Raw genomic sequence first — 55,996 nt, forward strand, 5'->3', positions numbered from 1 at the left:
CAGCTGCTTGGCACGGAACGGCTTCTCACCGAGTTCGGCGACCGCTTCGGCGCGCTCGGCGACGGTGAGGTCGGCAAGATGCCGGGGCGGCAGGCCACGGCGGGGCGCTTCGAAGACGAGGGGGAGGGCAGTCATAGCCCGTCAAGTGTCTCATGACCTGCGAGCTTGCGTTCCGACTGTTTCCGATATATCGTAAGCATGTCGGGACACAACGAGATGTTTCGGCGAACATCCACACGAAGGAGAACCATCATGAGAAGGCGACCATTTCCCCCTGGTCCGGAAATGCGCGGGGCGTTCGGCCCCCGAGGGCGCGGCGGCTTCGGCGAGTTCCCGCCCGGATGGGGTCCTGGCGGCCCCGGAGGTCCCGGTGGTCCGTTCGGCGGCCCCCGCGGACACGCCCGTGGTCACCGTGGCGGCCGTCGTGGCCGGCGCGGCGACGTGCGTGCGGCAGTGCTGGCCCTACTGGCCGAGCAGCCGCGCCACGGTTACGAAATCATCAGCGAGATCTCTGAGCGCAGCGGCGGTTTCTGGCGCCCCAGCCCGGGTTCCATCTACCCCACGCTGCAGTTGATGGCCGACGAAGGCCTGGTCGTGAGCCGGGACGAAGGCGGCAAGAAGCTGTTCGAACTGACCGACGAGGGCCGCGCCACCGCCGAGCGGCAAGTGGGCGCCCCGCCGTGGGAACAGATCGCGGACGAGGTCGACCCCAGCGAGGTCAGCCTGCGCAAGTCCGGTGCCACGCTGGCGGCGGCCGCGATGCAGGTCTCCCAGGCCGGCACGTCCAGCCAGAAGAAGCGGGCCGTCGAGGTGCTCAACGAGGCCCGGCGCGCGCTCTACGAAATCCTCGGCGAAACCACTTCCGAGGACGAGGAAGACGAGTGACCAGGAAGCACGAGGCCGGCGGGTTTCTCGCGGACGAGAACGCGATAACCCACCGGCACCGTGTATCCGTCGAAACCGTTGTCACGCAAGATATCCGCGATCGCCGCGGCGGCAACGCCGGGGCTGAACTCGATCTTCAGCACCGCCTCCATGGCAGCGCGATCGGTGAACCGCCAGCGCGTGCCGACGCGACGGCAGCGAAAACCCTGGCGTAGAAAGAACTCTTCCACCGCCGCGGGATCGTAATGCGGCAGGTCCTCGCGCATCCACCGCCCGTACGGCTCGGCGGTCACGTCGAGGTCGACGATCACCAGCCGGCCACCCGGCCGCAGCACCCGGTCCGCCTCCCGCAACCCCGGTTCACAGCCTGGGCCGAAGAAATACGCGGTCCGCGTGTGCACGAGATCCACGCTCGCATCGCCCAACGGCAGCCCTTGGGCGGAACCACGCACCACCCGGACAGCGGCCAGGTCGGCGGTCCGTCGCCGCGCGCGGCGCAGCAATGGCTCGTGTGGCTCCACTCCCACAACGGAATTCGCCCCTGCGGCGAAACGCGGCAGGTGGAATCCGTCACCACAGCCGACGTCGGCCACGTCCAGCCCGGCCCAGTCCGCTTCCTCGGCGAGCACCTGCCAGATCGCGCCATCGACGTCCTGCGCCTGGTTCTCGACCTCGTAGACATCGGGGTAATACCAGATATTCGGGCTCGGTACCACGCCCCCGTCGCGGGAGAGCGCTTTCAGCCCGCGACGGGCGGCATTCCACATCGGCACAGCATACGGGTTGGTAACAGGGAAAAGATCTCCTGTTCGCCATAGACTCAAGACCTCCCCGGGACAGGAGGCACCATGGCACTCGGCCCGCAGGTCACCCGCTCGATACTCCCCTCCGGTATCCCCTGCTGGATTGAGCTGGCCACCCTCGACGAGGAAGTCGCGCAACGGTTCTACAACGGGCTGTTCGGCTGGAACTTCGACCTCAACCGCGATCCCGCCGCGCCGACCGGCCGGTACCTGATCGCGTCACTCGGCGGCATCGACGTCGCCGGGGTCTACCGCGCAGCCCCGGATCAGCCGAGCCTGTGGACGATCAACGTCTCGGTCGGCAACACCGCGACCGCGGCCGAATGGGTGGTACACCTCGGCGGCAAGATCACCCTCGGGCCCGTCGAAATCCCCGGCCGCGGCAGCATTCTGCACGCGACCGATCCCGCGGGCGCGCCGGTCGTGTTCTGGCAGCCGGAGAACTGGTCCTTCGCCACGGGGCTGCCCAACACCTTCGCCACCGCCGACCTCAACACCCACGACGGCGAAGCAGCGGACGGCTTCTTCTGCCGCCTGTTCAGCTACACCGCCCGCCAGATCGGCGACACCCGCGGCGTCGACTACGCCGAATGGGTCCTGGACCAACAGGCGGTGCTCTACCGCTACGTGATGGGGCCGGAGTATCCGCCGGAAACGTTGCCGCACTGGTTGGTCTACTTCGAAGTGGAGCCGGCGCGTGGCGCCGACGCCACCGCCGGGCACGCGCTCATGCTCGGCGGCCGGGTGGTGATCGACCCGTACGACTCACCGTGGGGCCGGATAGCGGTACTGGCCGACCCGGGCGGAGCGGTGTTCGCCATCGTCGACCGCACGCGGCGGCTGGAGGACTTCGGACGCGCGGAAGTGGACGACCCCTACGACGACTAAGCCACGAAGGCCGACAACAGCACCCACGAGACCACGGCCGAGGGCAGCAGCGAGTCGAGGCGGTCCATCAGGCCACCGTGCCCTGGCAACATCGTGCCCATGTCCTTCACCCCGAGATCCCGCTTGATCAGGGACTCGACGAGATCGCCCAGCGTCGCGGTCAGCACGATCGCGGCCCCGAACAGCACGCCCTGCCAGGCGTGCGCGTCCAGCAGAAAACTGAAGGTCAGCGCGCCTGCGACGATGCCGGCCACCAGCGAACCGCCGAAGCCCTCCCAGGACTTCTTCGGGCTGATCGACGGCGCCATCGGATGCCTGCCCTTGAGCACGCCGGCGGCGTAGCCCCCGGTGTCGGACGCGACCACGCCGATCAAGAACGTCAGCACCCGCGCGGCGCCGTCGGAGGGCAGCAGCATCATCGCCGCGAAGGAACCGCACAACGGCAGATACGCGGCGGCGAACACGGTCGCCGAAGTGTCCCGCAGGTACCCGTCAGCACCGCCCGGCAGCCGCCACAGGAGACAGGCCAGCATGGTGAGCGCGAAGGCGACCAGCGTGCCCGTCAGCCCGAACGGCCAGGTCAGCCACACCATCGCCTGACCACCGACGAGCAGCGGGATCAGCGCGAGCCTGATCCCGGCCGCGCGGCGCAACGCCTGGGCGAACTCGATCGTGCCGACCGCCATCGCGATCCCGATGATCCCGAGGAAGACATAGCGGACCGTGAGCAGCGAGGCCAGCACGGCCGCGCCGAGCACAAGGCCGACCCCGATCGCGGCAGGTAGGTCCCGGCCCGCCCGCGACGGTTTTTTCGCCGGTTCAGCGGGCTCGACCGGCCCGGGAGAAGACATCGGGATCGGCGCCCTCTCGCGTTCTTCGCTCACCTGGGCCATCAGACCTCGAGAAGCTCGGCTTCCTTGTGTTTGACGAGCTCCTCGACCTGGGTGACGTAGCTGTCGGTGAGGTGCTGCAGCTCCTTCTCGGCGCGCGCGACCTCGTCCTCGCCCGCCTCGCCGTCCTTGGCGATCCGGTCCAGCTCTTCCTTGGCCTTGCGCCGGACGCCGCGGATATGCACCTTCGCGTCCTCGCCCTTGCTCTTGGCCATTTTCGCCATCTCGCGCCGCCGCTCCTCGGTCAGCTGCGGGATCACGATCCGGATGATCTGCCCGTCATTGCTCGGGTTCACGCCGAGGTCGGACTCGCGGATGGCCTTCTCGATCGCGCCAAGCTGCCCCTGGTCGTACGGCTTGATGATCGCCATCCTGGCCTCGGGGATGTTCACACCCGCCACCTGGTTGAGCGGCATGGTGGAGCCATAGGCCTCGACCGTGATCCGGGAGAACATCGACGGGGTGGCCCGGCCGGTCCGCACCGACGACAGATCCTCCTTCGCGAAGGACACCGCTTTTTCCATCTTCTCCTCGGCGTCGAGGAGGGTCTCGTCGATCACGGCTACTCCCGTTGTCTTCTCAGTTGTCCAGTGCGATCCCACCAGGGCTAGGCGTCGGGCCCGTCGGTGGGGGTGCTGACCAGTGTGCCGATCCTCTCACCACGCACCGCTCGCGCGATGTTTCCCTCGGTGAGCAGATTGAACACGATAATCGGCATGTTGTTGTCCATGCAGAGACTGAACGCGGTCGCGTCGGCGACCTTGAGGCCCCGCTCCAGCACCTCACGGTGAGTGATCTCGTCGAACATCTTCGCGCTCGGGTCACTCTTCGGGTCGGCCGTGAACACCCCGTCGACGGCCTTCGCCATCAGCACGGCGTCGCAGCCGATCTCCAGCGCACGCTGGGCGGCGGCGGTGTCGGTGGAGAAGTACGGCATCCCGACCCCGGCCGCGAAGATGACCACGCGGCCCTTTTCCAGGTGCCGCTCGGCGCGGCGCGGGATGTAGGGCTCGGCGACCTGCCCCATCGTGATCGCGCTCTGCACCCGCGTCGGCACGCCTTCCTTCTCCAGGAAGTCCTGCAGCGCCAGGCAGTTCATCACGGTGCCCAGCATGGCCATGTAGTCAGCGCGGTCACGGTCCATCCCCCGCTGGGACAGTTCCGCGCCGCGGAAGTAGTTACCGCCGCCGATGACCACCGCCAACTGAACGCCGGTGCGGACGACCTCCGCGATCTGCACGGCCACCGAATGCACCACGTCCGGGTCCACACCGAGGGACCCGCCGCCGAGCATCTCTCCGCCCAGTTTCAGCAGCACCCGTCGAAAGCCATCCGGTACACCCTGCCGGGAACCCACCTCAGTCACGCCCGCCTCACCTCCGCTGGGTACCGCTCTGCCGAAAGTCCTCGTTCGTAACCGTGCCCCGTCCCCGAGTTCTCCGGAGACGGGGCACGATACGCGTCAGCCGTCAGGCCTTACTGCTGGCCCACCTCGAACCGGGCGAACCGGGTGACGGTCACGCCCGCGGCGTCGAGCAGCTGCTTGACGGTCTTCTTGTTGTCGGTCACCGAAGGCTGCTCGAGCAGCACGTTGTCCTTGTAGAACGCGTTGACCTTGCCTTCGATGATCTTCGGCAGGGCCTGCTCGGGCTTGCCCTCGTTACGGGCCGTCTCCTCGGCGATGCGCCGCTCGTTGTCGACCAGCTCGGCCGGGACCTGCTCGCGGGTCAGGTACTTCGGCTTGAGGGCCGCGATCTGCAGCGCCGCGCCACGGGCCGCGTCGGCGTTTCCACCGGTGTACTCCACCAGCACGCCGACGGCCGGCGGGAGGCCGGCGCCACGGCGGTGCAGATAGGTCTCGACGGTGCCGTCGAACGCGACGACCCGGCGCAGCACCAGCTTCTCGCCGATCTTGGCGGCCAGCTCCTGTACGGCGTCGTTGACGGTCTTGCCGCCTTCGATCTCGGCCGCGCCCAGCTTCTCCACGTCGTCGGTGCGGGCGTTCTTGGCTGCCGCCACGATCTGGTCGGCCAGCTGTTGGAACTGCTCGTTCTTGGCGACGAAGTCGGTCTCGGAGTTGAGCTCGACCAGCACGCCGCCCTCGCCGGCGACAAGGCCCTCGGCGGTGGCGCGCTCGGCGCGCTTGCCGACGTCCTTGGCGCCCTTGATGCGCAGGAACTCGACGGCCTTGTCGAAGTCGCCGTCGTTCTGCTCCAGCGCCTTCTTGCAGTCCATCATGCCGGAGCCGGTGAGCTCACGGAGACGCTTCACGTCAGCCGCGGTGTAGTTCGCCATCGTGCGCTTTCCATTCCCTTCGGGAAAGTCAGGGCCCGGCGGCCGCCGGCGAAGACGGCCGGCCGGGGCTTCGTTCGATCAGGAGGAGGTGGTCTGCTCGGCGGCGGCGGGCTGGCCGCCTTCGTTGCCGGCGAGGAGTTCCTTCTCCCACTCGGCCAGCGGCTCGTCGGTGGCGACGCCCGGCTCCGGCTTGTCCTGACCCTCCGGGGCCGAACCGTTGCGGCCCGAACGGGCGAGCAGGCCGGCGGCGGCCGCCTCGGCGACGACCTTGGTGAGCAGCGCGGCGGAGCGGATCGCGTCGTCGTTGCCCGGGATCGGGTAGTCGACCTCGTCCGGGTCGCAGTTGGTGTCGAGCACCGCGACGACCGGGATGTTCAGCTTGCGCGCCTCGCCGACGGCGATGTGCTCCTTCTTGGTGTCGACGATCCACACGGCGGAGGGGACCTTCGCCATGTCGCGGATACCGCCGAGGGTCTTCTCCAGCTTGTCCTTCTCACGGGTGAGCGTGAGGATTTCGCGCTTGGTCAGCCCCTGGAAGCCACCGGTCTGCTCCTGCGACTCGAGCTCCTTGAGGCGCTGAAGCCGCTTGTGCACGGTCTGGAAGTTGGTCAGCATGCCGCCCAGCCAGCGCTGGTTCACATACGGCATGCCCACGCGCTGCGCCTCGGCCGCGATCGCTTCCTGGGCCTGCTTCTTGGTGCCCACGAACATGATCGTGCCGCCGTGCGCGACGGTTTCCTTGATGAACTCGAAGGCACGGTCGATGTAGGTCAGCGTCTGCTGCAGGTCGATGATGTAGATGCCGTTGCGCTCGGTGAGGATGTAGCGCTTCATCTTCGGATTCCAGCGCCGGGTCTGATGCCCGAAGTGCACGCCGGAATCGAGCAGCTGCTTCATGGTGACGACGGCCATGGCCGGATTCGCACCTCTTCTGTCTTGAGCGCGCCGGGTACGACCCGGCCCGCATGGTCGGTTTGTCGCCGCCGGCCGGGTGGCCGGAGACCCTGGTGCAGTGCCGGTGCCCGGACCCCGTGTCACCACGAGGACCGCCGGGCGCCGCTCGTCCCACCACCAGCTGGAAATGTGGGACACGCACCTACACGCGAAGTCGACCTGTGCCAGCACAGGCCGCGCGAACAGTGTACGCCCAGGCCCGGTGCGCTTCATCACGGGCAAGTCGATCCCCGTGAGTTGTCCACACCACCCCGGTTATCCACAGGCGGCAAAACTTTTGGTGCGCCCCGACCATCCGGCACGCAAGGCTGGAGTGGTGACCCTCCTGATCCGTCTCGCACTGACGTTCCTGCTGGTAGCGGGAGCGCTGGTGGTGCCGTCGCGCGCGCTGGCCCAACCCGCCGAACCCCGCTTCACCTGGCCGCTGTCGCCGTCCCCGCAGGTGACGCGCACGTTCGATGCCCCGGCGAATCCGTATGGCCCGGGCCATCGCGGCGTGGACCTGGCGGCCGCGCCCGGCCAGCAGGTGCTCGCTGCCGGGCCGGGTGTGGTGGTGTTCGCCGGTCAGGTGGCGGGCGTGGGTGTCGTCTCGATAGATCACGACGGCGGCCTGCGCACCACCTACGAGCCCATGACGCCGCTGGTCCCGGTAGGTGCGCAGGTGTACCGCGGGCAGCCGGTCGGGATGGTGAATCCCGGGCATCCAGGCTGTCCGGTGGCGGCGTGCCTGCATTGGGGCGTCCGGCGAGGCGAGGAGTACCTGAGCCCGCTCGCCCTGATCCAGACGGAGTCGGTGGTCAGGCTGAAGCCCTGGGACTCGCCGGGAGATGGTGCGGGAGCCACACAAGGCCCACCTCTGGCCGAACCTCCATGACGAGCCGCGCACCGCCTGGCCCCGCGTTGTCTCACCGCGCTACAAGTGCGGCGCGACGTCACCCACCGCCGAAAGGAGGGCATCACAACGCAACATCCACGCTCCGGCAGACCGCCGCGATCTCGGACCACGGCCGCGCACGGGACGTGGCCTCACGGCCCGTCGCGAGGTCAGACGCTGGCTTGCTCGGTGAGCCGGGCCCGCAACCGCAGCACGGCGCGGGTGTGCAGCTGGCTCACCCGGGATTCGGTGACACCGAGGACCTTGCCGATCTCGGCCAGGGTGAGACTCTCGAAGTAGTAGAGGCTGACCACGATCCGGTCCCGCTCGGTCAGCTGCGCGATCGCTTCGGCCAGCTGCCGCCGGTTGTCCCGATCGACGAGGACCGCCACCGGGTCCACCGCGTCGTCGTCGGGCAACGTGTCTACCAGGGAACCGCTGTCCTTGCCCGCAGAGACGAGGTCTTCCAGCGCGACGACACTGGTGAGGCGCAACTGGCCGTAGAGGTCACGAAGCTCGCCGAGGCCGATCTCGAGCTCTTCGGCGAGCTCGGTGTCGGTCGGCGTGCGGTGCAGGCGCGCGCCCAGACGCTCCAGCGCCCGCTCGGCCTCCCGGAGGCGGCTGCGTACCACCCGCGGCACCCAGTCCTGGGAGCGGAGATCGTCGAGGATCGCGCCCCGGATCCGCTGCATCGCGTAGGTCTCGAACCGCAGGCCGCGCTCGGGGTCGAACTTCTCGATCGCGTCGATCAGGCCGAAGATGCCCGACTGCACGAGGTCGCCTACATCCACGTGGGTCGGTAATCCGGTGCCGACCCGCCCGGCGACGTACTTGACCAGCGGGGCGTAGTGGAGCACGAGCCGCTCGCGCAGCCGCTGGTGCGGTTTGGCCCGGAACTCGAGCCACAACGCGTGAATCGCAGCGTCAACGTTGTTCACCGCCGCCCCCGCCGAGGCCGATGCTGTTTCCGTCCCCGATCCTGCTGCCTTGGCGTGGCCCTCGCCAGTTGAGTCGCCACTGTCCGCTTGGGACACCGCGTCACGACCGTCGGCAGGCACGTTTTCGATGGGTACGGCTTCAGCAGACAGGTTTTCCGCGGATGCGGGCACCGGCCGTCCCACCGGCACTTCCCCAGACACAGCGGCGAACCGTTGCGCAGCGCCCATCGCGGAAGCAGCGGCGATCTCCGGACCGGCAACGACTCCCCGCCCGGCCGCAGCCCGCGCCGCTTGTACCGAGCGCTCGACTCCGTGGTGCTCGACTCCCGGGCGCTCAACTTCCGGGCACTCAACTCCCGGGCACTCGGCTCCCGAGTCCTCAACTCGCTGGCACTCAACTACCGGGCGCTCAACGTCCGGGCGCTCGACCTCCTGGTGCTCAACTACCGGGCACTCGGCTCCCGAGTCCTCGACTCGCTGGTGCTCGGCTCCCGGGCGCTCGACCTCCGGGCAGTCGAAGCGAGTCCCGTCGCCGCTTCCGTCCTGTTGGTCTTCCGCAGTTCCGGCACGGTTTCCGGCGCGGCTGTCTTCGGCGTTTCCGGCATCACTCATCGCCGACTCGGTCGTGGCTCCCCCAACACCCTCGACCGGCGCGCTCTTGGCCCCCTCGGCCACATTTCCCCCGCTGTCCTCAACCGGCGCCACCCCGGCGCCGCCGACCACCACTCCCCCGATGTGGTTGATCAATGTCCCTCGGCCGTCCCCAGCGGCGACAGCCGATCCCTCGGTTCTCCCGGACCCGGCCTCCACACCGGCCGTCTCCGTCTGTGCGCCGAACTCATCGATCAACGCACCGGGCACATCTCCTGTCGAGTGTGCCGCATCAAGCGTCCCGGCTGTTCCGCCATCCCTCGGATCCGGCCAACGGGGCCGTGAAGTCTCCTCAGGTGGCACACCCGAACCGTCCTCGTGACCCTCCTCAGTAGACCCGGCAGGCCGAGCGTCCCCGGATATGCCGGGGTGACCGCTCGGGTCGCCGCCCGATCGGTCTGTGTCGGTGAGTCGCAGATCGGCCGTCACTCGATGGCCGGTCTCGGCAGCGGGCTCAGTTCGGTCTCCGGGCTCGTCTTTGGTCGGTCGCGGCGAGGGCAGTCCAGCCAGCCCCGCCGGCCGGCTCCTGAGGTCGTCAGGCGCGTGGGTGGGCTCGATCATGAATCGCCTTAAGCCGCTCGACTGTCACGTGAGTGTAGAGCTGCGTCGTCGCTAGCGTAGCGTGACCGAGTAGTTCCTGAACGCTGCGGAGATCGGCGCCACCTTCCAAGAGGTGCGTTGCGGCGGTGTGCCGCAACCCATGTGGGCCCATGTCAGCCGCTCCCGGCACGGAATCGACTGCATCGTGCACCACCCGCCGCACAGCACGCGGGTCGAGACGACCGCCGCGGATCCCCAGAAAAAGCGCTGCCGGATGCGCCTTCGACGCGGTAGCCACCATCGCACGCCTTCCCTCGTCCAGCCACCTGCGCAACGCCTTGTCCGCAGGCACACCGAACGGCACCACGCGTTCCTTGCCGCCCTTACCCAGCACGCGCACGACCCGGCTGCCGAAGTCCACATCGCCGACATCGAGTCCACAAAGCTCGGACACCCGCACTCCGGTGGCGTACAGCAGTTCGAGAACCGCGTGATCCCGCAACGCCTCAGGATCAAGCTGGGCCGCCCCGGCACCGGATGCCTTCAGCACCTCCCCGGCTTCGTCCGTACGGAGCACTGCGGGCAGGGTCCGGTGCGTTCGCGGCGCGACAAGCCGCGCTCCTGGATCCGAGTCGAGCGCTCCTTGCCGCCGGGCCCAGGCCGTGAAGGTTCGCGCCGCCGCCGAACGGCGCGCGAGTGTTGTCCGGCTGGCCCCGTGTGCGTGCAGTTCGGCCAACCACGCGCGCAGGGAAGCCGTGTCGAGACCTTCAAGAGCCGCACGGTTATCGGGTTTCCTGTCATTGTCATTCGGCACCCCGTGCAGGAATCCAAGCAGTGACACGATATCGCCGACGTATGCGCGCACTGTGTGCTCGGACAGCCCGCGCTCCAACCGAAGATGACGCTCGTACTCGTCCAGCAGTTCACCCGCCGCCGACGGCAACCCGGCACGCACAAGCCGGAGGTCGATCCGGCTCTCAGGCATTTTGCGGGCAGCCATGCTCACGCCACCGTCGTCGTGTCAAGCAACCAACCGCACATCGCCATAGCTGCGCGCGAGTCGTACGCACGTTCGGCATTCGTGCGATCGGCAGTGGACGGAAACATGCCCATTACGCTGGGCGAAGCGGCGCGAATGGTCAAGCATCGCCACACCGCCATCACTTGCGTATCGCATCACCTCTCCCCGAGAGGCCGCGGCAGACCTGGCCGCTCATGCGGTCTTCCGTGATTTTCGAACCGCCGGGCTTTGTTGCCAGCCGCTTTCACAACGCTGGGCGAAGCCCTCCAACTCCAGCGGCGGCAGCACCGCGCGCACTCTCGGTACCGGCACCCCGGACTCGGCGGCGATCTCCTCGACGGACTTGCCCTTCCGCTTTTCGAGAGTTTCGTGAACGCGGAGCGCGTCGGAACCGAGACCGTCGGTCGGTCGCCGGCTTTTTTCTTTCTCAGCTGCCTGAGTACCGAGCTTGCCGACGACTTCCATCACGTCCTCGACCGAAGCGACCAGGGTCGCGGCCGAATCCCTGATCAGCTCATGACATCCGGCCGAAAGACCGGAACCGATCGGGCCGGGCACCGCCATCACGCTCTTGCCCAGCACGCCGGCTGTCGTCGCCGTGTTCCGCGCGCCGCTCCGTCGTGCTGCCTCGACGACGATCGTGCCCTCGGTCAGCGCGGCGATAAGCCTGTTCCGGACCAGGAAACGGTGCCGCGCGGGCGGAGTGCCGGGCGGGTATTCACTGACGACAAGCCCGCCGCGCTGCGCGATGCGGGACAACAATGCGGTGTGCGCGGCGGGATACCCGGTGTCGATCCCGCAGCCGAGCAGAGCGGCCGTCAGGCCCTCGGCAGCCAGGGCACCGCGATGAGCCGCGCCGTCGATTCCATAGGCAGCACCGGAAAAAATCGCCATGCCACGGCCGACGAGGCCATAGGCGAACTCACCGGCCACACTCTCGCCGTAACCGGTGGCCGCACGAGCGCCCACGATCGCGACCGCCGATCCGGCCGCCTCATCGAGCCTCGGCTTACCGCGGACCCACAACGCCAGCGGCGTTGCCGCCGTGCGGACTCCGCGCCGCTCGGCGTTTTCGAGAGACAGCAACGGCCAAGCCGGCCATTCCTCATCTTCCGGGATAACGAGGCGAACACCGAGCCGGTCCGCGTCGTCCAGATCCTTCTGCGGCTGGTCGATATGCCGCCGGGCGGCGGTCTCGTCCAGCACACGCGGCGGACACTGTCCATTTCGGACTCGTTCCGCCGCGGCGACGGGCCCGATCTCGTTGACGAACGCGGCGAGGGCCGGTGCGGGTGGTTCGGCCACGCGGGCCAGGTAAGCCCGCGCGAGACGTATTTCGTTCATGACGGCCTCCGGGCCGGAAAGTTGTTGTGATTGAAGGCCGTGGGGTTCGGAGAGCACTAGCGGTCTGCCACGTTGCCTCAGGCCGCGCGGACGAGCCGGCTACAGGAGCTCGCTCATGCGGCGCCTCGATCACGGAATTCGAGGGCAGCGGCGACATGGTCGGAATCCGGGCGAGGCGCCGTGGCGAGATCGGCGAGAGTCCAAGCGATTCGAAGGCACCTGTCGGCCCCTCGGGCGGTCAGGAATCCTCGCTCCAGGCTGCGATCGACCAGTGCGGTGGTCTTGCGGGGAAGTGCGAATTCTCGCCGCAAGGCCGGGCCGGGCACTTCGGCGTTGGTGCGCCAGCCGCGTTCGGACCAGCGAGCCGCAGCACGTTCCCGCGCGGCGAGAACCCGTTTGCGGACAACGTCTGTCGGCTCCGGGGCATTGTGCTCATGCGTGGTCATGGCGGTGATCGGGCGCATTTTCACGCGGATGTCGACACGGTCGAGCAGGGGACCGGACAGGCGGGCAAGGTAACGACGCCGGGCCCAGGGGGTGCAGGTGCAGTCGCTTTCCCTCGGTGGTGCGCAGGGGCACGGGTTCGTCGCCAGGACCAACTGGAAACGCGCGGGATAGCAGACGGAGCCTTTCGACCGGGCTATCCGGACCTCGCCCTCTTCGAGCGCGGTGCGCAGGGATTCCAGCGCCGACGTACTGAATTCGCAGGCCTCGTCCAGCAGCAGGATTCCCCTGTGGGCCTGGCTGATCAGGCCGGGCACAGCCATTCCGCTTCCGCCGCCGATCAACGCCGCGACCGAAGCCGAATGATGTGGCGCGACGAAAGGCGGGACCTTCACCAATGGAGACGCCCGGGACAGCGAGCCGTGCACGGAGCGCACCGCCGTCACTTCGAGCGATTCCTCGGCCGACAACATGGGCAACAGGCCCGGCAAGCGCTTGGCGAGCATCGTCTTGCCGACGCCGGGCGGCCCGGTGAGCAACAGGTGGTGCCCACCCGCCGCCGCGACCTCGATCGCCCATCGCGCCTCGGGCTGGCCGATGACATCCGCCAGGTCCGGGACCTCGACCGGCGGGCCCGGCGCCGGTGGCTCGGCCTCGGCCAGGACGTTCTCGCCATTCAGCCAGGCGATCACATCCGGAAGCCGCGCCGCGCCGAACACGTCCAGCCCGTCTACCAGCGCCGCCTCGAACAACGACTGCGCGGGCACGATGGCTCGCTTCATCCCCGCCTTGCGGGCAGCCAGCAGGCCCGGCAGGAGCCCCCTGACCTCGCGGATCCGGCCGTCCAGGGACAGCTCACCGAACAGCACAGTGCCCATCAACCGAGCGGAGGGCACTCTTTCCGCGGCGATCAGGACCGCGACCGCGATGGCCAGGTCATACCCGGAGCCGAGCTTGGGCAGGTTCGCCGGGGACAGACCCAGCGTGAGCTTCTCACCCGGCCATGCCTGACCGGAATTGCGCACGGCCGAACGGACCCTGTCTTTCGCCTCGCGCAGACCGGCGTCGGGAAGGCCGACGAGTTTCATGCCGGGCATGCCGCCGCCAAGATCGGCCTCCACCTCGACGAGGCTGCCGTCGATCCCGATCAGGGCGACCGACCAGGCGTTCCCCATCGGCATCAGAATGCTCCGGGAAAATGCCGCAACCGCGTGGCGCCGGCCGGCGAGACCAGGACCGTGATCACATCGAACCGGACCGCGCACCAGTTGACGCAGAACGCCCGTAGCCACTGCCCGGTGATGCGGCGGATGCGGGCGACTTTGGCCGGGGTGACCGCCTCGGCGGGATCGCCGAAGCGCTCCCCGGCCCTGGTCTTGACCTCGCAGACGACCAGTGTGCGGCCGTCGGTGACCACGAGATCCAGCTCGCCTTCGCGGCAGCGCCAGTTGCGGGACAGCACCACGAAACCGAGCTTCTGCAGATGCCGGGCTGCCAACTGCTCGCCCTTGCGGCCCAGCTGGAGATGCGGTGCGACCCCCGGCCTGGCCGCGGCGAGAACCGCGGCGTTTTCCATTTCGAACCCCCAGTGTCGAAATCTTTCGCGTCACCGATGACGCTGCCAGGTCCCCCGGCCCCCGCGCCAGACCGAATTGCCCCGCCTGTGGATAACCCACCCCATGTGGATAACTCGGAGTGGGACGGAGGGGTTGGGCAGGCGGGGTGGAAGTGGCGCTGGGCCGGTGGAATGGCGGGCAGTCGGGAGGGGCGCGTGGAACCGGCGGGCCGGGCTGGACCGACGGGCTGGCCTGACAGGCTGGGCGCGGGGGCTGGGGATGTGTGGAGTGGCGGTGACTGTGGCGGCGGTGGCGGGCTGACCTGCCCCGGCGCGGGACTGACCCGCCGAAGAGTTCGGCTGGCCTGCCGAGATGACGGACTCGCCCGCCCCGGCGCAAGGCCGACCCGTCGGAGAATTGGGCTGACCTGCCCGGATGGCGGGCTCGCCTGCCCGAATGCGGGACCGACCCGCCGGGACGGCGAGCTCGCCCGCCCGGGCGCGGGGCTGACCCGCCGGGTGCGGGGCTGGCCTGCGGGAGTGGCGCTCGCGGGGTGAGGGTGCCGCGGCGGCCGGCCGGGGAGGTGGGGGTGTGCGGAGTGGCGGGGCCCGGTCGGGTACCTGCCGGGACGGCGGCGACGAGCCGGTGGCTGGCCGGGACGCGGAGTGCCGGTGGCCTGCTGACCCAGTGACGCGGTGAGTGCGGGCGATTCGAGGGCGGTCGTCGAGGCGGATGCCGGCGCCTCGGGGCTGACAAGACTCCCCATGTGGGTGAGGGCCCGGGTGGCCGCTGACGACCAGACCAGCCGGGATGGGTGTGAACCCGAGGCCACGGGAAAGCGCCCGCGGCGGTCGGGGAATCGAAACTGCGGCGGTAACCGACGGCGAGGATCAGCCGGAGAAGGGGCCGTCCTCGGGGAGACGCAGGTCGGGCTTTTCCAGCTCCTCGACGTTCACGTCCTTGAAGGTGATCACCCGGACGTTCTTGACGAACCGCGCGGGCCGGTACATGTCCCAGACCCACGCATCGGACATCCGCACCTCGAAGTACACCTCACCGCCGCCGTCGCGGACCTGGACATCCACGGCATTGGCCAGATAGAACCGCCGCTCGGTCTCCACTACGTACGAGAACTGGCTGACGATGTCGCGGTACTCGCGGTACAGCGACAACTCCATTTCGGTCTCGTACTTCTCGAGATCCTCTGCGCTCATGAAATCCGCGCCCCTCCTCGCGAGCTCGACCGGTCTCCGGCGACGGAACCCTCATTCTGACTCAACCCGTCGAAGAGGGCATCCACCGGAGGGCTCGTCCGGCCCAGCGCCGCAGCGCTGAGCATCACCTTGTGCGGCGGACGCCGGTTGTGCGCGACCGCCGCGTTCGCGACGTTGGCGTACGACCACCGATGTACCGCACTCGGGCCGTGTTCGGTGAGTGCCGCGCCGTGGTCGGCCGTGCTGTACCCCTTGTGCACGTCGAACCCGTACAACGGATGCTCCCCGTGCAGGTCGGACATGATCCGGTCCCTGGTCACCTTCGCCAGCACCGAAGCGGCCGCGATGCACGCCACGGTCTGGTCCCCCTTGAGCACCGGGACACTCGGGGCAGGCAGCCCCGGCACCCGGAACCCGTCGGTGAGCACGTACCCCGGGCAGGTTTCCAGCCCGGCCACGGCCCGCCGCATACCTTCGATGTTCATCACGTGTATCCCCAGCGCGTCCACCTCCGCCGGCGGGATCACCACGATGCAGTAGTCCAGCGCCCGCTTCAGCACCCGGTCGTACACCCGGTCCCTGGCCGGCGCCGTCAGCAGCTTGGAATCCGTCAGCTCGTCCAGCCGGGCGGCATCTCCCGGTTTGAGCACGCACGAAGCGACCACCAGCGGGCCGGCGCAGGCACCGCGGCCTGCCTCGTCGACTCCGGCCACCGGGCCCAGCCCGCGCCTGTCCAGCGCGGACAACAGCCCCCAGGTGATCTCGCCCCGGACCACGGCCCGGGGTGGTTTGATCGTCGCGCCGAGCGCGGACAACGACCTACCCACCGGCTACCGCTTCCGCTTGACCGCCCTGCCAAGGCCCGAACCGAACCGGCGGCTCAACGCCACCGTGGGCCAGGCGGCGACGGCGCCGAAACCGATGGGGACGCTCTGCTGCCAGCCTGGCGCACCCAGTGCGACCGGCTGCGCGTTCTCCTGCGGGTTGGTGTCGCTCACCCCGCCCCAGCGACTGGGTGGCAGCACGATGATCCTGGCCTTGCCGATGATGTTGTCCACCGGGACGACACCCCGCAGCCCGCCTCCGCCCTGACAGCGCGAGTCACAGGAGTCGTTGCGGTTGTCACCCATCACCCAGACATCGCCGTCGGGCACCTTGACCGGATCGAACGAGGCCTGCTGCTGGTTGTTCGGGTCTTCCCAGTGGATGTAGGGCTCGTTGAGCGCCTTGCCGTCCACCACGACGCGGTTTCGCGCGTCACAGCACTGCACCGTCTGGCCGCCGGTGGCGATGATCCGCTTGACGAAATCACGCTCGTCCGGCGGGGCGAGGCCGAACACCGAGCCGACGTCCTGGAAGAACCGGACCACCGGGTTGCTCGAACGCTGGACCGGGGCTTCGTTCTCCAGCCAGGGATCCGGGCCCTTGAACACCACCACGTCGCCCGGCGAAGGGTCGGTGAAGTCGTACGTGATCTTGTCCACCAGCACCTTGTCGCCGTAGCAGCCGGTGCAGCCGTGCAGTGTGCTTTCCATCGAAGCCGACGGAATCGTGTACACGCGAGCGAAGAACTGCTGGAACACGAAGGCCAGCACCAGCGCGACCACGATCAGGATCGGCAATTCGACCCAGAAGGACCGCTGTTTCTTCTGCTTGCGGTGCCGACGTTTTCCTTTGCCGCCTTCGTCCGGATCGCGTTCCGGCTCGTCCTCAGCAGAGCTGGAGGGCACAGGCTCGACCACCTCGCCAGGCTACGCGCGCTGTCAGGAAGCGGTCGGGGTCTCGCGGCGCTCCTTGATCTTGGCGGCCTTGCCGCGGAGCTCGCGCAGGTAGTACAGCTTGGCGCGCCGGACGTCACCGCGCTTGAAGATCTCGATCTTGGCGATGTTCGGCGTGTGCACCGGGAAGGTGCGCTCCACGCCGACGCCGAACGAAACCTTGCGGACGGTGAAGGTCTCGCGGATGCCACCACCCTGACGGCGGATGACCACGCCCTGGAAGATCTGGTTGCGCTCGCGGTTTCCCTCGATGACGCGAACGTGGACCTTCAGCGTGTCGCCCGGGCGGAAGTTCGGAATGTCGGAACGCAGCGACTGAGCGTCCAGGGCGTCCAGGGTATTCATCGGTCTTCCGTCCTCGTCCTTCGTATGTCTTCAGTACATCCGGGCGCGGACCTGCTGGGAAGCGATCGACCCGGGGGCATTGGGGCTGCGCACACATCTGTACCTGCGCGCCAACCGGTCAAGTATTACAGACGCGGTCGCGGCCGACTCATCCGGCCTGCGCCTGCTCCTCGCGAACCCGGTCGAGCACCGCGAGGTCCTTGCTGTCCAGGCTACCTTCGGGCAGCCGGTCCAGGAGCTCCGGCCTGCGCCGCAGCGTGCGTTCCAGCGCCTGGTCCCGGCGCCACCTGTCGATGAGCGCATGGTTGCCCGAGCGCAGCACTTCCGGCACCGCCAGCTCACGCCAGACCTCCGGCCGGGTGTAGCTGGGGCCTTCCAGCAGCCCGTCGGAGAACGAATCCTGTTCCGCCGAAACGGGATTGCCCAGCACCCCTGGCAGCAGGCGGACCGTCGCCTCGACCATCACGAGCACCGCCGCCTCGCCGCCGACGAGCACATAGTCGCCGACGGAGACCTCGTCGACCGGCATCCGGCGCGCCGCGTCGTCGATCACCCGCTGGTCGATGCCTTCGTACCGGCCGCAGGCGAACACCAGGTGCTCCTCCGCCGCGAACTCGTGCGCCAGCTGCTGGGTGAACGGCCTGCCCGCGGGGGTGGGCACCACGAGCCTGGTCTTCTCGCCGCAGACCTCGTCGAGGGCATCGCCCCAGACCTGCGGCTTCATCACCATGCCGGGGCCGCCGCCGTACGGGGCGTCGTCCACCGCGCGGTGGACGTCGTGGGTCCAGTCACGCAGATCACGCACGCCGACCTCGATGAGGCCGCGTTCGATCGCGCGGCCGAGCAGCGCGGCCCGCAGTGGATCCAGGTATTCGGGGAAGATCGTGACGACGTCTATCCGCACTTCCGCTCCCCTATTCGACTTCGTCGAGCAGGCCCTCGGGCGGGTCGAGCACGACCCGGCCGGCGGCCACGTCGACGAGCGGGACGATCGCGCGCACGAAGGGCACCAGCACCGTTCGGCCGTCCCTGTCCAGCGAGAGCAGCTCGCTGCCGGGAGCGTGCACGATCTCCTTGACGGTGCCCACAAGTGACCCGTCGGTCAGCTCCGCGCGCAGCCCTTCGAGCTCATGGTCGTAGAACTCGTCGGGATCTTCGTTCGGCGGCAGGGTCGCGGTGTCGGCGAGCAGGAGAACGCCACGCAGCGTCTCCGCCTCGTCCCGGTTGCGCACCTGCGCGAAGGTCACCAGCAACCGCCCGCTGTGCCAGCGGGCGGTTGCCACGGTGAGTTCGCAGGTGTCGCCATCCCGGCGCCGTCCGGTGAGGACGGTGCCTTCGGCGAACCGTTGCTCGGGCGAGTCGGTGCGCACGTCCACGGCGAGTTCGCCCCGGATTCCGTGCGCCTTGGCGACACGCCCGACCACGACGTCCACGGCGGTGCGGGTCAGCGGTCGGTGTCGACGACGTCGACGCGGACGCCGCGGCCACCGATGCCGCCCATGACGGTGCGCAGCGCCGTCGCGGTGCGGCCACCACGGCCGATCACCTTGCCGAGGTCGTCCGGGTGGACGTGCACCTCGAGCGTGCGACCGCGCCGGGTGGTGATCAGCTCGACCCGGACGTCGTCCGGGTTGTCGACGATCCCGCGCACCAGGTGTTCGAGGGAGTCGGCGAGGAAGCTCACGCTTCCGCCTTACCCGCCTCGTCGGCCTCGGCCTTCTTCGGGGCCTTCTTCTTCGGCGTGGTGGCCTCGGTGCCGGGCTCGTCGCCGGCGGCCGCGAGGGCCGCGTTGAACAGGTCCTGCTTCGAGGCCTTGGGCTCACGCACCTTCAACGTGCCCTCGGCACCGGGCAGGCCCTTGAACTTCTGCCAGTCGCCGGTGATCTCGAGGATGCGCTGCACCGGCTCGGTCGGCTGCGCGCCGACACCCAGCCAGTACTGGGCGCGGTCGGAGTCGACCTCGATGAAGCTCGGCTCTTCCTTCGGGTGGTACTTGCCGATCGTCTCGATGGCCTTGCCATCCCGGCGGGTGCGCGCGTCGGCGACGACGATGCGGTAGTACGGCGCACGGATCTTGCCGAGGCGCTGCAGCTTGATCTTGACGGCCACGGGTGTGGGTACTCCTTGGATTCTCGGTACTCGCTGGTGCCGGGACACGATCCGCGTGGGGAAACGGACACGGGTACCCGAAGCTGGGTCGCCACGGCACGGTTGAGAGGGTCCGGCCGAAGCAGGCAAGGGTCAATTGTGCCAGACGCCCGTGGCGGCGGGCCTAGAGGGTGGTCACGCCGAGCGTGGTGAGCAGCATCGCCAGCGCCGGCAGGAAGTTGTTCATCTGGTGCGCGACCACCGCGCCGAGCAGCCGCCCGGTGAACAGCCTGGCCAGGCCGATGGGCAGCGAGATCACGATCAGCAGGGTGGTGCGCAGCGGCTCCAGGTGGCTGGCCGCGAACACGGCCGTGGACAACAGGAACGCCGCCAGCCTGCCGTACTTCTCCTTGCCCCAGCTCAGCCGTTCCACCGCGCCCCAGAGCAGGCCGCGGTAGATGATCTCCTCGCAGACCGGCCCGAGCAGCCACAGGTAGCCGAACATGATCACCGCCGCGGTGACCGACATCGGCTGGTTCTCCACCAGCGCGCTGATCGCCGACGAGGAGTTGTCCTCGCCGACGACCTGGGTCCAGACGTAGGCGCCGAGGACGGTCACCACCAGGCCGAGTGCGCCGAGCTTGAGGCCGAGCCGCACGTCGGCCCAGTTCCAGGACAACCGCAGATCGAGCACCGGGCCGTTGCCGCGCCACACCGTGATCAGCACCGCGACCAGCGCGGCCAGCGCCGTCGGCGCCATCGTGCCGATCAGGACGTCGCGGACCGGCGTGGGCCGGCCTGCCGGGACCGGCCCGAGCAGCACGCTGACGAAGGCGGCGGAAGCGAGCAGTGCGGCCTCGACGACGAGGAACGCGCCGAACCCCCAGCGATGCGCGGGGAAGGCGGGCGCGGCTTCGGTGAGTTCCAGTGAATCGAGTTCCGGGACGGGTTCGTCCGGTTGCGTCGCCGTCACCGATGACCTCCGTCCCGTCCGACCGAACCCTAAACCCATCACGCCACCGTCAGGAACCGGTGAGCAGCAGCAGCGCCGCCGGCAGGTTGTTGGCCGCGTGTGCGACCAGGCTCGCGCCTACGCGGCCGGTTCGCATCCTGGCCAGGCCGATCGCGAGCCCCTGCCCGAGCAGCGCGACCGTGCGCGTCGGCTCGCCGTGGACGTAGGCGAAGACGACCGCGGTCAGCACGAGGATCACCCAGCGCGGGATGCGGTGGTACTCCAGCGCGTTCCACAGCGCCCCGCGCACCAGCAGTTCCTCCGCCAGCGGCGTGGCCACTACCACGATGAGCGCGGCGAGCACGAGCCACAGCGTCTCGTTCTCGTCCACGCCTTCGGCCAGTTCCGTCAGCGGACTGTCGGATACCCGGTCCACCCCGTACAAACCGAGGATCAGCAGGTTGAGCAGAGAGCCGACGACGAGGGCGAGCACCCCGCACGCGAGCCCGACCTTCACGTCGCGGGCCGTGGGCAGCCAGCCGAAGTCCTGCGTCGGGCCCGCACCCCAGCGCCGCGACGCGAGGACCGGGCCGAGCGCCAGCACGATGCTGGGCAGGAAAGCCAGCAGCAGCATGGGCCCCACGTCGAGCAGTGCGAGCGGGTCGACACTCGCGTGCCCGGACCGCAGCGCTGTCATCACGAGGGTGACCACGTGGTAGGCACCGAGCCCGCCGAAGAAAGCCAGGAAAGCCCAGTGCGCGCCGAAGACCAGCCTGGTGTGGACACGGGCCGCGCGGTCCTCCTGCGTCACCCCGGCTCCCCCCTTCGGCTCCCCTCAGGCTAATGGCGCCTCGCTGTCGATCGAACCCGGGGCGTGACCGGATCGTCAACCAGGACCCGTTCCACCGGGCGGCCTTCAGCGGACGAGGACGCCGCCCAGCACGATGTGGCGCGGATTGCGCAGCACGTCGAGGTTTTCGCGGGGATCGCTTTCGTAGACCAGGAAATCCGCCGGTGCGCCGTCCTCGATCGACGGGTGGCCGAGCCATTCGCGGGCCGCCCAGGACCCGGCTGCCAGCGCTTCGGTGCGGGACATGCCGGCTCGCCAGAGCGCCTCGATCTCGTCGACGAGACGGCCGTGCGCGACCATGCCGCCCGCGTCGCTACCCGCGTACACCGGGACGCCGACGGACAGGGCCCCGGCGACCATGTCGCCGACTCCGGCGTGCAGCGCGCGCATGTGCGCCGCGTACACCGGGTACTTGCCGGCCTTGTCCGCGATGCCGGGGAAGTTTTCGATGTTGATCAGGGTGGGCACGAGCGCGGTGCCGCGGCGGGCCATCTCGGCGAGCAGTTCGCCGGACAGGCCGGTGCCGTGTTCCAGGCAGTCGATACCCGCGTTGATGAGGCCCGGCAGCGCGTCCTCACCGAAGACGTGCGCGGTGACCCTGGCGCCGGCCTCGTGCGCGACCTTGATTGCCTCGGCGAGTACATCGTCCGGCCAGAGCGGGGCGAGATCGCCCGTCGCGCGGTCGATCCAGTCGCCGACCAGCTTGACCCACCCGTCGCCGTCCGCGGCCTGTTCGGCTACCGCGGCCGGCAGCTCGTCCGGCGACGCCAGGTCGATGCCGAGGCCCGGGATGTAGCGCTTGGGCAGCGCGAGGTGGCGGCCCGCGCGGATGATCTTCGGCAGATCCGGGCGGGCCTGCAGCGCGCGGGTGTCGATGGGCTGACCGCAGTCGCGGATCAGCAGCGTGCCCGCGTCCCGGTCGGCCAGCGCGTGCCCGACCGCTTCGTCCACTGTGGTCGGTCCGTGCACGCCGATCGCCGGATGGCAGTGCGCGTCGACCAGCCCCGGGACCAGAAACCCTTCGGTGACAACGGTTTTCGCGCCGTCGACGGGTTCGGACGTACAGCGGCCATCGGAGACCCAGACATCGCGCCGCCCGCCGTCGGGCAGCACCACACCGCTGAACCGCATCACTTGTTCTTCGGCGGCAGCTTGAACTTCGAGGGGTCGAACCCGGGCACGTCGTTCATCCCGCCGCCCAGCTGGGACAGGTCCGGACCGCCCTGGCCGCCCATGCCACCGGGCGGCAGCATCGGCATGCCACCGGGGAAGCCGCCGCGCACCTTCGGCTGCGTCGGGCCCTTCCCCTTGCCCTTCTTCCCCTTCTTGCCCTTGCGGCTCTTGCTGCCGCCGCCCCCGCCGAAGCCGAAGCGGCCCGCCATCTGCTGCATCATCTTGCGGGCTTCGAAGAAGCGGTTCACCAGGTCGTTGACCTCGCGCACGGCCACACCGGAGCCGGCGGCGATACGCGCGCGACGCGAGCCGTTGATCATCTTCGGGTCGGCGCGCTCGGCCGGGGTCATGCCGCGGATGATCGCCTGCAGCCGGTCCAGCTGCTTGTCGTCGACCTGGGCGAGCTGGTCCTTCATCTGGCCGGCGCCGGGCAACATGCCGAGCAGGTTGCCGATCGGGCCCATCTTGCGGACCGCGAGCATCTGCTCGAGGAAGTCCTCCAGGGTGAGCTGGCCGGTGCCGAGCTTGGCCGCCGCCTTCTCCGCCTGCTCCTGGTCGAAGGCCTGCTCGGCCTGCTCGATCAGGGTGAGCATGTCGCCCATGCCGAGGATCCGGCTCGCCATCCGGTCCGGGTGGAAGGTGTCGAAGTCCTCGAGCTTCTCACCGTTGGACGCGAACAGGATCGGCTGGCCGGTGACCTGGCGGACCGACAGCGCGGCACCACCGCGGGCGTCGCCGTCGAGTTTGGTGAGGACCACGCCGGTGAAGCCGACGCCGTCGCGGAAGGCCTCGGCGGTGGTCACCGCGTCCTGGCCGATCATCGCGTCGACGACGAACAACGTCTCGTCCGGCGTGACCGCGTCGCGGATGTCCGCGGCCTGCTTCATCAGCTCCTCGTCGACGCCGAGGCGGCCGGCGGTGTCGACGATAACGATGTCGTGCTGCGCGTGCTTGGCCTCGTCGATACCGCGGCGGGCCACGTCCACCGGGTCGCCGACGCCGTTGCCGGGCTCGGGCGCGAACACCGTGACGCCCGCGCGCTCACCGACCACCTGCAGCTGGGTGACGGCGTTGGGACGCTGGAGGTCACAGGCGATCAGCATCGGCGCGTGGCCCTGCTTCTTCAGCCACAGCGCGAGCTTGCCCGCCAGCGTGGTCTTACCGGAACCCTGCAGACCGGCGAGCATGATCACCGACGGCGGGTTCTTGGCGAGGCTGAGCCTGCGGGTCTCGCCGCCGAGGATGCCGACGAGCTCCTCGTTGACGATCTTGATGACCTGCTGCGCCGGGTTCAGTGCGCCGGAGACCTCGGCGCCCTTCGCGCGTTCCTTGATCCGCGCGATGAACTCCCGTACCACGGGCAGCGCGACGTCGGCCTCCAGCAGCGCGATGCGGATCTCGCGCGCGGTGGCGTCGATGTCGGCGTCGGTCAGCTTCCCCTTGCCCCGCAGGTTCTGCAGGGCCGAAGTGAGCCTGTCGGAGAGGGTGTCGAACACGGGTGTGCACGCTCCAGCTGGTCGTGGTTGCTCGGTCCAGGGTAGCCGCCCGCCTGTCCCGAGCTGCGGGTACCGCGAAACCAGGCGAAACCGATACCAAGACAGTGTTTAGTAGTTTCACCGATTTTCCTTAATCTGTCGACCGGATTAGTAAGGTCATGTTTATGACTTCGTTGACGGAGGCGCCTCCCGAAGAGGAACAGCGGGTGCCGCTGTCCCGCATCATCGCCCTGTTCGGGCCCTATCGAGGGCAGCTGGCGGGGCTGCTCGCGGTGATCGTCGTGCAGGCGACACTCGGGGTGGCTTCGCCGTTCTTCCTGCGCCGCATCGTCGACGAGGCGCTGCCGCAGCGAAACACCCTGCTGCTCACCGTGCTCGCCGCCGGGATGATCGTCTCCGCACTGGGCAGCGGGGCGGTGAGCGTTGCTTCGACCGGTCTCGCGAACTCGATCGGCCAGCGCGTGATGAACGACCTGCGGGTGGGCGTTTACGGGCACCTGCAACAGATGTCGCTCGCGTTCTTCACCAGGACCCGCACCGGCGAGGTGCTCTCCAGGGTGTTCAACGACATCGGCGGGGTGGACAACGTCGTCAACACCACGGCGAGTTCGCTCGCGGTGAACGGGATCACCATGCTGGCCATCGCGGTCGCGCTGGTGATCATGGACTGGCAGCTGGCCGTGCTCGGCCTGCTCGTGGTGCCGGTGTTCCTGGTGTTCACGCTCCGGCTGGGCCGCCGTCGCCGGAAACTGGCGCGTGGCAGGCAGGGCAGGCTCGCCCGGCTCACCACGATGGTCGAGGAATCCCTGTCGGTGGCCGGGGTCCTGCTGTCGAAGACGATGGGCAACGGCGCGGAGCTGCGTGCCCGGTTCGCCGCCGAGTCGCGGGAGATCTCCCGGCTGGAACGGGAATCCGCGCTCGCCGGCCGCTGGCAGCTGGCGTCGCGACGGATCTGCCTGACCTGTGTGCCCGCGCTGGTGTACTGGCTGGCCGGGATGGCGCTCGCGCATGGCGCCAGTCCGACGACGATCGGCACCGTGGTGGCCTCCACCAGCATGCTCAACCGGCTGGTCGGCCCGGCCACCGCGATGCAGTCGGTCGGCCAGAACCTGTCCACCGCGACGGCCTTGTTCGGTCGCATCTTCGAGGTGCTGGACCTGCCGGTGGAGATCACCGACCGGCCGGGCGCCGGTGAGCTGGCCGTGCGCGACGGGACCGTCAGCCTGCGCGGGGTTTCCTTCTCCTACGGCGATTCCCCGACGCTGCGCGACATCGACCTGGAGATCCCGGCGGGCTCCACCACCGCGCTCGTCGGCGCGACGGGTTCGGGCAAGACCACGCTGGCGTACCTGGTCGCGCGACTGTACGAGCCGGACGAGGGCCGGGTGCTCATCGACGGCGTGGACGTCCGCGACGTGACACTGCAGTCACTGGCCGGGGCGGTCGGGCTGGTCTCACAGGAGACGTATCTGTTCCACGCTTCGGTGCGGGAAAACCTGCGGTTCGCCAAACCTGACGCGACCGACGAGGAGATCGAACGGGCGGCCCGTGCCGCGCACATCCACGAGACACTGGCCGGACTACCCGAGGGATACGACACCGTTGTGGGACAACGGGGTTACCGGTTTTCCGGCGGGGAGAAGCAGCGGATGGCGATCGCCAGGATCCTGCTGCGGAACCCGCCGGTGCTCGTCCTCGACGAGGCGACGAGCGCGCTGGACAACCGCACCGAACGCGCCGTGCAGGCCGAGCTGGACCGGCTCGCGGCGCAGCGCACCACGATCACCATCGCGCACCGCCTGTCCACTGTGGAAACCGCGGACCAGATCGTGGTGCTGCACGAGGGCCGGATCGTGGAACGGGGCAAGCACGCCGAGCTGCTCGCGCTCGGCGGGCGCTACGCCCGGCTGGTGCGGGGAGTCTCGCCTTAAGCTGTCAGTCATGCCCGATGCCGACCAGGAGATGGCCGAACTCGCCCGTGTCGTGCGGGAGGGGGTCGGCAGGCTGAACTGGCGGATGCGGGCCGAACGCGACCGGCGCGGCCCGAGCCCGCTGGTGCTCGCCGTGCTGAGCCGGCTGTACCGCGCCGGCACCCAGACGCCGAAAGCGCTGGCGGAGGGGGAACGGATCCAGCCTCAGTCGCTGACGCGGGTGCTCGCGACGCTGGAACAGGAAGGGCTGATCGCGCGCCGCCCCGATCCGGCCGATGGGCGGCAGTCGCTGCTGACGATCACCGAGACCGGGCTGCGCACCCTGCGGGACTACAGCGAGCAGCGCGAACGCTGGCTGGCGCGGGCGATGACGGACACGCTGACCGAGACGGAGCGGGAGCTGCTGCGGTTGGCGGCGAAGGTGATGGACCGATTGGCGGATGCCTGAGGGCGGGACACGCGACCGCTCCGGCGCCGGGGATGGCCGGCGCCGGAGCGGGCACGCATACCCCCGGTCAGGCGCCGCGCTCGGCGAGCAGGCGCATCCCGTCGCGGTCGAGGTGGAGGACGCACGGCACCAGTTCGGTGTCGGCGTATTCCGATTCCAGGGTCAGCTGCGTGATCATGTCCCCGAGCCCGGTGTCCGCCTCGGCCACGTAAAGGAACTCCGGGCACGGCAGGCCGACCACGAGCCTGCTCGTCTCCAGCGAGTTCGACATCATGCAAAAGAAGTCCGGTAGCGCCAGGGCGGAGCCGGCGAAGCCGTCATCTCGGCTCCAGGACAGGAAGTTGCCCTCGTCGCCCACCTCGTGCACGTTGATCCGTAAGCCGCGCACGAGGTTTCCGCGTGCCTCGGCGAGCAGTTGTTCGAACGACGTGCCCATGTTGTCGTAGGCGGCCTTCGTGACGTGCCGCAGCCCGAAGGTGCCGCGCGAGGTCTGCGCGACGTTGGCCAGCGCGATGGAAACCTTCGCGGGCACGAGCTCGGCACAGGGCAGGAAGTTCAGCATCTCGGCCTGCGGGGAGGACGCGCTCCACAGGATCGGCAGCAGTTCCCCGTTGCGGGCGCCGGAGTTCCGCTCGGCCAGCTCGGCCTCGATCATCGAGCGGCGGACTTCTTCGAACGCGTGCTCCCAGCCGCCGGGCTCCGGGCGCGAGAAACTGTACGTGCGCTCGGCGTCCGGGAAGGTGGCCGAGAGGAAGACCGCGTCCGCGCGTGAGGGTTCCCATTCGGTGTGCAGCCGGGAGACGTCACGGGGAGTCACCTCGTGTTCACGGCGGACCGTCGCCCACGCCTGCCGGACGCCGTCCTCGGCCTGGGTGGGGGCGGGCACGACGATCGGTTCCCCCGCGCCGCGCACCTCGAACGCGACCAGGTTGATGCTGACATCCGTGTTCACCCGGTAATCCTCGCCGAACCGCCCGACACGACCGGAACGATCACAAGGGCACGACGAGCAGGGGCGAACCGTAGCGGGTACGGGAGAACTGCGGAACCTGCCGGACACACATGCGGGTGGCTCGCCCCCTCGCCGAGCCACCCGCATGGTCGCGCCGAAGGCGTATCGCACAAGCTCGTCGCTCGCCGGACCCCCAGTACCTGGCGAGTTCCCTCGGAACACCTTCGACGCGATGTCCCTAAGCCTGCCGGGCAGGGGGCACGGCGGGCAGCGTGATGACACCCAAGTAGGCCTGGGTAGATCTACTCAAGTGCCGTCGCTCTGCTTCCGGCGCGGCAGTGGGACGCACGCCACCCACACGCGTGACGCGGGTTTGCCAAGATTTTTTCCGGACGCACCGTCAGCGGCGGGACTTGGACGCCGAACGTGCCTTTGACGTGGCCTTCTTCGCCTTGGTCGCGCCCTCTTTGGCCTTCTCCGCGGCGGCCTTCGCGCGTGCCACGGCAGGTGAGGTGGCCTGGTCGGTGTCCGTGCGTTCCTGCGCGCTCTCCTGGAGCGCGTCGAGCAGTTGCTCGACGCCGGCGTCCTGGACCGCGGCGGTGGGCTGCAGGACGTCCCGGCCGTCCACCTTCGCCTCGATAAGCGCCTGCAGCGCGGCCGAATAACCGTCGGAGTAGCGGCCGGGTTCGAAATCACCGGAAAGGTTCTCGATCAGGTTCGCCGCCGCCCGCACCTGTGCCATCCGCACGTCCACATCGTCGTGCAGGAACGGGAAATCGGGGGTGCGCACCTCGGCGGGCCAGTGCAGCGTGTCGAGCATGATCACCTGGCCGCGGACCCGCAGCGCGCCGAGCGTTTCCTTCTGCCGGATCGCCACTTTCACGATCGCCACCCGGTCCGCCTGCACAAGCGCCTCGCTCAGCAGCACATACGGTTTCGTGGCAGGCACCTCCGGCTCGAGGAAGTAGCTTTTCACGAAGTACAGCGGGTCGACCTGGCCGCCGGGCACGAACCCGAGGATCTCGATCGAATGCGCTGTGGGCAAAGGAAGAGCGGCCAGTTCTTCGTCACTGAGGATGACCACGTCACCACCAGGCAGGGTGTAGCCGCGGCCGAGCTCGCCCGGCGGGATCTCGACGCCGTCGACCTCGCAGATCCGCTTGTTGCGGACGCGGCCGCCGTCGGCGGAATGCACTTGGTTCAGCGGCGTGCTGTGGTCTTCGGTGGCGCTGTAGGCCTTCACCGGAATGGCCGAGCTGCCGAATCCGATCGTGCCTTTCCACACTGTGCGCATCCGGAAAGCGTATCCACGCGCGCCGGTGGGCTAATAGCTACAAACGGGTGTTGGGACCACCGAATTCCGCCAGCACGCGTGCGAGCGGCTCGCTTTCGCACAAGGCATCCGCTGAATAGCCGAACGCGCCCGCCGCCGCATGGAGTACCTGAGCCATCGCCTGTACCTGTGAGGGCGGCGCGGCGGCCAGTACCCCTTCCTGGCCGGCGTCGACCTGCTCGGCGAGGCGGTTGAGCGCGCTGGAGAGCATTCGCTGCCCGGCGACGAGATCGCCGATCACCGCTGTCAGGTCCCCCAGCTCCGTGCCCTGGGCGCCGTCGAGCTCGGCAGCGCACGCGCGGAGGTGGGAAGCGGCCACCGTGATGGGAAGGACGGTCGGCTCGAGCTCCGGCATGCGCGACATACTGCCATCGCGATCACGCCGGGCCCGCGCGACACGCCCTGTCCCGTCCCGGTTCAGGGAGCGGCCGCCAGAACAGCCTGTTCGACGCGCTGCCGCCACGGCTGGTCGATCCGGCCGCTGCGGGGAGCGACGGCGAACGAGTCCACCACCGCCCCGCCGAGTGTCGCGACCTTCGCCCAGCGCACCTCGGCATCGCAGGACTGCAGCGCACCGGCGACCCGGTACAGCAACCCGATCCGGTCCGCCGCACGCAGTTCCAGCACCACCGTGTTCGGCCCGCCGGTCTCGCCGTCGAACCAGAGCACCTTCGGTTTGGCCACGATCCGGACCGGGGTCTGGTAGTCCCGTTCCTTCGCGGCCAGTTTCGCCTCCAGCGCCAGCCCGCCGGCCACCGCGCGGGCGAACTGTTCCCGCAGCAGCGTGCTGTCCGGCAGCGAACCGAACTTGGGTGAGGCCGTGAAAATCCCGGCCCGCCCTTCGCCGTGCCCGCGCAGTATCGCCGTGTGCACCTCCAGCGAATGCAGGGCCAGCACGCCCGCCGCGGGCGCGAGCAGTTCGGCACGGGCGGGCACGGCCAGCACGACCGTGGCCATGTTGCCGTTCGAGGAGATCAGCGCCTCGCCGCGGCCGCTGCGCACCGCCGTGGCGATCAGCTCGCGCTGTTCGGCGTTCAGCGGTTCGGGCGGGCTGAGTCCCTTGCCCTGCATGACCTGTTTGCACCGGGTGACCAGGTTCGCGACGAGCCCGGCCTTCCAGTCCGTCCACATCCCGGGCCCGGTGGCCAGCGAATCGGCCTGGGTGAGCGCCTGCAGGAGTTCGAGCAGGACCACGTCGTTGTCCACCGTCTTGGCGACGCGCTGCACCGTGGCGGGCTCCTCGATGTCCCGGCGGGTGGCGGTGTGCGGCAGCAGCAGGTGGTGACGCACCATCGCCGACACCATCGCCGAATCCGCTTCGGACAGTCCCACCCGGCGGGCCACCTGCACCGAGATCGCCGCGCCGAGTTCGGAGTGATCGGCGTCGCGGCCCTTGCCGATGTCGTGCAGCAGGGCACCGAGCAACAGCAGATCCGGCCGGGACACCGTCGTGGTCAGGTTCGCCGCTTCCACGGCGGTCTGCACCAGATGCCGGTCCACGGTCCAGGCGTGCACCGGCGACCGCGGTGGCAGGTCACGGACAGCGCCCCACTCCGGGAACAGCCGCGCCCACAAACCCGTGCGGTCCAAGGCTTCCACGGCATCGATGAGGCCTTCGCCCGCGCCGAGCAACTCGGTCAGCGCGTCCCGCGCGTCGGCGGGCCACGGCGTGCGCAGCTCCGGCGCCGAGTCGGCGAGCGTGCGCAGTGTCCCGTGCGAAATGGGCACTCCGGTCCGGGCCGATGCGGCCGCCACCCGCAACAGCAGCGCGGGATCCTTGGCCGGTACGGCATCCCTGGCCAGTGCGACCTCGTTGCCGTGCAGCACCACGCCCTCGTCGAGCGGGGTCCGGCTCGGCCGCCGCCCGAAGCGGCCCCGAGGCGGCTCCACAGTGGACCGGAGCGCGACTTCCACGGCGTAACCGACCGCGCGGCCGGCGCCGGAAAGCTTACGCGCCAACGTGAACCTGTCCCCGAAACCGAGCTCGGCCGCCACCAGTTCGGCGTCGGGCGCGCTGAGGATGTCCCGGTCGCGCCGGAGTTCGCGCCGCATCTCGGTGCGCACGTCGAGCAGAAGTTCCCGTGCCTCGCGCGATTCCTCGCCAGGGCGGTCGGTCAGCTGCGCGACCGCGAGCGCGTCCAGCACGCCGAGGTCGCGCAGGCCGCCCTTGCCGTGCTTGAGATCCGGCTCCGCGGACTGGGCGATCTCACCGCTACGCTGCCAGCGTTTGCTGGTCGATTCGGCCAGTTCCGGCAGGCGTTTGCGGGCCGTGCGGCGCCATTGGTCGCGCGCCGCGGCGGCCAGCCTGGCGGTCAGCTCGGGATCCCCGGCGATGTGCCGGGCGTCGAGCAGGCCGATCGCCGTGCGCAGATCCTCGGACGCGACCTGCAGGGCCTCCGCCGGGGTGCGCACGGAATGGTCGAGGCCGATGCGCGCGTCCCACAGCGGGTACCACAGCGCATCGGCGATTTCGGCGACCTGGGGATTCTGGTTGTGCACCAGCACCAGGTCGAGGTCGGAGAACGGCACGAGCTCGCGCCGTCCGAGGCCGCCGACGGCGACCAGTGCGACACCCGGGTCCGCGGTGTCCACACCGGCCGCCGCCGCGGCCTTGCTGAGCCAGAACTCGTAGAGGTCGACGAGGGCGGCCCGGAGCGCGTTCGCTCCGAGCCTGCCGTGTCTTCCCTCCAGCAGGCGGTTCGCCGCCTTGGCGAGTTCCCCCCCGAGAACCATCGCCCGGGCCTACAAGGCGTCCGTGCCGCGTTCGCCGGTGCGAACCCGGACCACGGTCTCGACGGGCGTGACCCACACCTTGCCGTCACCGATCTTGCCGGTGTGCGCGGCGTTGACGATCGCCTCGATGACCTTCTCGACGCCCGCGTCGTCGGTCACGACCTCGACGCGCAGCTTGGCCACGAAGTCCACGGCGTACTCGGCGCCGCGGTAGACCTCCGTGTGGCCCTTCTGCCTGCCGTAGCCCTGCACCTCGCTGACGGTCATGCCCAGTGTGCCGAGCTGTTCCAGCGCCGCGCGGATGTCGTCGAGCGTGAACGGCTTGACGATCGCGGTGATCAGCTTCATGCCTTGCTCCCTTCCAGGGCAACGCCGTCCTTCGACGGCACCGGGGTGGGTGTGGTGCCGCCGCTCCCGCCGAACGCGGGCCCGCCGAAGTCATACGCGCTTTCCGCGTGCTGCGCTTCGTCGATGCCGCTGACCTCGTCCTCTGTGGACACCCGGAAGCCGCCTGCCGCCTTGATGACGAAGCCGATGATCAGGGTCAGGATGAACGAGTAGCCCAGGACCGCGAAGGCGGCCGCCGCCTGTTTGCCCAGCTGCGAAAGCCCGCCGCCGTAGAACAGGCCGTCCGCGCCGAGCGAGTTGACGCTGGTGGTCGCGAAGAAGCCGATCAGCAGGGTGCCGACGAGACCGCCGACCAGGTGCACGCCGACCACGTCGAGCGAGTCGTCGAAGCCGAGCTTGTACTTGAGCGAGACGGCCAGTGCGCAGAGCGCACCGGCGATGATGCCGATCGCGATGGAGCCGAGTGGCGTCACGAAACCACAGGCCGGGGTGATCGCGACCAGACCGGCCACGGCACCGGAGGCGGCGCCCAGCGTGGTCGGCTTGCCGAACTTGAGCTGCTCGACCAGCAGCCAGCCCAGCACGGCGGCCGCGGTGGCGACGGTGGTGTTGGTGAAAGCGACCCCGGCGAGGTCACCGGCCGACAGCGCCGAACCGGCGTTGAAGCCGTACCAGCCGAACCACAGCAGCGCGGCGCCCAGCAGCACGGACGGCACGTTGTGCGGGCGCCCGGTGTCCTTCGGCCAGCCCTTGCGCTTGCCGAGCACGATCGCCAGCGCGAGGCCTGCCGCACCGGCGTTGATGTGCACCGCGGTACCACCCGCGAAGTCCAGTGCCTTGAGCTTGCTGGAGATCCAGCCGCCCAGCGCGTCCGGGCCGATGAAACCGTCGAACGAGAACACCCAGTGCGCGACCGGGAAGTACACGACCGTGACCCACACGACCACGAACAGGCACCAGCCCCAGAACTTGGCGCGGTCGGCGATCGCGCCCGAGATCAGCGCCGGGGTGATCACCGCGAACATCAGCTGGAACATCGCGAAGGCGAGCACCGGCAGAGCGTCGCCGCCCGGCCAGGCGACAGCGGGCGAGGTGTCGGTCGCCGCGGTGGCGAAACCGGCAAGGTGACCCCACGTGTTGGCGAAGCCGGCGTGGTCGAAGTTACCGATCAGCCCGCTGAACGCGTCAGTGCTGAACGACTCACCGAAGCCGTAGAGCACCCACAAAACCGACACGATCGCCAGACAGATGAAGTTCATCATGAGCATGTTCAGGACGCTCTTCACGCGAACCATGCCGCCATAGAAGAACGCCAACCCTGGTGTCATGAGCATGACCAGCGCGGCGCTGGCCAACACCCATGCGGTGTCTCCTGCGTTCAGCACATCGTCCTCCCGGAATCGAGATATTGCCCGGGAGTTTCGATTTCGGGTGTTTCACGGGACGGCATCCGACGTTTCGCCCGCGTGAACTGTGGTCGCCCACTTGTTACGAGAACGTTTCCCAGCGGGCGTCAGGTTGTGCCGGTTTACGAAACGTCGTCGTCAGATACGCTGCGTGAGGCGGTCCGGAACGGCTACGGCAGGGGTGTGAATGTCGCAGGAAGACCTGCCCCCTTCGGTGGTGGGAGCGCTGCGCTGTTCGGTGTGCGGGGACCCCGTGGCGCCCGCGGGCCGGAGCCTGCGCTGCCCGCGACGGCACAGTTTCGACCTGGCGAAGCAGGGTTACGTGAACCTGTTGCACGCCAAGGTACCCGCGGGCACGGCCGATACCGCGGAAATGGTGGCGGCGCGGGTGGAATTCCTCGGCGCCGGGCATTACGCGCCGATGGCGGATCTGGTCGCCGCACAGGCGGCAGGCACCACCGGCCTCGTGGTCGACGCCGGCGCGGGCACGGGCTACTACCTCTCGCGTGTGCTCGACGAACTGCCCGAAGCGACGGGCCTGGCGCTGGACGTTTCGGCCCTTGCCCTGCGGCGCGCGGCGAAAGCCCATCCGCGGCTGGGCGCGGCGGTCTGGAATCTGTGGGCACCGTGGCCGGTGGCGACCGGCTCGGCTTCGTTGGTGCTCAACGTGTTCGCCCCGCGCAACGGCGCGGAATTCCACCGGGTCCTCGAATCCGGCGGAAGGCTCATCGTGGTTTCGCCACAGCCAGGCCATCTGCGCGAGCTGGCGGCGGTCGTGGATCTCCTCGACGTGGACGACCGGAAGGAACAGCGCCTCGACGCCGCCCTGTCGGCCTACTTCGAGCCGGAGGATCGTTTCGAACAGCAGCAGACCGTCACCCTCTCCCCCGGCGACGCGCGCCGCGCGGTGCTGATGGGCCCGAACGCCCACCACCCCGCGCGGCTGACCAGGCTCGCCGAGCTCACCGAACCGCTCGCGGTGACCACGGCTTTCCTGGTCTCGGTCTACCGGCGCAAGGACGTCACAACGCCGACAGGGCCTGGAAATCCTCGTCGGTGAGGCTGATCGACGCGGCGGCCACGTTCTCCTCCAGGTGGGCGACCGACCGCGTGCCGGGGATCGGCAACATCACCGGGGAACGGCGAAGCAGCCAGGCCAGCGCGAGCTGGGCGGGCGCTGCCTTGTGTTCCTTCGCGGCGTGCTCCAGCGTGCCGCCGGGCTCGGCGAGCTTGCCGGTGGCGATCGGGAACCACGGAATGAAGGCGATCCCCTTGCGCTCGGCGTAGTCCAGCACCGCCTCGTGCTTGCGCTCGGTGAGGTTGTAGAGGTTCTGCACGCTCACGATGTCCGCCGTCTTGGCGGCTTCCTCGATCTGCGACTCGTCCACCTCGGACAGCCCGATGTGCCGGATCTTGCCCTCACGTTGCAGCGCGGCCAGCTCGCCGAGCTGGTCGGCGACCGGGACCTTCGGGTCGATGCGGTGCAGCTGGTACAGGTCGATGCGCTCCAGGCCGAGCCGGCGAAGGCTCATCTCGACCTCCTGGCGCAGGTACTCCGGCCGCCCGAGCGGGACCCATTTGTCCGGCCCGGTGCGCACGAACCCGCCCTTGGTCGCGATGACCAGATCGTCCGGATAGGGATACAGCGCCTCGCGGATGATCTCCTCGCTGACATACGGGCCGTAGGAGTCGGCGGTGTCGATGAGGTTCACCCCCAGCTCGACGGCGCGCCGCAGGACGGCCTTGGCGCCCTCGCGATCCTCGGGCTCGCCCCACACACCGCGGCCGGTGAGCTGCATCGCGCCGTAGCCGAGACGGTGCACCGGCAGGTCGCCGCCGAGCTGGAAGATGCCTCCTGGAGTGGTCTGTGTATCGGTCATGCGGTGAAGCTACCCACTCTCGCCAGCCGGGAATCTTGGCTCACCTGGTGAACGGTGGGTAACGTCGCCGCTGTGACTGAACGCAGCTGGGGCTTCCGGACGCGCGCCCTGCACGCCGGCGGGACACCGGATCCGGCCACCGGGGCGCGCGCGGTGCCGATCTACCAGACCACGAGTTTCGTGTTCGAGGACGCGGCCGACGCGGCGAACCTGTTCGCACTGCAGAAGTACGGCAACATCTACAGCCGCATCGGAAACCCGACGGTCGCCGCGTTCGAGGAGCGACTCGCCAGCCTCGAAGGCGGGATCGGCGGGGTCGCCACGAGCAGCGGCCAGGCCGCGGAGTTCCTCACCTTCTCGGCGCTGGCCGAGGCCGGCGACCACATCGTGTCCGCCGGCGGTCTCTACGGCGGCACCGTCACCCAGCTCGACGGCACGCTGCGGCGCTTCGGCGTGGACACCACCTTCGTCGCCGGGGACTCCATCGACGCCTACGCCGAGGCCATCACCGACAAGACGAAGCTCATCTTCACCGAGGTCATCGGCAACCCGAGCGGCGGCATCGCCGATCTCGCCGGGCTCGCCGACCTGGCCCACGGCCACGACATCCCGCTGGTCGTGGACGCGACGCTGGCCACCCCGTACCTGTGCCGCCCGATCGAGCAAGGCGCGGACATCGTGCTGCACTCGGCGACGAAGTTCCTCGGCGGGCACGGCACCACGCTCGGCGGCATCGTCGTGGAGTCCGGCCGGTTCGACTGGGGCAACGGGAAGTTCCCGCGGATGACCGAGGTCGTGCCTTCCTACGGCGGACTGAAGTACTGGGAGAACTTCGGCGAGTACGCGTTCTGCACCCGGCTGCGCGCCGAGCAGTTGCGCGACATCGGAGCGGTGCTGTCGCCGCATTCGGCGTTCCTGCTGTTGCAGGGAGTCGAGACGCTGCCGCAGCGGATGGACGCGCATGTGGCCAACGCGCAGGCGGTCGCGGAGTTCCTCGAAGCCGACGAGCGCGTGGCGTGGGTCAGCTACGCCGGATTGCCCAGCCACAAGCATTACGAGCGCGCGAAGCGGTACCTGCCGCAAGGGCCGGGCGCGGTGTTCGCCTTCGGTGTCAAGGGTGGCCGCGCCGCGGGCGAGAAGTTCGTGGAGTCGGTCGAACTGCTCTCGCACCTGGCAAACGTGGGTGACGCCCGCACACTGGTCATCCACCCCGCCTCCACCACGCACCAGCAACTGTCCGACGAGCAGCTGGCGGCCGGTGGCGTCGGCCCGGACCTGATCCGGCTTTCGGTCGGCCTGGAGGACGTCGACGACATCCTGTGGGACCTCGACCAGGCGCTGGCCGCGGCGGTGAAAGAGGCATGAAGACTGCTTGCAGGCCCGAATCATCAGGCACCAGGCCGGCCGACGACACTGCCGCGGCTTGCCGCGTCCTTGAAGGTAGGGCCGCATGAGCGACGCTCGCGAGCGAATCATCGACACCATGCCGGCCCACGACACTGCCGCGGCTTGCCGCGTCCTTGAAGGTAGGGCCGCATGACACTCGAAACCACGGTTCCGCAGCACGCCGTCCGCACGGGTCACGAATTGTCCTGGCAGCCGCCGACGGCGCGGCAGCGCCAGGCCATCCTGTCCCGCACGAAATCGGTCACCATCGTCGGCGCATCGAACAATCCGGCGCGGCCGAGCTACTTCGTGGCGACGTACCTGCTGTCGTCCAGCCGTTACCAGGTGAACTTCGTCAACCCCCGGCTCGACGAACTGCTCGGCCGGCCGGTGTACCCGTCACTGGCGGACATTCCGGGCGAAGTGGACCTGGTCAGCGTGTTCCGCAAGCACGATGACCTGCCGGAAGTCGCCGAGGACGTCATCAAAGCCGGCGCGAACACGCTGTGGTTGCAGCTGGGTCTGTGGCACGAACCGGTCGCGGAACGGGCCACCGAAGCCGGGCTGGACGTGGTGATGAACCGCTGCGTGAAGATCGAGCACGCGCGCTTCGCCGGCGGACTGCATCTCGCCGGTTTCAACACCGGCGTGATCTCGTCGCGCAGACAAGGAAAACCCTGATCCGACGGAAGAATCCGCGAGATAATCAGCGTTGTGAGTGGCATGACGGACGAGTTGCGGCTGACCTTCGTTGGTGGCCCGACGGCACTGCTGGAAATCGGCGGCAAACGGCTGCTGACGGATCCGACGTTCAGTCCGGCGGGCGCGAAGGAAGGCGCCCCGGACCGGCCCCTGACCAAGACAGAGGCCCCGGCGCTGCAGCCGGCGGACCTCGAGCCGATCGACGCGGTGCTGCTGTCACACGACCAGCACGCGGACAACCTCGACGCCGCGGGCCGGGAGCTCGTCGGGCGGCTCCTGCTGACCCTGACCACCGTCAGCGGCGCGCGACGGCTGGGCGGCACCGCACAGGGCCTGCCGCCGTGGGCGGCGATCTCGGTGGGCGGCCTGGAGGTCATCTCCGTGCCGGCCCAGCACGGACCGCCCGGCTGTGAGGGCATCACCGGTGACGTCATCGGTTTCGTGTTGCGCGGCAAGGGCCTGCCCTCGGTCTACGTGTCCGGGGACAACGCCTCGCTGGACCAGGTGCGCCTCATCGCGCGCCGGGTCGGCCAGGTGGACGTGGCGGTGCTGTTCGCGGGCGCGGCCCGGACATCGCTGTTCGACGGGGCACCGCTGACGCTGACCAGTGAGGCGGCCGTGGAGGCCACCCGGATGCTCGGCGCGCAGCACGTCGTCCCGCTGCACATCCGCGGCTGGGAGCATTTCACCGAGGGCCCGGACGCGATCCGCAAGGCGTTCGCGAACGCCGGGCTCGGGGAACGGCTGCACGTCCTCGAACCCGGCGAATCGATCACGATCCGGCGTGGAACCGCTCGGTGAACTCCCGCCGGCCGGCTTCGGTGAGGCCGCCGTACAGCCGTAGCCGGGCCATTCCGCCGTCGGGATAGATGTCCAGGCGGAGGTGGGCGAGTTCGCGCGCCTCCGCCAGCGGGAACCGGTGCCGCGTGTCCGGCTGCAGCCGGGTGCGGGGCAGCACCTCGAACCACTCGTGCCCGTCCACCGAACCCGAGAGCGCGGCCCAGCCGGGCGCGTTTCCCTTGAAATGACTGGTGTCCAGCTCGGCGAGCCGCGGCACCCCGGCGCCGGCCAGCGCGATGGTGACCCAGTCGTTCCCGTCGTCGCGGCGGCGCGCGGTTTCCCAGCCCTCACCCATCACGGCCGCGGAACCGGGCGAGATGAGGTTGGCCGGGGACGAGTAGAACATGTTGCTGGCGCCGGTGACGCGCGCCCCGTTTTCCAGCGCCGCCAGGTCCAGCGAGCCCAGGTCCAGCAGCCGCGGGTCGGCCACCGGCGTGCCGTGCACCCGCAGCCGGGCCACGCCGCCGTCCGGGTGGATGCTCAGCCGGACGTGGGTGAACCGGCCTTTGCCCACCGCCTCGAAGAAGTTCTCGCTGTCGCCCTTGAGCGCCACGCGCGGCACGATCGGCTGCCAGTCCATTTCGGACAGTTCGGCCGGGCTCGGGTAGCCCGCCACCGCGAGCGCCTCCACCGACGCGAACGGCGGGTAGTTCCCGGTGAAGAAGGCGGTGTTCACCACCACCCCGGAGATCAGCCCGGGCAGGCCGAGCCGCACCATCGCCGCGTCACTGCCCGGTTCGCGGCGGCGGCGGGTCTCCCAGCCGTCGTAGATCTGGCCCTTGTGCCCGAAGTTCCACGGCCGGAACTCCGGTTCGGCCGGGATGATCAGGTTCTCCCGCTCGGCGAACAGCTCGTCGTTCGCCCACAGCACGCTGCCGCCGACGCGCCGGGACGCCAGGTCCGGCTCTCGTGTCCACTTCGGACGTTCCACTCAGTCCCTCCCTCGTACCAGCAGCCTGCCCTGCGGCGAGCCCGTGATCTCGTTGCCGCGCAACCAGGTCGAGCGCACCACGCCGGCCAGCGTGCGGCCGTGGTATGCGCTGACCGGGTTGCGGTGCCGCAGCTTCGCCACGTCCACCACGAACTCCTCCGCGGGAGCGAACACGCAAAAGTCCGCGTCGCCGCCCACCGCTATCCGGCCCTTCCCGCGCAGGCCGACCAGTTCCGCCGGCCGCGCGGCCATCCAGCGCACGACGTCGGAAAGCGAGTGCCCCCGCTCCCGCGCCTGCGTCCACACCGCGGGCAGGCCGACCTGCAGGCTCGCCACGCCACCCCAGGCCTCGCCGAAATCAGGGCGCTTCAGCTCCGGCGTGCACGGCGAGTGGTCGCTGACCACGCAGTCGATCGTGCCGTCGGCGAGGCCCTGCCACAGCCGTTCGCGGTTGTCGGCCTCGCGGATCGGCGGGCAGCACTTGAACTGGGTGGCCCCGTCGGCGATCTCCTCCGCCGTGAAACTCAGGTAGTGCGGGCACGTCTCGACGGTGAGCCGGACGCCTTCCGCCCTGGCGCGCGCGATCATCGGCAACGCGTCCGAGGACGACAGGTGCAGGATGTGCGCGCGTGCCCCGGTGCGCCGGGCCAGCTCGATGACCTGCGCGATCGCGACGTTCTCCGCGCCACGCGGGCGGGAACGCAGGAAGTCCTCGTAGTGCTCGCCGTGCGGTTGCGGGGCGCCGTCGATCGTTTCGGCATCCTCGGCGTGCACGATCATCATCGCGTCCAGCTCGCGCAGGATCTTCAGGTCGGCTTCCAATTCCGCCTCGCCCAGCGGCGGGAACTCGTCCACGCCGGAGTGCAGCAGGAAGCATTTGAACCCGAACACCCCGGCCTCGTGCAGCGACGGCAACTCGCCGCCGTTGCCGGGAATCGCGCCGCCCCAGAAGCCGACGTCCACGTGCACCCTGCCGTGCGCCGTCTTGCGTTTGACCTCCAGCGCGGGCACGTCGACGGTGGGCGGGAGGCTGTTCAGCGGCATGTCGACGATCGTGGTGATCCCCCCGGCGGCGGCCGCGCGGGTGGCAGTCTCGAAGCCCTCCCACTCGCTGCGGCCGGGGTCGTTGACGTGCACGTGGGTGTCGACGAGCCCGGGCAGCAGCACCTCGTCCTCGCCCAGCTCGACCACGCGATCGGCGCTCGGCCCGGCGTCGTAGGGCTCGACGGCGACGATCCGCCCGCCGTCGACACCCACGCTCAGTGACTTCTCGCCCGCGTCGGTGACCACCCGCCGAGCCCGGAAAACCAGGTCCACTGCGCCTCCTCGAACTTCCAACTTACGTCTATTCCCGGCCGGAGAGCCGGGCGACGAGCTTGAGCAGCGCACCGTGGTCGAGCCCGCCGTCGCCCTGCGCGTTCAACGCGGCCATCAGCTGCGCGACGACCGCGCCGAGCGGCATGACCACCCCGGCCTCGCGCGCGGCGGCCTGCACGATGCCGAGATCCTTGTGGTGCAGCTCGACCCGGAAGCCCGGGGTGAACTCGCGGTGCACCATCGCGGCGGCCTTGCGGTCGAGGATCCGGTTGCCCGCCAGGCCACCGGAGAGCACCTCGATCGCGGCTTGGGTGTCCACGCCGTGCGCTTCCAGGAACACCAGCGATTCCGCGACCAGTTCGATCGTGCCGGCGACGATGAGCTGGTTCGCCGCCTTGACCGTCTGGCCGGCGCCGGCCGCGCCGACGTGCACGACCGTGCTGCCGACGGCGTGCAGGATGTCTTGCGCGGCTTGGAAATCCGCCGCCGCGCCGCCGACCATGATCGACAGGCTGCCGTCGATCGCCCCCTGCTCCCCGCCGGAAACCGGCGCGTCCAGGGCGCGGATTCGCCCGGAAACGGCACGGGCGACGTCGGGCCGGATCGTGCTGCAGTCGATCAGCAGCGCGCCCTCCGGCGCGTTCGCCAGCACGCCGTCCTCGCCGAGCACGACGGCCTCGACGTCCGGCGAATCCGGCAGCATGGTGATCACCACGTCGGCTTCGCGGACCGCCTCGGCGATGCTGTCCGCGCCACGCCCGCCCGCCTCGACGAGCTTGTCCACTTTGGACCGGCTGCGGTTGTAACCGGTCACCTCGAACCCGGCCCGCACCAGGTTGGCCGCCATCGGGCCGCCCATGATGCCGAGGCCGATGAACCCGATCCTGGTCATCGCACTCCCTTCAGCCAGCCGAACGACTCCGCGCTCGGGCCGAGCGGCGCGTACTCCAGCCCCACCCAGCCTTCGTAACCCGCTTCGTCGAGCCGCGCCAGGTAGCCCTCGATGTCCAGCGCGCCGGTGCCGGGCTGATGCCTCCCCGGCACGTCGGCGATCTGCACGTGCCCGACCCGGGCCAGGTGCTTGTCGATCACCGCCGCGATGTCGTCGCCGTTGACGCCCAGGTGGTAGAGGTCGAACAGGAGCTTGAGGCCGGCCCGCTTTTCGATGACGGCGAAGGCGTCGGCGGCCGTCTTGAGGGGATAGCGCTCGACTCCGGAGAGCGGTTCGAGTACCAGCCACGCGCCGATCTTCGCCGCTTCCGCTGCCGCGAAGTCCAGATTGGACAGTGCCAGTTCGTCCTGCGCCGCCGGGTCCACGCCGTCGATCCGGTTGCCGTAGAGGGCGTTGAAGGTGCGGCAGCCTAGGCGTTCCGCGATCGCGACGGCCACGTGCACACTGTCGGCGAACTCACGCTCGCGGCCGGGCCACGAGACCAGGCCGCGGTCGCCCGCCGGCATGTCCCCGGCGAAGAAGTTGAGGCCGACGAGCGCCACCCCGGCGTTCTCGATCGATCGGACGAACGCCTCGACCTCACCGTCGGCCGGCGTGGCAGTGTTGAACGGCCACCAGAACTCGACCGCCCCGAACCCCGCGGCGCGCGCGGCCTCGGCGCGCTCCAGCAGCGGCAGCTCGGTGAACAGGAGCGAAAGGTTCACGTCGTAGCGCATGATCCTTCCTCCGTATAGCGGAATTTCTATTTCGTAATGCGAGAATAGCTTCGTGGCCTTCGCCTCGTCAACGGGCTACCGTGCCACTCGTGGAGCTGAAAGCCGAGTTCACCACCGAACCCTTCCACGGCGAGGGCGACCCGCCCGCGCACGCCGTCCGCGCCCGCGAAGCCGCCGACGAGGCAGGGCTGACCGTGGATTTCGGCCCATTCGGCACCACTGCCGAGGGTGACGCCGACGCGCTGCTCGACGCGCTGCCCGCCATCGCCCGCGCCGCGCTGTCGGGCGGCGCCACTCGCATCACTCTGCAAGTGTCCACCGGCGCCACCGTCGAAGCGGGGGCGCCGATGGAGACGCTCGACCACCTGATCCGCGAGGTCGAGCTACGCCTCGGTGCGCGGCTCGCCGACCTCGATCGCGCAGGCAAGCAGCGCGCGGTGCGGCTACTGGAGGAGCGCGGCGCCTTCGCGATGCGCAAGGCTGTCGTCACCGTTGCGGAGGCGCTGGGTGTCACCAGGTTCACCGTCTACAACTATCTCAACCGGACTGGAGGACCGGACGAGTAAGTGCGACAACGGAGCGCGTCGAGGAGGACCGACTGGGTGCGGGTGTCCCGCAAGATACAGCGTTGACTTCAACAAAATGTTGAAGGAGGATTCTGTCGTGCCGTTGTCCCGAGCGACTCTGCTGGCCTGCCTCGACGTGCCCCGGTGGGCCGACGCCGTGCTGGCCGGGCAGCCGTACGCCGATCTGGCGGCGTTGCGGGAAGCCGCGTCCATCACGCTGACGCCGGACGAGATCCGGCGCGCGATGGCCGCACATCCACGCATCGGCGAACGGGCCACCGGGGCTTCACGAGCGGAACAGTCCGGTGTGGACAGTGCCGCGGCGGAGCAGTTCCGGAAGGCCAACGCCGAGTACGAGGCGCGGTTCGGGCACGTGTTCCTGGTGTGCGCCAGCGGCCGTAGCGGCGAGGAGCTGCTTGAGAACCTGCGGGAGCGGATGGGCAACGACCCGGAGACCGAGCTGGCCGTGGCCGGGCGGGAACTGGTCGCGATCGCCCTGCTGCGCCTGGAAAAGGCGGTGACGGCATGAGGACTGCCCGCAGGCCCGAATCATCAAACACCACACTCGCCGACGCATCCACGCCGTCGCGGCTTGCCGCGTCCGCCGAGGAGGCGGCATGAGCCTGGTGACCACGCACGTCCTGGACACCGCCGCGGGCAAGCCCGCGCAAGGCATCCCGGTCCGGCTGGAATCCGCGGCCGGCCCGGTCGCCGAAGGCGTGACGGACGACGACGGCCGGATCCGGGAGCTCGGCCCCGCGCGGCTCGAGCCCGGCGTGTACCGGCTGGTCTTCGACACCGGCGGGTATCTCGGGCCGGACGGCTTCTTCCCGGAGATCGCGGTGACGTTCCGGATCACCGATCCCGCGACGCATCACCACATCCCGGTGCTGCTCAGCCCGTACGCCTACTCCACTTACCGAGGGAGCTGATCGCCGTGGGCATCACCCTGGGCCCGAACCAGTACGGCAAGGCCGAAGTCCGCCTGGTCACCGTCGACCGCTCGACACCCACGCACCGGATCAAGGACCTCACCGTGTCCACGTCCTTGCGCGGCGAGCTTTCGGCGACACATCTGCACGGGGACAACACGGGCGTGCTGGCCACGGACTCGCAGAAGAACACCGTGTACGCCTTCGCCAAGGAAGCCCCGGCCGGCGAGATCGAGGAGTTCGGGCTACGGCTGGCACGGCATTTCGTCGGCTCTTTCGACAACATCACCGGCGCGCGAATCCTCGTCGACGAGCACGGCTGGGACCGCATCCCCGTCGACGGCAGCCCGCATGACCACGCGTTTTCCCGTTCCGGCGACGAAAAACGCACCACGGCGGTGACGGTCGAGGGCGGCGGGGCCTGGGTTGTGTCGGGGCTGCGGGATCTGGTGGTGCTCAAGTCCACCGGCTCGGAGTTCCACGGCTTCCCGCGCGAGAAGTACACCACCCTGGCCGAGACCGACGACCGCATCCTGGCCACCGCCGTCACCGCGCGCTGGCGGTACGCCGGGCTGGATGTCAACTGGGGCAAGAGTTTCACCGAGGTCCGGCGGATCATGCTGGAGACCTTCGCGTCCCTGCACAGCTTGTCGCTGCAGCAAACCCTGTACGCGATGGGCTCGGCGGTACTGGAGGCGCGGCCGGAGGTGTGCGAGGTGCGGCTCTCGCTGCCGAACAAGCATCACTTCCTGGTGGACCTGACCCCGTTCGGCCTGAGCAACGACAACGAAGTGTTCTTCGCCGCCGACCGCCCCTACGGCCTCATCGAAGGCACCGTCCTCCGCGACGACGCCCCGCCGGCCGGCCCGGCCTGGGACTAGCGCACGGCCGTCACCGGCACGAACTCCCGCAACAACCGCACCAGCAACTCCGGCTGGTCCTCGGGCACCAGCGTGTAGCTGTCCTCGACCTCCACCAGCCGGCCGTCCGGGAACAGCTCCGCCAGCCGCCGCCCATGCTCGCGGGGCATCAACTTGTCTTCCTTCGCCCACACGACGAGCACCGGCCGGTCGAACGAGCGCATCCGCTCGGACAGCTCCAGCAGGCCCGCCTTGGACGGCAGCGAAAGGCCGTACTTCGCGATATCCCGCCGGATCTCCGCCGACTCCTTCGCGGGCCGGAACCACTCGTCCATCACCGCGTCCGGCACCGGCCGCTTGCTCATCCAGCCCCAGGCGCCCGCCCCACGCCGGAACAGGCGAAGCCCCGAAAGCTTCATCATCCCCGCGAGCCCACCGGGCGTGCGTGCGGCGAGCGCGATCAGGCGGCCGGGGAGCCCGGGCGGATAGTTGTCGAACGCCTCGCACGCCACGAGCACGAGCTTCCCGACCCGCTCCGCCTTGCCCTCCGACAGCAGCACCTGCGCGCCGCCCCAGTCGTTCAGCACCAGGGTCACGTCCTCGAGATCCAGCGCCGCCAGGAACTCGCCGACCAGCAAAGCCAAGCCCCGCAAGGAAAGATCGGCATCCGGGTGCATCGGCCCGCGGTGCGAACCCAGCGGCAGGGTCGGCCGCACGACGCGGTACTCCCCCAGCCCGGGCACCACCTTCCGCCACACCGAACCATCCATCGTCAGCCCGTGCAGCAGCACCAGAACCGGCCCGTCCCCGCCACTGTCCTGGTAGCTGACCGTGCCTGCCGAAAGCTCGATCTCGGGCATTGCACGCCCTCCCCACTTGATAGATCGCTCTAGCGCGAAGATAACGTAGACTACGCCGGTGGGCAACACCAGAGAGCGCATCATCACCGCCAGTGCCGAGCTGTTCCGCCGCAACGGCTACACCGGCACCGGGCTCAAGCAGATCGTCAGCGAGGCAGGGGCACCCTTCGGCTCGCTCTACCATTTCTTCCCCGGCGGCAAGGAGCAGCTCGGCGCGGAGGTCATCCGGCATTCCGGGATGCGCTACGCGGAGCTGTTCGACATCTTCATCACGCCGGCCGCGGACCCGGCCGCCGGGATCGAGGACGCCTTCGCCGGCGCGGCCGTCACCCTGCGTGAGACCGACTACGCCGACGCCTGCCCCATCGCGACGGTCGCGCTGGAGGTGGCCAGCACCAGCGAGCCGCTCCGCGAGGCGACGGCCGAGGTGTTCAACGCCTGGATCGACAAGGGAACGGCGGTGTTCCGCCGATTCGGACTGTCCGAAAAGGACGCGCGCAAGCTCACGATCGCGGTGGTCACCAGCCTGGAGGGCGCGTTCGTGCTCAGCCGCTCACTGCGGGACGTCGAACCGCTGGCCGTCGCCGGGGAAGCCGCCGTCGCGATGGCGCGTCAGCTCATGAACGAGCCGGCGGCGAAGTAGGCCGCGAACACCAGGGCCAGCACCCCCAGCAGCCAGCCCACCTCCCTGACCCGCCCCTTCCCGAGCTTGACCAGCACGTACGCGATCAGCCCGGCGCCGATCCCGTTGGTGATCGAGTAGGTGAACGGGATGACCGCCACGACCAGGAACACCGGGATCGAGATCTCGATGTCCTGCCAGGGAATCCGCCGCGCCTGCGCCAGCATCATCCCGCCGATCACCACCAGCGCCGGCGCGGCGGCCTGCGCTGGCACGATCGCCGCGATCGGGGTGAAGAACAGGGTCAACGTGAACAACGCCCCGGTGACCAGGCTCGCCAGTCCCGTCCGGGCGCCCTCACCAACCCCGGCCGCGGACTCCAGGAACACGGTGTTCGGCGCCGAACCGGTCAGCCCGCCGGCCAGCGCGCCGAACCCGTCGGCGAGCAGGATCCGGCCCATGCCCTCGACCTTGCCGTCCCGCACCAAACCGGCCTCCTCGGCCACGCTGGTGATGGTGCCCATCGCGTCGAAAAACCCGGAAAGCACCAGGGTGAAGAGGAACACGCAGGCGGTGAGCGGCCCCGCCGAGCCGAATCCGCCGAACAGGTCGATCCGCCCCAGCAGGCCGAAATCCGGGGACGCGACGATCCGCGCCGGCACCTTCGGCTCCACCAGCCCCCAGCCCGCCGGGTGGAACACCGCGTCGATCACCACCGCGAGCACCGTCGCCACCACGATGCTGATCAGCACCGCCCCCGGGACCCGCCGCGTGACCAGCACGATCATCAGCAGCAGCCCCACGCAGAACACCAGGATCGGCCAGCCGAGCAGATGCCCGTCCACGCCCATCCGCACCGGCACCGTCGAGTCCGCCGAATCCGGGGTCCTGGTCACGAACCCGGCGCTGACCAGGCCCACCAGCGCGAGATAGAGCCCGATCCCAACGGTGATCGCAACCTTGAGCGGCGCCGGGATCGCGTTGATGATCCGCTCGCGCACCCCGGACACGGCCATCAGCACGATGCACACCCCTTCGAGCACGACCAGCCCGAAAGCCTGCGCCCACGTCATCTCCGGCGCCAGCTGGAACGCGACCACGCCGTTGATACCCAGCCCGGCCGCGAGCGCGAGCGGCGCCCGCCCGAGCAGCCCCATCAGAATCGTGGTGACGCCCGCCGCGAGTGCCGTCGCGGTGGTGACCTGTCCGGTGCTCAGCCGGGCGCCCGTGATGTCGGCCGAAGCGCCGAGGATGAGCGGGTTCAGCAGCACGATGTAGCACATCGCGACGAATGTGGTGAGCCCTCCGCGCACCTCCCGGCCGACCGTGCTGCCCCGCCGGGAGATGTGAAAATAGCCGTCCACAAAGGACGTACGGGCGACCGGCCTGCTGCGCAGCTGGATCATTCTGCCTCCGTGCGGGCGCGCGAAACGAAGGCCCTCCGGCGAAGGGCCTCTTTTCCCAAGGGCGTCAGCTCATGAACGAGTGATGTGCTCCGGGCGAACGGGCACGCGGGTGAGCGCCTGCCCGGTGGCCGCGCGGATCGCCGCGACGATCGCCGGGGTGCTGGAGATCGTCGGCGGTTCACCGACTCCGCGCAGCCCGTACGGGGCGTGCGGGTCGGCCAGTTCGAGTACGTCGATGCTCATCGCCGGCATGTCGAGCACGGTGGGGATCAGGTAGTCGGTGAACGACGGGTTGCGGATCCGGCCGCCCGCGGTCTGGATCTCCTCCATCACCGCGAGCCCGAGCCCCTGCGCGGAACCGCCCTGGATCTGGCCGAGCACCGCCTGCGGGTTCATCGCTTTGCCGACATCCTGCGCGCAGTCCAGCGAGACCACCTTCACCAGCCCGAGTTCGACGTCCACATCGACCACCGCACGGTGCGCGGCGAAGCCGTACTGCACGTGCGCGTTGCCGGCACCGGTCTCCGGGTCGAGGGTCTCGGTGGGCCGGTGCCGCCATTCCACCGTCTCGTCGATCGCTCCGGACCCCAGCACCTCCACCAGATCCGCGACCACACCATCCTTTGTGGACACCAGTTTCCCGCCGGCAAGGCTCAGTTCCCCCGTGGCACCCGGCACCTTCCCGAACAACGCCGACCGCACGGCCAGGCAGGCCGATCGCACCGCGCCGCCGGTGACGTACGTCTGCCGCGAGGCCGACGAAGAACCGGCGTTGCCGATCGAGGTGTCCATCGGCAGGATCGTCACCTGCTCCACGCCCAGCTCCGTGCGCACGATCTGCTGCAACACCGTCACCAGGCCCTGGCCGACTTCACACGCGGCCGTCTGCACCGTCGCCGCGGCTTCGCCGCCGACCACCTGCAGTCGCACCCGCGCGGTCGAGAAGTCGTCGAACCCCTCGGAGAAACAGACGTTCTTGATCCCGACCGCATAGCCGATGCCACGCACGACGCCTTCGCCGTGCGTCGTGTTGGACACCCCGCCGGGCAGCGTGCGCAGGTCGCGTTCGCCGCGCGGCAGCTCGGGCAGCGGCTTGTCCCGCACGCGCCGCAACAACTCCGCGACGGGCGCGGCCGAGTCCACGACCTGTCCCGTCGGCATCACGGAACCCTCGCTCATCGCGTTGCGCAGCCGGACTTCGACGGGGCCGAGCCCGCAGGCCGCGGCAAGTCTGTCCATTTGCGACTCATACGCGAACGCGGCCTGCACCGCACCGAAGCCACGCATCGCCCCGCACGGCGGGTTGTTCGTGTAGACGCCCCAGCAGTCGATCGACACGTTGGGCACGTCATACGGCCCGACCCCGAGCGTCGCCGCGTTCGCCACCACCGCCGGGGTCGAAGACGCGTAGGCGCCGCCGTCGAGGAAGATCCGCGCCTTGACGTAGACCAGCTTGCCGTCTTTGTCCGCGCCGTGCTCGTAGTGCAGCGTCGCCGGATGCCGGTGTACGTGGCCGTAGAAGGATTCCTCGCGGTTGTAGACCATCTTCACCGGCTTGCCGGTGTGCAGCGCCAGCAGACAGGCGTGTACCTGGATCGACAGATCCTCACGCCCACCGAAGGCGCCGCCGACCCCGCCGAGGGTCAGCCGGACCTTCTCCGCGGGGAGCCCGAGCGCGGCGACGATCTGCTGCTGGTCGATGTGCAGCCACTGCGTCGCCACATACAGGTCGATCCCGCCGTCCTCGGCCGGGATCGCCAGCCCCGACTCCGGGCCGAGGAACGCCTGGTCCTGCATCCCGACCTCGTACGACCCCGTAACGACCACTTCCGCGGAGACTTCGGGATCACCACGGCGAACGGGCACGTGCCGCAGCACATTGCCGCCGGGGTGCAGCGCGGGACTCTCGGCCGCCCGCTCGGCGTCGACGACCGGCTCCAGCTCCTCGTAGGTGACCTTGATGCGCTTCATCGCCCGGCGCGCCGTCTCCGGGTGGTCCGCCGCCACCAGCGCCACCGGCTCCCCCTGGTAACGCACCACATCCGCGGCGAGCACCGGCTGATCCTGGTGCTCCAGCCCGTACCTGTTCACCCCCGGCACGTCCTCGTGCGTCAGCACCGCGTAAACCCCTTGCACGGCAAGGGCTTCCGTGAGGTCGATACCGATGATGAGCGCGTACGGATGCGGGCTGCGCAGCGTCGCGCCCCAGATCATGTCCTCGTGCCACAGATCCGAGGAGTAGGCGAACTCACCACGCACCTTCACCGTGCCGTCCGGCCGGCGCGCGTTGCTGCCGACGCCGTTCGCGGTCCCGGTGGCCTGTTCCGTCGTGGTCATCGCAGTTTCCCGCTCGCCGCTCGCAGCTCACCGGCCACAGTGGACACGTCCGCCGTGCGGAGTTCCCCGTCCTCCACCACTTTCCGCCCGCCGACGAACAGCAGCTTCAGCGGCGGCGTCGCGCCGAGCACGAGCGCCGCGACCGGGTCCTCGATCCCCGCGTAGTTCAGCCCACCGAGATCCCACACGGCGAGGTCGGCGAGCTTGCCCGGCTCCAGCGAGCCCAGCTCGTTCTCCCGGCCGAGGCAGCGCGCCCCGCCCATGGTGCCCAGCCACAACGCCTCGCGGACGCCGAGCGCCGTCGGGCCGCCGCGTTGCCGCGCCTGCAAAAGCGCCTGGTGCAGCTCCTCGCCGAGACCACCGGACTCGTTCGACGCCGCCCCGTCCACGCCCAGCCCGACCGGAGCACCGGCGTCGAGCAGATCCCGGACCGGCGCGATTCCGGTGCCCAGCCGCCCGTTCGACGTCGGGCAGTGCGCCGAGCCGGTGCGCGTCGCACCGAACCGGCCGACCGCCGAAGGCGACAGGTGCACGGTGTGCGCCATCCACACGTCCTCGCCGAGCCAGCCCAGTTTGTCGGCGTACTCGGCCGGCGTGCAGCCGAACTCGGCGAGGCACTGTTCCTCCTCGTCGAGCGTCTCGGCGAGGTGGGTGTGCAGCCGGACGCCCTTGCGCCGGGCCAGTTCCGCGGCCCCGGTCATCAGCGCTTCGCTCACCGTGAACGGCGAGCACGGACCGGCCGCGATCCGGATCCGCGCGTCCGGGGCCGGGTCATGATGGGCGTCGATCGCCTGCTCGGTGCCGAGCAGGGCGGCTTCGGTCTCCTCCACCAGGTTGTCCGGCGGCAGACCACCGGCGGACTCCCCGCGATCCATGGAGCCGCGCACGAGATGCGCCCGCACGCCGATCCGGTGCGCGGCCGCCACCAGCGCCGCGACCTGATCCCCGCCCCGCCGCGGGAAAACGTAATGGTGATCGGCCACGGTCGTGCACCCGGTCAGCGCCAGCCGGGCCAAGCCCGCGCTCGCCGCCGCGTGCGTGATGTCCGTGTCCAGCCGTCGCCACACCGGGTACAGCGTGACGAGCCATTGGTAGAGCGTGGAATCGACGGCCAGGCCGCGGGTCGCCCACTGGTAGAGGTGGTGGTGCGTGTTGATCAGCCCGGGCGTGACCAGGCAACCGGTGGCGTCTATCCGCGCGTCGCCCTCGGCCCGCCCCTCGCCGACTGCGACGATCCGCCCGTCCTCGATCACCACGTGCCCGTCGCGGAATTCAGTGCCGTGTTCGTCCACAGTGGATATCGCCGCGTGCTCCAGTACGGTTTTCATCGGCCCGCCGCCATCCGGACCGCGTCCAGGATCTTCTCGTAACCGGTGCAGCGGCACAGGTTCCCGGCCAATGCCTCGCGGATCTCCTCATCGCTGGGGTCGGGCACCCGGCTGAGCAGATCGTGCGCCGCCACCACCAGCCCCGGGGTGCAGAACCCGCACTGCACCGCACCGGCGTCCACAAAGGACTGCTGCACCGGGTCGAGCCGGTCCCCGTCGGCGAGGCCCTCGACCGTGCGCACCACGCGCCCCTCGACCTGCCCGGCGGCGACCAGGCAGGCGCACACCGGCACGTCGTCGAGGTACACCGTGCAGGATCCGCATTCGCCCTGTTCACAGGCATTCTTCGAACCAGGGAGGCCGAGGCGCTCGCGTAGCACGTAGAGCAGGCTCTCGCCTTCCCACACGTCGTCGGCCTGCTTGGCCTCGCCGTTCACAATGACGTTCACGCGCATGCCTGGTCCCTTTCCAGCCGGTCCTGCCAAGCCCAGCCCAGCGCCCGCCGGGCCAGCACGGACAGGGCGTGCTTGCGGTATTCCGCCGTGCCACGCACGTCGTCGATCGGCTCCGCGGCCGCCGCGACCAGCTCGCCGAAGCGGCGCTTGAGCGAATCCGGCAGCGGCCGGCCCCACGGCAACTCCGTCAGCAGGAACTCCTCAGCGGCCGGGACCCGGCGCGGGGTGGGCGCCGCCGAGCCGATCGCGGCGCGCACCCGGCCCGGCCTCACGGCGATCGCGAACGAGCACACCGCGATCACCATCGCGTTGCGGGTACCGACCTTCGCGAACTGCTCCGCGGCATCCGACACGGGCAGGTGCACCGCGGTGATCAACTCGTCCTCCGCGAGTGCATTGCGCTTCACGCCGACGTAGAACTCCTCGGCCGGGATCAGCCGCGTGCCCCGCACCGACGCCGCTTCCACGCTCGCACCGGCGACCAGCAGCACCGGATGGGTGTCCCCGGCTGGCGAGGCCGCGCCCAGATTTCCCCCCACCGTGCCACGGTTGCGGATCTGCGGGGACCCGACCGTGCGCGCTGCCATCGCCAGCGCGGGCAGCCTGTCCCCCAGCTCCGCGATCAGCCGCGTGTACGGCACGCCGGCGCCGAGCCGGACACCGGAGTCCACAATGGACCATTCGGCCAGTTCGGTGACTCCACCGAGGTCGAGCAGGGCGGACGGGCGGCGGTGGTCGAAGTTCAGCTCCACCATCACGTCCGTGCCGCCCGCGATGGGCACCGCGCCGGGGCGCTCGGCCTTGAGGGCCAGCGCCTCGGCGAGGGTCTGGGGTCGCAGGAAGTCCACCCCGTCAGTAGACCGCCGTGGGCACGACCACGGCAACGTGAGCAAAGTACGAATCGGGCCCAGCTCAGGCCCACCCGTTCGTACTTTCCGACAAACGAGATGACGGCCGGGAAAACTATCCCCCGCCCGGCGCGTAGAACGAGGCGGTGCGTTCGGCGGCCGCGACCGCCCGTTCGTGCGTCTCGCCGGACTTTTCGTGCGCCGCGCCCCAGGCGGCGGCGCTGGTGCGCATGTAGTCCGCGGCCTCCGGCGAAGTGCCCCACCCAGGGTCGTTCCGCAGCCCGGCCAGCTGCACGCCGAGGCCGTAGATGGTCAGATCCCAGCCGACGCCCACCGCGCCCGGCCCGAACTGCTCCCAGTGCTCGTCTTCGGCCAGGTTCGAATGCTCCAGCTCGAACCTCGTGCCGCCCTCCACCGGGGTCAGCCGCACCTCCACCTCGCTCGGCGGCATTTCACCGAACACCCAGCTCACCCGCAGCACCCGCGGCGGGTCGCAGCGCAGGATCGTGCCGCCCGCGTTGCCCTCGATCTGATAGTGCCCACCGGGCCGGAGGTCGCCGGTCACCGGCATGAACCAGCGGGCGAGCCGCTCCGGGTCGGTGCAGGCCTCCCACACGTCCTCGACCTCGGCCACGTAACCGCGGCTGACCAGCACCGTCTGGCCGCGCACCTCGCGCGAGACGGCGTTGATCTCCTGTGCGATGTCCATCAGTTCTCCTTGTCACCGCGGGCACGTTTGCCCCTGGCGAGTTCCGTGCCCAGCGCGTCGAGGCGCTGTTCCCAGAACCCGCGGAAGTGGTCCAGCCAGGCATCGACCTCCCGCAGCGGCGCGCTGTCCACGGCGTACAACCGCCGCGCGCCCTCGGCTCGCACTTTCGCGAACCCGTTGTCCCGCAGCACCCGCAGATGCTGGGAAACGGCGGGCTGGGAGATCCCGAACTCGTGGGAGATGACGGTAGTCACCGCACCCGAAGACCGCTCACCGTCGGCGAGCAGCTCCAGGATCCGGCGGCGGACCGGGTCCCCGAGTACGTCGAACGCGTGCACGTTCGTCATCGTCTCAGCAGTGACTTATATAAGTCAAGGCTGAATACACTAGACTCGGCCGGTCATGACACTGGTGAGGACCCTGCTCGAGATCCCCGAACTGCGGCTGCGGCTCCGCACCGGTTCGGCGCTGCTCGGGCGCGAGGTCAGCCGCATCTACGTCACCGAACTGCCCGACCCGAGCCGGTATGTCTCGGCGGACGAAGTGGTGCTCACGGGGCTGCTCTGGTGGCGGCGCCCCGGTGACGGGGACGCGTTCGTGCGCGCCCTCGCCAAGTCGGGAGTGTCCGCGCTCGCAGCGTCGGGCGCGGACACCGGCGGGATCCCCGATGACGTGGTCCAGGCCTGTGCCCAGCACCGGATCCCGCTGCTCGAAGTGCCGGTGGACCTGTCGTTCGCGCTCATCACCGAGCGCGTGGTGCTGGCGCTGGCGGCGGATCGTGGACGGGAACCGAGCGAGGCCCGCAAACGCTTGCTGGGCATCGCGGACGCGCCGCTTCCGGTGCTGTTGCAGCACGGCGCCGACGAACTCGGCGCGCCGTGCTGGGTCCTGTCGGGCACCGGCAGGGTGGTCGGCGGGACGGCGCCCGACCCACCGCCCGTCGAATGGTTCCACCCTGAACGCGACCGCACGGTGCGCGAGGGATACACGTTGCTGCCCACCGGTGGCCGGTTCGCGGTGCCGTGGCTGCTCGCCGTGAAGTCCACCGAAACGGATGACCTCGCCGACGAGCTGGCCGGGCTCGTGAGTCTGGCCAGGGCGCGGGCGGAGCAGGTGCGCCGGATGGCCGACCGGGCGGCGGAACCGCTGATCCGGGCGCTCGCGCGCGGCGACTCGGCGCCCCTGTCGCAGCCAGTCCGCGTCGTGCTGGCGCAATCGCCGGGCGGCGGGCCGGAGCTGGCGGCGGAACTGCTCGACGAACTACTCGCGGACACGGCGGCATCGCTGGCCGTCGTGGATGAGGACGTATACGCCCTGGTCGATGCGGACGACTCCTGGCCGCCGGACTGGACGTCGGCCGCACGCACCGCATTGTCCACAGTGGACCAGTTCCTCGACGTGTCGCTCCTGGTCGGCGTCGGCGGCCCGGCGACAGCGGCCGGATTGCTAGGCGCGGCGGAAGAAGCGCGCTACGCGGTGGAAGTGGCCGCGCGGCGCGGCGACCGGATCGGCGTGGTGGCAGGTGAAGACATCGCGGTGCACCGGCTGCTGGTCGCCGGCACGCCCGACGAACTGCGGCGTTCGGTGCGGGACAGGGTGCTCGGCCCGCTGCTGGCCTACGACGCCGCACAGGGCACGGATCTGGTCCGCACCGTGCGGGTGTTCCTGGAGTGTTCGAGTTCCCCGACGGCGTCGGCGAAAGCGCTGCACATCCACGTGAACACCTTGCGATACCGGATAACGCGGGCCTCGGAGCTGCTGGGACTTGACCTGACGGACTTCACTACTCAAGTGGACGTATACCTCGCATTACAGGCATAGGAACCGATGCCGGTCACGCCGCGTCCGAGCAGTCGCCGTCGCACGAAAGGCCCGCACATGACTTACCCCGTCGCACCCGCTCCCGTCCGCCGCCGCCGGCCGCTGGTGGTGGTCGCGCTGGTCGCCGGACTGATCGTGGGCGGCGGCGCGGTCGGCCTCGGCTGGGCGCTGAGCGGCTCGTCCCCGGACAACACGGATGTCACGGCGGCTTGTGATGCGGTCGCGCGCACCGAGAGCATCGATCCGACCTCGCAGTACGCGGCCTACCTGCGCTGGGGCGGCGCCTCGTCGCTGGCCTCCGCCGCTGCCGAGGCCGATCCGCAGTACAAGCCCCTGGCCGACGCGCTGCGTGCGCCGCTCGACATCGTGGCGAGGACTTTCCAGGCTTCCGGCCCGCAGTACGACGCCGCCATCTCGGCCGCGCGGCAGGCTTGCACCAGCGTCTGATCAGGCCGTGCGGCGGGCGTAGGCGTCGAGGCGGGGCCGGGGCAACGGCATCTCCGACTCGTCGAGAGCGCCACAATCCAAGCCACGGCAAAGGAAACTCGCGAGCGCCTGCGCTGTCGCGGGCTCGTCGAGCACACCGCTGTCCGCAGCTGTCGCGTAGTCGTGCAGGCGCGCTGCTGCCGACGCGAGGCCGTCGCGGAAGAAGCCGTATGTGGCGGCGAAGCGCGTCGGCAATTGATGGGGATGCAGGTCCCAGCCCTGGTAGAAACCGCGCTCCAGCGAACGCCGCACGAGCCGCAGGTGTTCACGCCAGGCGTCGAGCACCGCGTCGCCGACAGGCAGCTTGTTCGTCGAGCCATCCGAGAGCCGCACGCCCGTCCCGGCTGCGCTGACCTGCATGAACGCCTTCGCGAAATCGGCCGCGGGATGCTCCATGCTCTGATATTCCGCGGCGATCCCGAGTCCCGCGCTGTAGTCGTACGTGCCGTAGTGCAGCCCGCTGCACCGGCCGTCGGCGGCGGAAATGATTCGTGGCACCGCGACCGCGCCGGAGATGTCCACAATGGACTGTGCCGTCTCGATCTGCACCTCGAACCGCAGCGCACGTTCGGGCAGGTCGTAGGCTTTTTCCAGCGCTGCCAGCACATCCGCGGCCACCGACACCTGCTCGACCGCGGTCACCTTCGGCAGCGTCACCACGAAACCCGGCGGCAGCCGGCCGTCGAGGCCCTGCAGGAACAGGTCCAGCGTGCGGATTCCGCGCCGGCGCGTCTTGGCCTCGAAGCTCTTGAACCGGATCCCCACGAACGGCGGGGTTTGTCCGATGGCCAGCGTCCGGCCGCACTCCAGCGCGGCCGCGTCCTCCACGTCGTCGCCGGGATTGCCGTAGCCGTCCTCGAAATCGATGCGGAGGTCCTCGATCGGCTCGACGGCGAGCTTCTGTCGCACGCG

At 69.6% G+C, this 55,996-nt stretch carries 60 protein-coding genes and 1 pseudogene (1 of these 61 cut by a window edge); 17 read left to right on the plus strand and 44 right to left on the minus strand.

Annotated features, from left to right (window positions below; genetic code table 11):
* Positions 1–135: pseudogene (locus VHD82_RS31110) on the minus strand (23S rRNA (adenine(2503)-C(2))-methyltransferase RlmN); the annotation flags it as partial.
* Positions 136–441: 306 nt separating this feature from the next.
* Here VHD82_RS31110 and VHD82_RS31115 point away from each other — a divergent pair.
* On the plus strand, positions 442–885 hold the full coding sequence (locus tag VHD82_RS31115) for a PadR family transcriptional regulator (RefSeq protein ID WP_325712139.1): 444 nt from the start codon (positions 442–444) through the stop codon (positions 883–885).
* Here VHD82_RS31115 and VHD82_RS31120 read toward each other — a convergent pair.
* Positions 837–1,652, minus strand: a complete 816-nt coding sequence (locus tag VHD82_RS31120; RefSeq protein WP_325712141.1) for a class I SAM-dependent methyltransferase — start codon at positions 1,650–1,652, stop codon at positions 837–839. The genes VHD82_RS31115 and VHD82_RS31120 overlap by 49 nt on opposite strands.
* An 81-nt stretch (positions 1,653–1,733) precedes the next feature.
* Between VHD82_RS31120 and VHD82_RS31125 the strand changes: the two genes are divergently transcribed.
* Positions 1,734–2,576, plus strand: coding sequence for a VOC family protein (locus VHD82_RS31125; protein ID WP_325712143.1), 843 nt, complete (start codon positions 1,734–1,736; stop codon positions 2,574–2,576).
* On the opposite strand, the gene VHD82_RS31130 is transcribed toward VHD82_RS31125, so the two are convergent.
* The 5 genes from VHD82_RS31130 to rpsB form a co-directional block, all read right to left on the minus strand.
* Positions 2,573–3,469, minus strand: coding sequence for a phosphatidate cytidylyltransferase (locus VHD82_RS31130; RefSeq protein ID WP_325712145.1), 897 nt, complete (start codon positions 3,467–3,469; stop codon positions 2,573–2,575). The genes VHD82_RS31125 and VHD82_RS31130 overlap by 4 nt on opposite strands.
* Entirely contained in the window at positions 3,469–4,026 is a 558-nt protein-coding gene (gene frr / locus VHD82_RS31135; protein WP_325712147.1) for a ribosome recycling factor, read from the minus strand. Before frr ends, VHD82_RS31130 begins: the two co-directional genes overlap by 1 nt.
* A 47-nt stretch (positions 4,027–4,073) precedes the next feature.
* A complete protein-coding gene (gene pyrH / locus VHD82_RS31140) occupies positions 4,074–4,823 on the minus strand; it encodes a UMP kinase (RefSeq protein ID WP_325712301.1) in 750 nt (249 codons plus the stop codon).
* 119 nt (positions 4,824–4,942) lie between these two features.
* Complete coding sequence (gene tsf, locus VHD82_RS31145) at positions 4,943–5,761, minus strand: translation elongation factor Ts (protein ID WP_325712149.1); 819 nt, start codon at positions 5,759–5,761, stop codon at positions 4,943–4,945.
* A 78-nt stretch (positions 5,762–5,839) separates the two neighbouring features.
* On the minus strand, positions 5,840–6,673 hold the full coding sequence (rpsB, locus tag VHD82_RS31150; protein ID WP_325712151.1) for a 30S ribosomal protein S2: 834 nt from the start codon (positions 6,671–6,673) through the stop codon (positions 5,840–5,842).
* 391 nt (positions 6,674–7,064) lie between these two features.
* On the opposite strand from rpsB, the gene VHD82_RS31155 reads away from it, so the two are divergent.
* A complete protein-coding gene (locus tag VHD82_RS31155; RefSeq protein WP_325712303.1) occupies positions 7,065–7,589 on the plus strand; it encodes a M23 family metallopeptidase in 525 nt (174 codons plus the stop codon).
* Positions 7,590–7,759: 170 nt separating this feature from the next.
* On the opposite strand, the gene VHD82_RS31160 is transcribed toward VHD82_RS31155, so the two are convergent.
* Positions 7,760–8,755: a FliA/WhiG family RNA polymerase sigma factor gene (locus VHD82_RS31160; RefSeq protein ID WP_414637599.1), complete on the minus strand. Its 996-nt coding sequence runs from the start codon at positions 8,753–8,755 to the stop codon at positions 7,760–7,762.
* An 84-nt stretch (positions 8,756–8,839) separates the two neighbouring features.
* Here VHD82_RS31160 and VHD82_RS31165 point away from each other — a divergent pair, with 84 nt between their 5' ends.
* Entirely contained in the window at positions 8,840–9,463 is a 624-nt protein-coding gene (locus tag VHD82_RS31165) for a hypothetical protein (protein WP_325712156.1), read from the plus strand.
* 250 nt (positions 9,464–9,713) lie between these two features.
* Here VHD82_RS31165 and VHD82_RS31170 read toward each other — a convergent pair whose 3' ends face one another.
* The 16 genes from VHD82_RS31170 to ffh form a co-directional block, all read right to left on the minus strand.
* Positions 9,714–10,718, minus strand: coding sequence for a tyrosine recombinase XerC (locus VHD82_RS31170; RefSeq protein ID WP_325712157.1), 1,005 nt, complete (start codon positions 10,716–10,718; stop codon positions 9,714–9,716).
* A 213-nt stretch (positions 10,719–10,931) separates the two neighbouring features.
* Positions 10,932–12,083 (minus strand): DNA-processing protein DprA, encoded by a 1,152-nt coding sequence (dprA, locus tag VHD82_RS31175; protein ID WP_325712159.1) that lies wholly within the window; start codon positions 12,081–12,083, stop codon positions 10,932–10,934.
* Positions 12,084–12,196: 113 nt separating this feature from the next.
* On the minus strand, positions 12,197–13,708 hold the full coding sequence (locus tag VHD82_RS31180; protein WP_325712161.1) for a YifB family Mg chelatase-like AAA ATPase: 1,512 nt from the start codon (positions 13,706–13,708) through the stop codon (positions 12,197–12,199).
* On the minus strand, positions 13,708–14,103 hold the full coding sequence (locus tag VHD82_RS31185) for a YraN family protein (protein WP_325712163.1): 396 nt from the start codon (positions 14,101–14,103) through the stop codon (positions 13,708–13,710). Before VHD82_RS31185 ends, VHD82_RS31180 begins: the two co-directional genes overlap by 1 nt.
* A gap of 870 nt (positions 14,104–14,973) precedes the next feature.
* The gene (locus VHD82_RS31190) at positions 14,974–15,297 is read right to left on the minus strand and encodes a DUF2469 domain-containing protein (protein ID WP_027946358.1); all 324 of its coding nucleotides are present in this window, start codon (positions 15,295–15,297) and stop codon (positions 14,974–14,976) included.
* Positions 15,294–16,073 carry a ribonuclease HII gene (locus VHD82_RS31195; protein WP_325712304.1) on the minus strand — a complete coding sequence of 260 codons (780 nt, stop codon included), beginning with the start codon at positions 16,071–16,073 and terminating at the stop codon, positions 15,294–15,296. The genes VHD82_RS31190 and VHD82_RS31195 overlap by 4 nt, the downstream gene beginning before the upstream one ends.
* Positions 16,074–16,127: 54 nt before the next feature.
* Positions 16,128–17,039: a signal peptidase I gene (gene lepB, locus VHD82_RS31200; protein WP_325712165.1), complete on the minus strand. Its 912-nt coding sequence runs from the start codon at positions 17,037–17,039 to the stop codon at positions 16,128–16,130.
* Positions 17,040–17,060: 21 nt separating this feature from the next.
* A complete protein-coding gene (gene rplS, locus VHD82_RS31205; RefSeq protein ID WP_325712167.1) occupies positions 17,061–17,420 on the minus strand; it encodes a 50S ribosomal protein L19 in 360 nt (119 codons plus the stop codon).
* A gap of 148 nt (positions 17,421–17,568) precedes the next feature.
* Positions 17,569–18,324, minus strand: coding sequence for a tRNA (guanosine(37)-N1)-methyltransferase TrmD (gene trmD / locus VHD82_RS31210; RefSeq protein ID WP_325712169.1), 756 nt, complete (start codon positions 18,322–18,324; stop codon positions 17,569–17,571).
* Between the two features lie 10 nt (positions 18,325–18,334).
* On the minus strand, positions 18,335–18,853 hold the full coding sequence (gene rimM / locus VHD82_RS31215) for a ribosome maturation factor RimM (RefSeq protein ID WP_325712171.1): 519 nt from the start codon (positions 18,851–18,853) through the stop codon (positions 18,335–18,337).
* Positions 18,854–18,864: 11 nt separating this feature from the next.
* Complete coding sequence (locus VHD82_RS31220; RefSeq protein ID WP_020671256.1) at positions 18,865–19,104, minus strand: RNA-binding protein; 240 nt, start codon at positions 19,102–19,104, stop codon at positions 18,865–18,867.
* Positions 19,101–19,529 carry a 30S ribosomal protein S16 gene (gene rpsP, locus VHD82_RS31225; protein WP_325712172.1) on the minus strand — a complete coding sequence of 143 codons (429 nt, stop codon included), beginning with the start codon at positions 19,527–19,529 and terminating at the stop codon, positions 19,101–19,103. The genes VHD82_RS31220 and rpsP overlap by 4 nt, the downstream gene beginning before the upstream one ends.
* Before the next feature lie 163 nt (positions 19,530–19,692).
* Positions 19,693–20,481 (minus strand): CPBP family intramembrane glutamic endopeptidase, encoded by a 789-nt coding sequence (locus VHD82_RS31230; RefSeq protein ID WP_414637598.1) that lies wholly within the window; start codon positions 20,479–20,481, stop codon positions 19,693–19,695.
* A 49-nt stretch (positions 20,482–20,530) separates the two neighbouring features.
* Entirely contained in the window at positions 20,531–21,271 is a 741-nt protein-coding gene (locus tag VHD82_RS31235) for a type II CAAX endopeptidase family protein (protein ID WP_325712173.1), read from the minus strand.
* Between the two features lie 105 nt (positions 21,272–21,376).
* On the minus strand, positions 21,377–22,441 hold the full coding sequence (locus VHD82_RS31240; RefSeq protein WP_325712175.1) for an amidohydrolase family protein: 1,065 nt from the start codon (positions 22,439–22,441) through the stop codon (positions 21,377–21,379).
* Positions 22,441–23,979 carry a signal recognition particle protein gene (gene ffh, locus VHD82_RS31245; protein WP_325712177.1) on the minus strand — a complete coding sequence of 513 codons (1,539 nt, stop codon included), beginning with the start codon at positions 23,977–23,979 and terminating at the stop codon, positions 22,441–22,443. Before ffh ends, VHD82_RS31240 begins: the two co-directional genes overlap by 1 nt.
* A 164-nt stretch (positions 23,980–24,143) precedes the next feature.
* Between ffh and VHD82_RS31250 the strand changes: the two genes are divergently transcribed.
* Positions 24,144–25,910 (plus strand): ABC transporter ATP-binding protein, encoded by a 1,767-nt coding sequence (locus VHD82_RS31250; RefSeq protein ID WP_325712179.1) that lies wholly within the window; start codon positions 24,144–24,146, stop codon positions 25,908–25,910.
* A gap of 10 nt (positions 25,911–25,920) precedes the next feature.
* The gene (locus VHD82_RS31255; RefSeq protein ID WP_325712181.1) at positions 25,921–26,358 is read left to right on the plus strand and encodes a MarR family winged helix-turn-helix transcriptional regulator; all 438 of its coding nucleotides are present in this window, start codon (positions 25,921–25,923) and stop codon (positions 26,356–26,358) included.
* Between the two features lie 67 nt (positions 26,359–26,425).
* Here the strand turns inward: VHD82_RS31255 and VHD82_RS31260 are convergent, their stop codons facing one another.
* The 6 genes from VHD82_RS31260 to VHD82_RS31285 form a co-directional block, all read right to left on the minus strand.
* A complete protein-coding gene (locus tag VHD82_RS31260) occupies positions 26,426–27,310 on the minus strand; it encodes a hypothetical protein (RefSeq protein WP_325712183.1) in 885 nt (294 codons plus the stop codon).
* A gap of 400 nt (positions 27,311–27,710) precedes the next feature.
* Positions 27,711–28,604 carry a Ku protein gene (locus VHD82_RS31265; RefSeq protein WP_325712185.1) on the minus strand — a complete coding sequence of 298 codons (894 nt, stop codon included), beginning with the start codon at positions 28,602–28,604 and terminating at the stop codon, positions 27,711–27,713.
* Between the two features lie 37 nt (positions 28,605–28,641).
* Entirely contained in the window at positions 28,642–28,998 is a 357-nt protein-coding gene (locus VHD82_RS31270; RefSeq protein WP_325712187.1) for a hypothetical protein, read from the minus strand.
* 62 nt (positions 28,999–29,060) lie between these two features.
* Entirely contained in the window at positions 29,061–31,376 is a 2,316-nt protein-coding gene (locus tag VHD82_RS31275) for a [protein-PII] uridylyltransferase (RefSeq protein WP_325712189.1), read from the minus strand.
* Positions 31,377–31,385: 9 nt separating this feature from the next.
* Positions 31,386–31,724 carry a P-II family nitrogen regulator gene (locus VHD82_RS31280; RefSeq protein ID WP_325712191.1) on the minus strand — a complete coding sequence of 113 codons (339 nt, stop codon included), beginning with the start codon at positions 31,722–31,724 and terminating at the stop codon, positions 31,386–31,388.
* Positions 31,721–33,109 (minus strand): ammonium transporter, encoded by a 1,389-nt coding sequence (locus tag VHD82_RS31285; RefSeq protein ID WP_325712192.1) that lies wholly within the window; start codon positions 33,107–33,109, stop codon positions 31,721–31,723. Before VHD82_RS31285 ends, VHD82_RS31280 begins: the two co-directional genes overlap by 4 nt.
* Positions 33,110–33,317: 208 nt before the next feature.
* Here VHD82_RS31285 and VHD82_RS31290 point away from each other — a divergent pair, with 208 nt between their 5' ends.
* The gene (locus tag VHD82_RS31290) at positions 33,318–34,190 is read left to right on the plus strand and encodes a putative RNA methyltransferase (RefSeq protein WP_325712194.1); all 873 of its coding nucleotides are present in this window, start codon (positions 33,318–33,320) and stop codon (positions 34,188–34,190) included.
* Here the strand turns inward: VHD82_RS31290 and VHD82_RS31295 are convergent.
* The gene (locus VHD82_RS31295; RefSeq protein WP_325712195.1) at positions 34,153–35,010 is read right to left on the minus strand and encodes an aldo/keto reductase; all 858 of its coding nucleotides are present in this window, start codon (positions 35,008–35,010) and stop codon (positions 34,153–34,155) included. The two genes, VHD82_RS31290 and VHD82_RS31295, sit on opposite strands and share 38 nt — an antisense overlap.
* 72 nt (positions 35,011–35,082) lie before the next feature.
* On the opposite strand from VHD82_RS31295, the gene VHD82_RS31300 reads away from it, so the two are divergent.
* From VHD82_RS31300 to VHD82_RS31310, 3 genes are all read left to right on the plus strand, one after another.
* Positions 35,083–36,375 carry an O-acetylhomoserine aminocarboxypropyltransferase/cysteine synthase family protein gene (locus VHD82_RS31300; RefSeq protein ID WP_325712197.1) on the plus strand — a complete coding sequence of 431 codons (1,293 nt, stop codon included), beginning with the start codon at positions 35,083–35,085 and terminating at the stop codon, positions 36,373–36,375.
* Positions 36,376–36,546: 171 nt separating this feature from the next.
* On the plus strand, positions 36,547–37,077 hold the full coding sequence (locus tag VHD82_RS31305) for a CoA-binding protein (protein ID WP_325712198.1): 531 nt from the start codon (positions 36,547–36,549) through the stop codon (positions 37,075–37,077).
* 42 nt (positions 37,078–37,119) lie between these two features.
* The gene (locus VHD82_RS31310) at positions 37,120–37,899 is read left to right on the plus strand and encodes an MBL fold metallo-hydrolase (protein ID WP_325712309.1); all 780 of its coding nucleotides are present in this window, start codon (positions 37,120–37,122) and stop codon (positions 37,897–37,899) included.
* On the opposite strand, the gene alc is transcribed toward VHD82_RS31310, so the two are convergent.
* Genes alc through VHD82_RS31330 form a run of 4 tightly spaced genes read right to left on the minus strand, consistent with a single transcriptional unit; the run spans position 37,871 to position 41,854 of the window.
* Entirely contained in the window at positions 37,871–38,869 is a 999-nt protein-coding gene (alc, locus tag VHD82_RS31315) for an allantoicase (RefSeq protein WP_325712200.1), read from the minus strand. The genes VHD82_RS31310 and alc overlap by 29 nt on opposite strands.
* The gene (gene allB / locus VHD82_RS31320) at positions 38,870–40,186 is read right to left on the minus strand and encodes an allantoinase AllB (protein ID WP_325712201.1); all 1,317 of its coding nucleotides are present in this window, start codon (positions 40,184–40,186) and stop codon (positions 38,870–38,872) included. It lies immediately after the preceding gene.
* Positions 40,187–40,214: 28 nt separating this feature from the next.
* Complete coding sequence (locus VHD82_RS31325; RefSeq protein WP_325712203.1) at positions 40,215–41,078, minus strand: 2-hydroxy-3-oxopropionate reductase; 864 nt, start codon at positions 41,076–41,078, stop codon at positions 40,215–40,217.
* Complete coding sequence (locus VHD82_RS31330) at positions 41,075–41,854, minus strand: hydroxypyruvate isomerase family protein (protein WP_325712205.1); 780 nt, start codon at positions 41,852–41,854, stop codon at positions 41,075–41,077. The genes VHD82_RS31325 and VHD82_RS31330 overlap by 4 nt, the downstream gene beginning before the upstream one ends.
* Positions 41,855–41,943: 89 nt before the next feature.
* Between VHD82_RS31330 and VHD82_RS31335 the strand changes: the two genes are divergently transcribed.
* The 4 genes from VHD82_RS31335 to pucL all read left to right on the plus strand — a co-directional run bounded on the left by VHD82_RS31335 (position 41,944) and on the right by pucL (position 44,233).
* Positions 41,944–42,420, plus strand: coding sequence for a helix-turn-helix domain-containing protein (locus VHD82_RS31335; RefSeq protein WP_325712207.1), 477 nt, complete (start codon positions 41,944–41,946; stop codon positions 42,418–42,420).
* 76 nt (positions 42,421–42,496) lie between these two features.
* Positions 42,497–42,949, plus strand: coding sequence for a 2-oxo-4-hydroxy-4-carboxy-5-ureidoimidazoline decarboxylase (locus VHD82_RS31340; RefSeq protein ID WP_325712209.1), 453 nt, complete (start codon positions 42,497–42,499; stop codon positions 42,947–42,949).
* A gap of 88 nt (positions 42,950–43,037) precedes the next feature.
* Positions 43,038–43,352 carry a hydroxyisourate hydrolase gene (gene uraH, locus VHD82_RS31345; RefSeq protein WP_325712211.1) on the plus strand — a complete coding sequence of 105 codons (315 nt, stop codon included), beginning with the start codon at positions 43,038–43,040 and terminating at the stop codon, positions 43,350–43,352.
* 5 nt (positions 43,353–43,357) lie between these two features.
* Positions 43,358–44,233 (plus strand): factor-independent urate hydroxylase, encoded by an 876-nt coding sequence (gene pucL, locus VHD82_RS31350; RefSeq protein ID WP_325712213.1) that lies wholly within the window; start codon positions 43,358–43,360, stop codon positions 44,231–44,233.
* On the opposite strand, the gene VHD82_RS31355 is transcribed toward pucL, so the two are convergent.
* Positions 44,230–45,072, minus strand: a complete 843-nt coding sequence (locus VHD82_RS31355) for an alpha/beta hydrolase (protein ID WP_325712215.1) — start codon at positions 45,070–45,072, stop codon at positions 44,230–44,232. The two genes, pucL and VHD82_RS31355, sit on opposite strands and share 4 nt — an antisense overlap.
* A 58-nt stretch (positions 45,073–45,130) precedes the next feature.
* Here VHD82_RS31355 and VHD82_RS31360 point away from each other — a divergent pair, with 58 nt between their 5' ends.
* Entirely contained in the window at positions 45,131–45,715 is a 585-nt protein-coding gene (locus tag VHD82_RS31360; protein ID WP_325712217.1) for a TetR/AcrR family transcriptional regulator, read from the plus strand.
* Here the strand turns inward: VHD82_RS31360 and VHD82_RS31365 are convergent.
* From VHD82_RS31365 to VHD82_RS31395, 7 genes are all read right to left on the minus strand, one after another.
* Entirely contained in the window at positions 45,685–47,100 is a 1,416-nt protein-coding gene (locus VHD82_RS31365) for an NCS2 family permease (protein ID WP_325712219.1), read from the minus strand. The genes VHD82_RS31360 and VHD82_RS31365 overlap by 31 nt on opposite strands.
* Before the next feature lie 69 nt (positions 47,101–47,169).
* On the minus strand, positions 47,170–49,437 hold the full coding sequence (pucD, locus tag VHD82_RS31370) for a xanthine dehydrogenase subunit D (RefSeq protein ID WP_325712221.1): 2,268 nt from the start codon (positions 49,435–49,437) through the stop codon (positions 47,170–47,172).
* A complete protein-coding gene (locus VHD82_RS31375) occupies positions 49,434–50,765 on the minus strand; it encodes an 8-oxoguanine deaminase (protein WP_325712223.1) in 1,332 nt (443 codons plus the stop codon). The genes pucD and VHD82_RS31375 overlap by 4 nt, the downstream gene beginning before the upstream one ends.
* Entirely contained in the window at positions 50,762–51,220 is a 459-nt protein-coding gene (locus VHD82_RS31380; protein ID WP_325712225.1) for a (2Fe-2S)-binding protein, read from the minus strand. The genes VHD82_RS31375 and VHD82_RS31380 overlap by 4 nt, the downstream gene beginning before the upstream one ends.
* Complete coding sequence (locus tag VHD82_RS31385) at positions 51,211–52,068, minus strand: FAD binding domain-containing protein (RefSeq protein ID WP_325712226.1); 858 nt, start codon at positions 52,066–52,068, stop codon at positions 51,211–51,213. The genes VHD82_RS31380 and VHD82_RS31385 overlap by 10 nt, the downstream gene beginning before the upstream one ends.
* 115 nt (positions 52,069–52,183) lie before the next feature.
* Positions 52,184–52,777 carry an SRPBCC family protein gene (locus tag VHD82_RS31390; protein WP_325712227.1) on the minus strand — a complete coding sequence of 198 codons (594 nt, stop codon included), beginning with the start codon at positions 52,775–52,777 and terminating at the stop codon, positions 52,184–52,186.
* Positions 52,777–53,115 (minus strand): metalloregulator ArsR/SmtB family transcription factor, encoded by a 339-nt coding sequence (locus tag VHD82_RS31395; protein WP_325712311.1) that lies wholly within the window; start codon positions 53,113–53,115, stop codon positions 52,777–52,779. Before VHD82_RS31395 ends, VHD82_RS31390 begins: the two co-directional genes overlap by 1 nt.
* 64 nt (positions 53,116–53,179) lie before the next feature.
* Here VHD82_RS31395 and VHD82_RS31400 point away from each other — a divergent pair, with 64 nt between their 5' ends.
* Together VHD82_RS31400 and VHD82_RS31405 are read left to right on the plus strand one after the other, a co-directional pair.
* Positions 53,180–54,598 carry a PucR family transcriptional regulator gene (locus tag VHD82_RS31400; RefSeq protein WP_325712229.1) on the plus strand — a complete coding sequence of 473 codons (1,419 nt, stop codon included), beginning with the start codon at positions 53,180–53,182 and terminating at the stop codon, positions 54,596–54,598.
* Positions 54,599–54,655: 57 nt separating this feature from the next.
* Positions 54,656–55,045: a hypothetical protein gene (locus tag VHD82_RS31405; protein ID WP_325712230.1), complete on the plus strand. Its 390-nt coding sequence runs from the start codon at positions 54,656–54,658 to the stop codon at positions 55,043–55,045.
* On the opposite strand, the gene VHD82_RS31410 is transcribed toward VHD82_RS31405, so the two are convergent.
* On the minus strand, positions 55,046–55,996 hold the 3' portion of the coding sequence (locus tag VHD82_RS31410; RefSeq protein ID WP_325712232.1) for a DUF6986 family protein. It continues 237 nt past the right edge of the window; 951 of the gene's 1,188 nt are visible here — the last part of the coding sequence; its start codon lies off the right edge, out of view; the stop codon is at positions 55,046–55,048.

The sequence above is a fragment of the Amycolatopsis sp. genome (assembly GCF_035546795.1).
Taxonomy (GTDB): domain Bacteria; phylum Actinomycetota; class Actinomycetes; order Mycobacteriales; family Pseudonocardiaceae; genus Amycolatopsis_E.

Bases quoted from the DNA above. Each gene is read 5' to 3' on its own strand.
- VHD82_RS31120 (WP_325712141.1), bottom strand. From the start codon at position 1,652: ATGTGGAATGCCGCCCGTCGCGGGCTGAAAGCGCTCTCCCGCGACGGG.
- VHD82_RS31125 (WP_325712143.1), top strand. From the start codon at position 1,734: ATGGCACTCGGCCCGCAGGTCACCCGCTCGATACTCCCCTCCGGTATC.
- VHD82_RS31130 (WP_325712145.1), bottom strand. From the start codon at position 3,469: ATGGCCCAGGTGAGCGAAGAACGCGAGAGGGCGCCGATCCCGATGTCT.
- tsf (WP_325712149.1), bottom strand. From the start codon at position 5,761: ATGGCGAACTACACCGCGGCTGACGTGAAGCGTCTCCGTGAGCTCACC.
- rpsB (WP_325712151.1), bottom strand. From the start codon at position 6,673: ATGGCCGTCGTCACCATGAAGCAGCTGCTCGATTCCGGCGTGCACTTC.
- VHD82_RS31160 (WP_414637599.1), bottom strand. From the start codon at position 8,755: ATGGGCGCTGCGCAACGGTTCGCCGCTGTGTCTGGGGAAGTGCCGGTG.
- VHD82_RS31170 (WP_325712157.1), bottom strand. From the start codon at position 10,718: ATGGCTGCCCGCAAAATGCCTGAGAGCCGGATCGACCTCCGGCTTGTG.
- dprA (WP_325712159.1), bottom strand. From the start codon at position 12,083: ATGAACGAAATACGTCTCGCGCGGGCTTACCTGGCCCGCGTGGCCGAA.
- VHD82_RS31180 (WP_325712161.1), bottom strand. From the start codon at position 13,708: ATGCCGATGGGGAACGCCTGGTCGGTCGCCCTGATCGGGATCGACGGC.
- VHD82_RS31185 (WP_325712163.1), bottom strand. From the start codon at position 14,103: ATGGAAAACGCCGCGGTTCTCGCCGCGGCCAGGCCGGGGGTCGCACCG.
- VHD82_RS31190 (WP_027946358.1), bottom strand. From the start codon at position 15,297: ATGAGCGCAGAGGATCTCGAGAAGTACGAGACCGAAATGGAGTTGTCG.
- rplS (WP_325712167.1), bottom strand. From the start codon at position 17,420: ATGAATACCCTGGACGCCCTGGACGCTCAGTCGCTGCGTTCCGACATT.
- VHD82_RS31240 (WP_325712175.1), bottom strand. From the start codon at position 22,441: ATGCGGTTCAGCGGTGTGGTGCTGCCCGACGGCGGGCGGCGCGATGTC.
- VHD82_RS31250 (WP_325712179.1), top strand. From the start codon at position 24,144: ATGACTTCGTTGACGGAGGCGCCTCCCGAAGAGGAACAGCGGGTGCCG.
- VHD82_RS31255 (WP_325712181.1), top strand. From the start codon at position 25,921: ATGCCCGATGCCGACCAGGAGATGGCCGAACTCGCCCGTGTCGTGCGG.
- VHD82_RS31265 (WP_325712185.1), bottom strand. From the start codon at position 28,604: ATGCGCACAGTGTGGAAAGGCACGATCGGATTCGGCAGCTCGGCCATT.
- VHD82_RS31270 (WP_325712187.1), bottom strand. From the start codon at position 28,998: ATGCCGGAGCTCGAGCCGACCGTCCTTCCCATCACGGTGGCCGCTTCC.
- VHD82_RS31275 (WP_325712189.1), bottom strand. From the start codon at position 31,376: ATGGTTCTCGGGGGGGAACTCGCCAAGGCGGCGAACCGCCTGCTGGAG.
- VHD82_RS31280 (WP_325712191.1), bottom strand. From the start codon at position 31,724: ATGAAGCTGATCACCGCGATCGTCAAGCCGTTCACGCTCGACGACATC.
- VHD82_RS31290 (WP_325712194.1), top strand. From the start codon at position 33,318: ATGTCGCAGGAAGACCTGCCCCCTTCGGTGGTGGGAGCGCTGCGCTGT.
- VHD82_RS31295 (WP_325712195.1), bottom strand. From the start codon at position 35,010: ATGACCGATACACAGACCACTCCAGGAGGCATCTTCCAGCTCGGCGGC.
- VHD82_RS31305 (WP_325712198.1), top strand. From the start codon at position 36,547: ATGACACTCGAAACCACGGTTCCGCAGCACGCCGTCCGCACGGGTCAC.
- VHD82_RS31310 (WP_325712309.1), top strand. From the start codon at position 37,120: ATGACGGACGAGTTGCGGCTGACCTTCGTTGGTGGCCCGACGGCACTG.
- VHD82_RS31325 (WP_325712203.1), bottom strand. From the start codon at position 41,078: ATGACCAGGATCGGGTTCATCGGCCTCGGCATCATGGGCGGCCCGATG.
- VHD82_RS31330 (WP_325712205.1), bottom strand. From the start codon at position 41,854: ATGCGCTACGACGTGAACCTTTCGCTCCTGTTCACCGAGCTGCCGCTG.
- VHD82_RS31340 (WP_325712209.1), top strand. From the start codon at position 42,497: ATGTTGAAGGAGGATTCTGTCGTGCCGTTGTCCCGAGCGACTCTGCTG.
- uraH (WP_325712211.1), top strand. From the start codon at position 43,038: ATGAGCCTGGTGACCACGCACGTCCTGGACACCGCCGCGGGCAAGCCC.
- VHD82_RS31355 (WP_325712215.1), bottom strand. From the start codon at position 45,072: ATGCCCGAGATCGAGCTTTCGGCAGGCACGGTCAGCTACCAGGACAGT.
- VHD82_RS31365 (WP_325712219.1), bottom strand. From the start codon at position 47,100: ATGATCCAGCTGCGCAGCAGGCCGGTCGCCCGTACGTCCTTTGTGGAC.
- pucD (WP_325712221.1), bottom strand. From the start codon at position 49,437: ATGACCACGACGGAACAGGCCACCGGGACCGCGAACGGCGTCGGCAGC.
- VHD82_RS31375 (WP_325712223.1), bottom strand. From the start codon at position 50,765: ATGAAAACCGTACTGGAGCACGCGGCGATATCCACTGTGGACGAACAC.
- VHD82_RS31380 (WP_325712225.1), bottom strand. From the start codon at position 51,220: ATGCGCGTGAACGTCATTGTGAACGGCGAGGCCAAGCAGGCCGACGAC.
- VHD82_RS31390 (WP_325712227.1), bottom strand. From the start codon at position 52,777: ATGGACATCGCACAGGAGATCAACGCCGTCTCGCGCGAGGTGCGCGGC.
- VHD82_RS31400 (WP_325712229.1), top strand. From the start codon at position 53,180: ATGACACTGGTGAGGACCCTGCTCGAGATCCCCGAACTGCGGCTGCGG.
- VHD82_RS31405 (WP_325712230.1), top strand. From the start codon at position 54,656: ATGACTTACCCCGTCGCACCCGCTCCCGTCCGCCGCCGCCGGCCGCTG.